The organism is Rhodopirellula sp. SH410 (assembly GCF_055811895.1).
Genome location: NZ_CM147949.1, coordinates 3,283,021 through 3,340,691 on the forward strand (window position 1 = coordinate 3,283,021; position 57,671 = coordinate 3,340,691).

Genomic DNA, 57,671 nt, shown 5'->3' on the forward strand with positions numbered 1-57,671 from the left:
AATCATTTTGACCCGAACCAGCCGCCCCGCTCAGAGCCTTCTCGATCTCGTCGATGAACAGAATGCAGGGAGCCATGGCGTCCGCGATTTGCAGCGCACGCCGAACGTTTTGCTCTGTCTGCCCCACAAGACTGCCCATCAACGCCCCGACGTCGAGGATCAGAGTGGGACGTCCAGTCTCTTTGCCAAGTGCTTTGGCGAATGCTGACTTGCCTGTGCCGGGAACCCCCAGCAGAAGCACGCCGCGAGGCCGCTTCAACGGGTTGTCACGCCCGTGTTGAAGTAATGACCGTTTGCAGAACGCCTTCAAGCTGTCCAGCCCACCCAGCGATGAGAAGTCGTCGCTGCTCTTGTAGAGTTGCAGCAGGCCAGACTTTTTGAGCATGCTCGCCTTCAGTTCCCAAACCGATTCCGGCAAGATCACTGAATCACGAACCAGACTCAGTCCAAAGGCATTCTCGGCCTCCAATCGAGTCAATCCCATGGCCGCATCGAGCACGGTTTCAAGTCGTTCGACGCCGGGGAGTTCACCATCTTCAGTCGCGATGCCCTCGGCGATCTCTTTGAGTTGTTCACGCGTGGGCAACGGATGGTCGATGACGATGAACAGCTTTTCAAGCTCGACCGGGATTTGCACGAGCGGCGACAGGATGACGAAGATCGTTCGAGTTGACTTGCCGTCAACGATCTGACGCGCCAACGCCTGCATGATTTCGGCGGAACTGAGGAAGCGATGGAAATTCGTCAATACGACGATCGACGGCGTGTCATCGCCAGCGAATGAACGCATCGAGCGAATTGCGGACAAAGGATCATTTGACCCATCATCATCACCGAGCGGACTTCCGCTCACTCGCAAACCCTGATCGATATCCCAGTTCACGAGCCGCCACTCGTGCTCACGACAAAGCTGGCTGATTTCGAGTAGCGCGTCGTCATGCTCGTGACTTTCGATCCAGATGCCGGTGAAACAGGCTTTCACCAATTCCTCCAATCGATCGGATAGTTTCATACATTTTCCTTGTTTTAGAGTGAAATTCAGGATGCCAGCAGGTCCTTGATCGCCAACATCCAAGACGTGATTTCTCCGTCTGGGTCACGCTCGGCCAGCAAGCTGGGCGTCATGTGTTCAACGACAACCGTGTTAAGCCAACGTTTCGCTCGATTCGCCATTCGACTTTGCGAACGTTTGGCCTGCAGTAGCCATGCGGTCTCGCCAGGACGCTGGCGGTAGAGTTCGCGGGCAGTCAGTTCCGCAACGCGATCGAAGTCGTCAAATTGCACGGTGATCTGTCCCGCCGCAAAAATCGCTCTTGGATGCAGGTAGTTTTCAAGACACCGTTTCCGGGTGATGACCGCCTTGCATCCTTCACGATCATTGACCGAGTCTGCAGCTTGCCTGCGGAGATCGGTCTCGGGAGGCAACTCGTGATCGTAAAGATGGAACTCGGGGCGACCGAGCGGGGCAAAACGATTAATCCACGCTCGAACGTGACCGCCGCCGAATGGAACGAAAATGAGTTCTCCCCGCCGCTCCATCTCCGCCAAATTCGGTAGCTGATCATCGGTGGCTTGAAGCATCAAGCTGATGCGACGCAAAAACTCCATGTCATTCATGCGCTCGACGACCAACAGCAGACCAACGCGATCTGCCGTTTTGGTTGTCGCATCATTCAAGTTTTCGATAGATCTGTCGATTATCTCTCCTTTTGTGTTTCCGTGTTGGCGCTGGACTGAGCCGAATAGAATTCGGTTGTGAGTCTTTCGGACTGTCGTTTGCCCAGAGCGGTTTCGAGGAATTGAGTGGCTTCGCGGCATTCACCGCCAGTAAAGCCAATCGTTTCGATCTTGGTCGCACCGGTCGGAGAGATGACAATGTTGATCGTTTTCAACTGGCACCTCCAACTTGGACGGTAAGCTTGATCGATCCGTCAGCCAGTGGTTGTTCAGTCACGGAGTGCCCCTGCTTGCGAGCTTCCAAAACCGATTTTTCAACCGCATACCGCTGGATCAGCTTGTCCAGTTGAGCCTGTTCACCCCAATGACCTCCGTAGTTGTCATAGTGAACAATGCCGCTATCGGTATCGCAGACGATGGGGTAACGCCAGCGTGGAAGCTGGACGCAGTGTCCCGTCGCTTCCGCGGAAAATAGTTTGATGGTCTGATGAATGGGATCATCAAGGCCAAGCTTGCGACACGAAGTTCGCAGTGCGTTTGGATCCCGAATCTCCGTCGTGATCGTGACGATGTGTGACAATATGGTCTCCTTTTGGTAGTGCTAAGTGGATCAGGTAGGTTCGTCATCTGGTGACGATGCAACGCGGATGCGTGGCGCGTTTGATGATGCTTTCGGCCTTTGTGAAAGCAATCGTGGCGTATCCGAGACCAGGTCTTCCAACATCACATCGATGATCGCTTGGTCGTCGGCGGAAGACTGCGGTTGGCGAAGCACGAGCCACGCGACCACGAGGGGCAACAGGCAGGCAAGCCAAAGTCCAATATTGATGACGGCTGCCGCGGTCAGCGAATCGTAGCGGCGCTCGGATGCGATTGAGCGGCGATCCACTTCGAGTAGGTCTCGCTGCTGTCCGATAGCGGTGCGTTCAGCTTGTACCTCACGCTGCATGGCAGTGACCTCTCGGTGAAGCTGGTTGGCCTGTTGGGTTTGCTCGGCTTGCCGGAGCTCGTGTCGCTCCGACATGTCAACGAGACGAGTGTCATTACTTTCTTGGCACCCGGCTATCGAAAGCATCACGATCATCATCGTGAATGGGAGCAAAATCTGATTTATGTTCATCTGACCTCCATCGTTGAACGAGTCGTTTGAGGATTTGTTGCAGGGCAATTCGCAGTCGACGCTCTTTGGCGAACGCGATAGCGAGCAGTAGTACGGCAACAGACATGAGCGTGAGAATGATGTGTGTCAGCGGGCATCTCCTTTCAGTTGAGTGGGTGGATCGGGTGGGCAAGGAGGGCTAAGACAACCCTTGATGTAACGTGCCCCGTTTTTTGCTCGGATTTAGATTTGTTCCGAGCGTCAGGACGTATTTCTGCTTGCATCGCGTGGGCGACCGTTTTTAACAATTGTCGGTGACGGTTCGTCGAGAGCAGGTTCTTCGGAAAGTGCCAATACGATCCGTTTCGCGAGGATCCGAATCAGTCTTTCCATGACGGACGGTTTGCTTGGATTGATTGTCATAGGTTCCTTCAATGCATGAAAAAACCTCCGAGTTGCCAAAGCACCCGGAGGCTAGTGAAAACGAGACCGGAAGAATTTGTGCGTCTACGTGTTTGGGAATCTGCACGCAAATCCAGGTAAGGGATTGAAGCGATATCTACCGTTGAGAATTCGCTTGTAACAATCTGCGGCTGCTTGGTCGTCCCGAACGGGCACCCAAGGATCAGCAATACCGAGCCGTATCATTTCGCGGTCGAGCGCCGCCGCACGTTGCGCCGCTGTGTGTGTGATCGAAAGTCGCGTTGCCACTTCCCGTTCGGTCATTCCAGTCGCCCGCAATTGACAAACCCGTTCACGAAAGACCACGCGTTGCGGCGATCGCGTCAGATCGACCATTGCTGGAATACTTGTTGTCCCCAAACCATCTGGTAGCTTTACTCCACGAAGGGCAGCTAAGTTTAAAGTGAAGACACAACGTGGAGAGATCAGCCCTCCGTCGATGAGTCGGTACGGCAAGACGAAGAAATCCGTCACGATTTCACGCATGATGCGGCCAAATTCGAGATCTTCAACTGCCAACCCCAGAAAGGTTTCATTCGCGATTTTACGAATTTCATCGGCTTTCGGAATCACGATTGTCTTCGGTGCGTTTTTATTCGCGTCGGCAATGGCATCCGACATGGATTGCAATTTTTGTTCGGTGGCGGTCAGCCGAGCCAGAATCGTCGGGCTCGCTAGGCCACCCGCAATCGCGTTGGCAAAGTTATCAATCTCGAGTTTTAATCGAGCAGATTCCTCGTGAAGCTTCCTTAGGCCGCTGTCCTGTTGCACCCGCCATTGCTCGGCTTCCGCGTGAATCTGTGCGTTCAACTCGGTATCAAAGTCTGGCAAGGACTCGATATCGTGAAGGACTCTCGCGGCAACGGCCTGCGCCAGTTCACCCTGGTCCACCGTCATGGCGTTCCAGCAGTCGTAGCTTCGAACGCCGTCGCACATCATGCGTTCCTTTCGACCATGCCCACCCAGAACAAACTTTCGTCCACAAATACCGCAGCGAACATGCTGGCTCGGCCAGCGAGCGTCGTTGCGGGTTCCCTGCTGCCGCCCACGGCTACCATTCGCTTTGGCGATTCCTTTGGCGAACCTTTCGTTTCGCCGTTGGAGCATCCGATTAACGCGGTCAAAGCGTTCGGATTCAATGAATGCGAGACGGGGACATTCGCGTTGCATTAGCAAGGTCGGGGCCGCGGCGACAGATTTGCGCCGTCCCGTGCGATTCACTCGAACTGCGGTCCGACGATTATGCTCACGGATGCCTTTGAGGATCGGGTTTCTAACTGTCTGACCGACCAAGGTTCCATCCCATTGGGTTTTCCGCACCGACATCCCCATTGGAAATTCGATCGCGTTGAACCACGTCGCGATTTCCGCAAATGATTCGCCCCGTTCGAGCCGGTCAAAGCACTCGTTGTAGACTTCTTCGGCCCCAGGAGCCTTGTGACACTCCGCCTCGCTCGCGCCAGGATGAGGTTTGATGTAGCCTGCAGGTAGCTGCCGCACCATGTCCCCGTTGGCAAACCGATTCCGATGCGAACGCTTAATTCGGTTTGACGTATCTCGATTGTAACTTTCATGCCGCATCGTGGCGAAGTAGGCGTTTTGTCGCCAACTTTCTGTCTCTAGTGTGTCCACGCGATCGTTGATCGCGATGATCCTGGTCGCCGAATCCTCAGCCGCTTCACACAAAATCATGACCTGAACCCGTCGCGCAATCCGACCAAGGTCCTCTGCAATGATGAAATCGTACTCACCGGACGCGATCTTCTCGGAAAGCTCAACAAACTCTACTCGGTCAAGGATCTCTCCGCTTCCCTGAGTCGCCATCGTCTCGAGGTCGTAGTCGCCTTCGATGTAGTCGGGAAGCCGCTCGCGGTACAGGGCTGCCTGGTCATCCAAGCTCATCTCGTTCTGCTTATCGGTGCTGATCCGGCACACCGCAATACCACGGTACCGCCGGCCATTCTTTGGCGGCGGCACTTCAATTCTTCCAAAAGTCATCGCATCACTCCGTTAAGAAGTGATGCCAAAACGTTTGGCCCAGTGGGACAAAAACCGTGACAACAGGTGAGAGCACGTGACCACAGCTGACATCAAATGAACAGCTGTAAGTCGTTGCAGTAAAGGGGCTTGTCGCCGAAAGTGTTTGCTCAGTCGCAACTTACAGCAAACGCTTTGGCGAGTCCCGTGTCCTCCGCTCTTTCAAAGAACACCGCCTGAAACCATTGTTTTAGGCGGTGTTTTTTTATGGACCCAGTCAACTGGTCTAAAACTGAGACGAAATCGAGCGCCTCATCGGTCTGGTTGGTACCACTCGGTTATCGGATCGGTATCACTCCGGGTTTCGGGGTTGCTCATCGTCGGCGGCGGAACACCCGTCACGTCCTCCGAGGAGGTTCCCTTGATCCATCTTCCGGCGCGACTCATCGTCGTTGAGGTGGTCGTCGGGAGGCGCGCAATCCCGGGGAGTGACTCCTGAACTGCCCGCGACTCAGCATGAATGGCTGGCCAGTCGGCGGCTTGGCCAGCACATCGCCTGACCGGATGGGAACATCCACCGCCGCTTCCCCCTCAACCGTCACCCTCGCTGGGCGATAAGACGTGCGGGTCGAGGGATGATTTTCACTGGCCCAGTTCCGGCAGTGTCCGCATTTTCGGCAGTGTCTGCATCGGGGTGTCGCCTCTCCGCTTCGACCGGCCAGTTTAAATGGAAAATACAGCTGACCGAATCATGTGGTTCGCCGTTTTCGATAGACTGCTAACCGACACTCTGTACGTTGCAGGTCATGATTTTCAGTTCCACGAGTGTCACGCGTCGGGAGCAAGAGTTGACAAAGCCAGAAATTGATCAAAAGGCGGCAATCATGATTGTCATTGAACACTTCGGTGATATTCCGCCCGGCACAAAGTGTTCAGCGGTGTTCTTTGACACGCCGAAGATTCGTCGGGAAAAGGAGTTCTATGCAAAACTGTACAGCGAGAACGGTGTGCATGATCTGGCAATCCTGCGAGCGATGGTGGCGGCGAATGTGCCTGACGAGCCCTATTGGTTGGTCTCTTTGAAATCCGCCGAGGGTGCGTTCGGCGACGTGACCCGCCTACACAGAGTGGACCATCGAACTGGAAAATTGCTCGCAGAACCAGCCTAGCACTCAAGACGTCCATTCCGAATCAGGTCCGTCTCGGAACGGAGTGGCCGTCCCCTCCAGGCTGCGGGATTGTCAGGGCATGAGCTCCTGTGCCGAGTGCTCAAAAAGGAACCACCGGCAAGCGTAAAGTCACCGAGGGTTGATCTCACCGCGGGCGCCCTGTCGCTCCGTTGACTCGGGCATTGGTTCAACCACGAAAGACAGGAAATAGACCCACGCTGACTTCTCGTGTCATTCGTGGTTCCAATCTGGGAGATCAATGATTCGGTGACCGACCCACGCCTCATCCGATCACTCAATCGATCGCCGCGGCGGCCAGCGGTTGTACGACAATGGCTTCCATTTGACATCGATTCGCGGATTTCTTTGGGAGTGTCCTTCACTGTGTCGATGGTCCACCGCGCCCCGCAGTGACAGGTAACGGGCAGTCATGAGAGGATCTCTGCATGGGGCAGTCCCGCACGCAGCGTTTTCACCCCCTGCGGCGTGACCTGCGTGTCCGCGACGTCGATGTAGTTCAGTTTCATGCCGACGAGGGGCGCAACCGAGGCGTCCGTCACCTGCGTCCCGCACAGGTTGAGTCGAGTGATTTTCGGGAGCCTCGCGATCAGCTCGATCGCACGATCCGAAACGCCGGTCTTCCAGAAGCTGATCCCGTCGAGATTCGTAAGTGGCAGCAGGTCCTCAACGTCAGCGTCGGTGATCTCCACTTCGTTGAAATTGAGATCCACGATGTCCTCATTCGGAATCTCCTGCCGGCTTCGAAAAGGTTCACCGAGGAACGTGAAACGAACCCCGCGGTCCGTCAAGGCGATCAGAGCGGCATCCATCAAACATTCCTCCATCCGAAATCGTCGGCATGCGTAACTTTTCCCGTCGGGCCGGTTCCCACCGGCCGAATTTCTTTTTCCGTAAGGTCGGTTCCCACCGGCCAGACTGCGATTGGCCGTTGTGAAATGGCCGGATTACGATTATCCGCTGGGAATTGGCCGGTGGGAACCGGCCCTACTTGTGACATGGATTTGGAATAGACGCATAGCCGGCATCCATCGTTTCGCAAAAGTCGATCACTGCGTCGGTGAATTCCTGCAGCATGCTGTCGGCGGACTCTCCTTCAATCCGCCCGTAGAAATGATTCATCGCTTCGACGATCGCATCCGGCGTTCCGATCACGGCCGCGATGCGACGGTTCAGAATGAGTCCCCTGTGTCCAAGAACACCGAGTGAAGAGAATTCGCAAATTCGACTGTGTCTTGGTCGACCACGTCTTGGTCGACCGCGTCCAGATCGACGAAGACACACTGCCCGCCCACGTGAACCCCCTCGCGCAAGATGTTTCGCGAGACCTCGATCGATCGTGAAGATGCGTGGTAATCTCATGCTGCGCTCTTGCCCGAACAGGAAATCGCGACGCCAGCAGACGCAATCCCGTATCATACGAAGGAGCGGACGTTGCTGGGGCCGCTGACCAGTGAACTCTCCATGTCGACTGTCACGATCCAGTCATTCTAGACGTTTTCCGCTGGGCCGGAGATTGTTTCAAGGAAGCTGAGAGATTGGGCGCATGCAATCCGATGACCGCGGCTACATGAATTCTCTGGTTCGACGTTTCCCTACACTCGCACGGACCCTTATCGAGCTGCCAACTCGGAGCCCAAAGCGGCGAAACCGCCCATGAGTTTTCGCCAAAAAATCTCAGCGTCAGATCGACTTTTCGCGCAGGGCCGCTCGGCCGGGAGGCTCCTGTTGGATACAACGCCTCCCCCGACATCGCTCTCCATTCAAGAAGACTCGACCAATGTCTGATCACTTAACAATCAACAAACCGCTGCCAACGAAGTGTTTTCTGTGGGGACTGATCGGCTCGGTGGTCCTCGGCGCGGTCCTTGGGATCGTATTCATTTTGCGTGACAAGTGGGGATGGTTCGAGGCGCAAGTCATGCTGACGACGGTCATCGTCGCGGTGACAAGCCTGTGTGGGCTCGCGTGCGATTTATCGCGCACACCCCGCGGTCGCAATCTGCTACCCAAGTCCGGTTTAGTATTCGCGATCGTGTCGGCGGCTTTGATGCTCATCGGAATATGGGGCAATGTTGACTACGAGATGTTTTGGAAATTGACGGCATGCGTCTCAACCCTTGGCGTCGCAACGGTGCATGTCTGCTTGTTGTCGATCGCGAAGCTGGCGAAACGATTTCAGTGGGTCCACTTCATCGGCAGCCAGATCATTTTTGGGTTCGCGTTGCTGCTGTGTACGGTGATCCTCGCGCAGATTGATTCGCAAGCCATTTGGCGATTGATCGCGGCGACTTCGATCGTGATTGGTGCGTTCAGTTTGACCGTCCCGATTTTGCACCGAATCAGCAAACTCGATCGCCTGGGTGAAGATCTCTCTTCACCGATCGAAGAACGCAACCTCGCGGCGATCGACGATGAGATCGCTCGATTGCAAAAACGGATTGCGGAACTGCAGCGAGTTCGCGGGTCGCTTCGGCAGACGCCAAGTGCGGAGCCGCAATTGGCGATGCCTGTTTCGGACGCTGTACTGGCATCGAAATGAACTCCGACGCGATCCCCTTGCCGCACATGTCAGAAAGCAAAGCGGCCATGGCTTGTCGCATTCCCTTGCAGCGTCATTGCGAAACACAGGAACGCGAGGCGACAGAATCGCCCAATCACGTGACGCGGCCGGATCATTGTCGCGATGGAAGTCAGCCGGCTCAACTATTCTATCAAGAACTCGCCGACATGGCTTGCGAGCGAATCACCCACGCCATCTCGCGTGCATTCATCGGCGAACGCCCCATCAAAGCGATGCTCGATCCGTACAATCCGACCGGCAGTACGAACTTCGTTAACTTCACGACCAGCAAAACGATCCGCTGGGAAACCGATTCGCGTCTTTGCCACGTCAACTGGGTGATCTGTGACAGCGACTGGGAAGCCGAGTTCTGCCGCGTGCTCGAATCCCACGACCGCGTGCATGCCTACGTCAAGAACCAGGGCCTCGGTCTAGAAGTCCCCTACAAGATGGGCAGTGAGTCACGAAAGTACATCCCTGACTTCATCGTCCGAGTCGACGACGGCTACGGCCCCGACGATTTGCTGACCCTAGTCGTCGAAGTCAAAGGCTACCGACGCGAAGACGCGAAAGACAAAAAAGCGACGATGGAGACGTACTGGATTCCCGGTGTCAACAATCTTGGCACGTACGGACGGTGGGCGTTTGCCGAGCTCTGCAACGTTTATGAGATGGAGCTCGACTTCGACGAGAAACTCGAGCCAGCCGTTAATGAATTGATCGACCGTTTCGCGAAGCAAGAGGCGCACGTATGATCGTTTTCAGCAGCGAAGCCGCGTCACTCCCCAGCCGCGAAGCTGCGGTAGCACCTAGCTGCGGGCGTCAGCTCGCAGACCAAACGCACCCACGCGCCGCCAGCCGCGAAGCGGCGACAGCAACGCACTGCTACCGCCGCTTCGCGGCTCCGCGCGCGTGTTCGATCCCGTACCATGGGCTGACGCCCACGGCTATGTGCTGCCATCGCTTCGCGATTGAAAACCCCAGCAGCGAAGCTGCGTCATGCACGAGCAACGAAGCGTCGCGATTTCTTAGCAGCGAAGCTGCGGCAGCACCTAGCTGCGGGCGTCAGCCCGCAGATCAAACGCACCCACACGCCGCCAGCCGCGAAGCGGCGACAGCAACGCATTGCTACCGCCGCTTCGCGGCTCCACGCGCGTGTTCGATCCCGTACCGTGGGCTGACGCCCACGGCTATGTGCTGCCATCGCTTCGCGATTGAGATCCATCGTCGCCGCGTGATCCGGGCAGGCAACTGATGGGCAGCTTCACCCAACTGACGTACCACATCGTCTACGCTACAAAGTATCGCCACCCGTCGATCATCGCGGACATTCGCGAGCGTCTCTACGAATACATCGGCGGAACCATTCGTGCCAAAAAAGGAAGCATGATCGAAATCGGTGGTGTCGCCGATCACGTTCACATCCTCACGCACCTATCTGCGTCGCTCGCGGTCTCTGATGTCGTTCGTGACATCAAAGCCAACTCGTCGCGTTGGATGAACGAACAACCCGAAATCAAACGCCCCTTTGAATGGCAAAAAGGTTACGGTGCATTCACCGCAGGCTATTCGCGAATACCAATGATTCGCGGATACATCCAAAAACAAGAAGCACATCACAAGACCGTGACCTTCCAGGACGAATACACCGACTTCTTAAAGCGTCACCAAATCGAATTTCGCCCCGAATACCTTTTCGAGGACGAACATCATGGATGAACCCAACCGCAGAGCAATTTCACGCCCCAGCAGCGAAGTTTCGCCATTTTTTAGCAGCGAAGCTGCGGCAGCACGTAGCTGCGGGCGTCAGCCCGCAGACCAATCGAACGCCGCCCCACCCAGCCGCGAAGCGGCGACAGCGAACCATTGCTGCCGCCGCTTCGTGGCTCGGCGCATGGTTGCGATCCCGTCCCATGGGCTGACGCCCACGGCTACGTGCTACCATCGCTTCGCGATTCAAAACCCCAGCAGCGAAGCTGCGTCATGCACGAGCAACGAAGCGTCGCCATTTCTTAGCAGCGAAGCTGCGGCAGCACCTAGCTGCGGGCGTCAGCCCGCAGATCAAACGCAACCACGCGCCGCCAGCCGCGAAGCGGCGACAGCAACGCATTGCTACCGCCGCTTCGCGGCTCCACGCGCGTGTTCGATCCCGTACCGTGGGCTGACGCCCACGGCTATGTGCTGCCATCGCTTCGCGATTGAGATCCATCGTCGCCGCGTGATCCGGGCAGGCAACTGATGGGCATCCGTCCGACCTTCATGCCGCTGCCCGATTCATGGACCACGACGACTGCGGGCGCCGTGATCGGCGCGTTGGCTTCGTCGCGGGCAACGAACCATTCCATCGTGACCGTATCGTTGACGGCGTCTCCGCTGTCGATGGGCGACGGAAATTGAACCTTCCAATCACCGCGACGCTGCAGCGGATTTTCGACACGCACTTGAAAATCAGCTGGCTGCCAGACCAATCCGTCCAAGCAAGCTTGGGCGTCCGAAGATGCTTCGATGCCTGGAGCAAGCGTGTCCCGTGCAGCGAACGGGGTTCCAGCGAAGGGGGCTCCAGCGAAGGGGGCTCCAGCGAACGTGGCTCCAGCGAACGTGGCTCCGGCGAACGTGGCTCCGGCGGACAGCGGCCTTTCAGCCGCGGCAACGGCTGGAATGCAGACCAGCACGAATATCTGAGATAGGGTTCGCCACATAGATGCTCCTCTGTCTTTGCATCGCTCTGGAGAGAGCTGTGGGTCGGAAACTTCCCCGTGCCAAAATCCGCATTCCGGAAGGTTGCTGGAATCGGTGGAAGGGAGATCACGTTACAATGATCCCGTTATTCAACCCAGGCCCAATCTATGAATCTAACCCTCATTCACGCACGACACGATTTCTCTGCGGGCATCAGCCGCCGCTTCGCAGGCGTCGCGGCGTCCTGCAAGCGATTGTCGATCATGACCGCCGCGGCCGTTCGTGGTGGTCTGCAGGCCCTGACCCTCGCGGGCTTTGCCTTGGTCCTGCCCAGTGCAGTGGCTGTGGCAGCGGAGGAACGGGATTTCGCGGCGTTGGAGGCTGAGACGAAGAAGGTGTTCGAGGATCGCGTCAAGCCGTTCTTCAAGAGCTACTGCAACGATTGTCACGGGATTTACGCGATGGAGGGTGGCATTAATTTTTCCCCGGCGCTGGCGGTGCCCGGAGCTGCCTCCTCGGCCAAGGCGTGGAATCAGGCATTGGCCAATGTGAAGACGCACAACATGCCGCCGGAGGACGTGGACGAACAGCCGACCGATGAAGAGCGGCAAATGTTCGTAGACTGGGTCGAGACGATCAAGTTTCTCAGCCCGAAGGACCCGGGCGCGTTTGTGATCCGTCGCCTGACCAAGGTGGAATACGGCAATACGCTGCGAGATCTCTTTGGAGTGGACCCGGCGGTCGCGGCGGCGTTGCCCGATGAGGTCTTCGGCGAGGGGTATCTCAACACGCTGTCGCCACTCCAGTCGGAACAATATCTCAGCATCGCCAATGAGGTGCTGGAGCAGATTTTGGCGTCCCCCGATCAGCCTCCGACGGAGATTCAAAAGCGGCTATTTGGCGACACGCCTGCGCCGGACGCGGATCACCGCGCAGCGGCGCGAACGGTCGTTACTTCGCTGACTCGGCTCGCCTTTCGCCGGCCCGCTTCGGAAGCAGAGCTGGAGGTGCTGGTGGGCGTCTTCGATCTGGCTCGCGCGAACAATCTCGACTACTCGGCGTCGCTACGTTTGATGCTCAAGGCGGTACTCGTTTCCCCGCAGTTCCTGTTCATCACGCCCGTTGACGAGGCCGCACCTGGGCAGACCATCGCCCCACTGGACGACTACCAACTGGCCTCCCGCCTCTCGTACCTGCTCTGGGCGACGATGCCCGATGCGGAGTTATCCACGCTCGCCGACAACGGCACCCTTCACGAGCCCGCGATCCTGCAGACGCAGGTCACGCGAATGCTCGCCGATCCCCGGTCACGGGCGCTATTCGATGGCTTCGGCGCGCAGTGGCTCGGCCTCATGGAGATCGAAAGCAAGACCTTCGACCCCGCGATGTTTCCGCAAATGACCGCCGAGATGCGGACGGCGATGTACGACGAAGCGCAGCTGTTTTTCGATAGCATCGTCCGCGACAACCGCAGTGTGGTCGGCTTCGTGGACAGCGACTACACGTTCCTCAACGGCACGCTCGCCACGCTGTACGGTCTCGAAGGAACCGTCACCGGACCGGAGATGCGCAAAGTGAAGCTGGAGGACGCGAACCGCGGTGGCATCCTGGGCATGCCCGGCATCCTCGCGACGACGTCTTTCCCGAACCGCACCAGTCCCGTGAAACGCGGCGTGTGGGTGCTCGAACAGGTACTCGGCGAACACGTTCCGCCAGCGCCGCCGAACATTCCGCCGTTGGAAAACCAGGACAAAGAAGCCGTGGAGAATCTGACTCTGCGGCAGCGCACGGAGCTCCATCGAACGAACCCCGTGTGTGCGAACTGCCATAATATTCTCGATCCGATCGGGTTTGGTTTGGAGAACTTCGACGCCATCGGGCGCTGGCGGGACCAGGACGCTACCGGCGGAGCGATCGATGCCGCAGGCGAGCTGCCGGGCGAGCATCGCTTCTCTGCTCCCCGAGATCTAAAAGCCATCATTGCCGCGCGGAAGGACGACCTGGCACGGAACCTCACGCGCAAACTGCTGGCCTATGCCCTGTGCCGCCAGCTCGAAGGCTACGATGAGATCGTGGTCGACCAACTGATGGAGACCATCGCGAAGGATGATTACCGCATGCAGACTCTCATCTCCTCGATCGTCACCAGTTATCCGTTCGTTAATCGCCGCATCCATGAACCCGAGACATCGTCGCCTAAGGAATCGTCCAATGATCAATAAATTTCGCCTTGATCGTCGCACCTGTTTGACGGGGATCGGCGCCACCCTCGCACTGCCGCTTTTGGAAACCATGGGGTGGGCCGATCCAGGCAAGCACGAGACGGACAAACCGCCGGTGCGGCTGGGCTTCATGTACATGCCTCACGGCGTCATTCCGGATCAGTTTTGGCCGGCGAATGCGGAGAGCTTTTTGACTTCGCCGCCGCCCGCGCTCGAATCGTTGCAACCGGTACTCGACCAATGCCTGCTCGTGAAAGGTATCTCGGGCGTGCCGATCACGCCTTTCGGGGGCGCTCCGCACGCGCTGGAGCTCTCGACTTGGCTGACGGCGCAGCTGCCCGATCCGGACAAGCGGAGCGAGATCAGCATTGCGATTTCCGCGGACCAGATCGCGGCCAACTTTGTCGGCGGATTCACGTCGCTGGCGTCGCTGGAGCTAGCCACGATGCCGCAGACGCACAAGGAGAATCAGGAGGGGCTCAACGAAGGATATTATACGCACTGCAGCTTTCGTTCGCCGACGCAGGCAGTCCCCGCCGAGACAAATCCGCGTAGCGTGCTCAATCGACTGTTCGGAAAAACCGACCAACCGGGGCAGCTCGCCAAAGCGGACCCACTCGATCGTCAGATGCTCGACCTGGTGCTCGATGGTGCCAAAGACCTGCGCCGGAAACTCTCGCGGGATGACCAGCACAAACTCGATGAATACCTTGACAGCGTGCGCGCGGTGGAACGTCGCATCGCCGCCATCGAGTACCGTCAAAAAGACGCCGCGATGGAGAAGGCCGATGTCGTTTCGAGCAAACGCAACGCATCCGATTCCCCGCCGATCGAAATTAAGATTCCCGAGGGCGACAAACGCAGCGAGTACATGCAGGTCATGTGCGATCTCAACGTGCTCGCCTTCCAGACCGACACGACCCGCGTGAGCACCTACATCGGCTCCACACCGAACGGCGTTTCGTATCCAGAGCTCGGGTTCAATGACGAACATCACTCCCAGACGCATCACGAGAACAGGCCCGAGCCAGTCGCGAAAGTCGCCGCGATCACCGCGTTCAACATCGCCCAGTTCGCTTACATGGTGAAGAAAATGGCCAGCCTCCGGGAAGGCGACGGCACCCTGCTCGATAACTGCATCATGATGTGGGGCTCGGGCCTGGAAGACGGAAACGCACACTCCCGCGAAAACCTCCCCTTCATTATCGCCGGCAAAGGCGGCGGCACGGTCCACACGGGACGCTTCCTGCCAGACACCCGAGGCAATCAAGGCGACCTGCTCTCCACGATCCTAACCTGCGCGGGTATCCCACTGGATCGGCCCATCGGCATCGCGACCAAGCAACTGACGGAGATGACCCATACTGCCTAACCAGGGAGATTGATTCTTCTCGGAAAAGCCAAATGGGTCAGGCGGTCAGGCCTCTTTGTTGGTATCTGGTCGGCAGGTCGGATCCAATGGATTCCAGGCAGGCAACGAATCGTTGCTGATGAGTTAGGGGGGCCAGCAGAAGAAGACCGAGTCTCAAATTTCGGATCTCGATTCCGCTTGGAAACGAAGCCGCAACGGCATCTATCCGATAGCCCGAATACCTTGCGGATGGTCTTTCGCGAATGCTTGAGCGGCCGAGCGACTTCGCGGACGGACAGACCGTCGACGAGGACCATGCGGCGGATGAGTTCGAAATGTTCCAAAATGAACGCCTTGAGATTTCTCCGGAGCGTTGCTGTGGGTGAAGTTGAAAACTTCCCACAACAACTGATCCGGCGGCCTCAAGTCAGTCCCTTCCGCCTCCCCACCCCGCCATTTTGGTGAGCCCCTTTTCGGCTGCCACCCTGGTCCCCTTTCTGACTGCCATCTCCACCATGATGCTTTCCTTGAGAGAAACAGCACCTCTTCGAGGAGTTTGGCCTACCCCTGAGTGCGGGAAAGCTGATTTTGATGCTGGCAGCAATTTTCTTGAGAAGGTGCTATGTGCCTCTGAACTCTAAATACGCCGTTTTCTAGGAACGATGAGACGGCATTGAAAGCAGTGGATCGCGGGCTTCAGAGCTTCGAGGCGGTTGCCATGGGTAGAAACAACCGCGACTTCAATTTTGGAAGCAGTACGAAACCAAACTTTTGATAGAACGCCATGGCAGCTTCATCTTTGGCGTCGACAACGATCATCGCTGCCGCAATTTCGTCGGCGGATCGTACGCAACGCGAAAGTGCGTCGGCGAGCAGCAAGCTACCGATGCCTGGGAAGTTTTCATCGCGAGCTAACCGACCAATCAGGATTCCGGGAACTTGAGGATATCGCGGTAGACGTTTTGCCAATTCGTTGGGCAGCCCAATCAGTTCGACCGAGGTTGCACACAGCGTGTAGAAGCCTGCGATTCGATTTGGTGCGTCTTTCGGAAAAATGACGAAAACCGCTGCAGTCTTGCGTTTGACATCCTGGCTGGCAGATTGGCGCAAGTAATTGTCGAGAGCGTTGACGCCGCAGGTGAATTGCTTTCGATCGTGGTTCTTCGAGAGAGCTTCGCAGACGAAGTCACGCGACGGACGATCGCTCACCGGCTCGTCACCCGTTTGTGGTGATCTCGTGCAGCGGCACGCAGCGTTTTGTTGGGGGCCGCAGGTGCGAGAAGTGATTCAACGAGAGCTTTGCTTTGTTGTCGATCGAGTTTGATTTTTTCATGCTCATCGATCACCGCCCTCGCGGCCTGCTCAACATTGCCAAGCACAAACTCGGAGACCGTGCGGCCGACGTAAGCGGCCGCACGTTCGATCAGTTCTTTCTGTTCGGCCGAAACACGCGTCTCGATTCTTGCTGACTTGGTTTCCGCATTGACCATCACTGTTCTCCTGAGGCAGAATCGAATTGTACGGCACATTTCCGTACAGGGCAAGTCAATTACTCAACAACGATTGGCGTCACCCATGAACAGAAAAAACGCCCGCGGTGGATTCCTGCGCCACGGGCGTTTGGATGTGGGATATGCTTCCAGCTTGTCAATCCGACAGGTAATCCACTCGGGCCATCTTCGGCTGACCGTCTTAGAAAAGCAGGCGCATCCGACGGAAGGGTGGGTGAGAGTAGAGTGGACGGTTTTTTAAGGCATCACTCCTGTATCGAATCTGTTTTCAAAGAAGCGTCCCTGCCGAACGCATGTTCGGCAGGGACTGACAAGACCATTGGCGTACCCACGGCCAACGCGCACTTTGGGTTAAATAGGCAGCATGCGTCGAGTTGCGCTCGGCCGGTTTTTAGGTGATGATATGGGGGTGATTTGTTTGCTTCCCATCGCTTTCCAAAGTTCATCTCTATGGCCGAAATCCAGTTCGATAACGTCGATTCGATACTCACTTGTTTTGACGAACTCAACGACCCGCGTTCCCACGTTAATCGACTCCATATCTTCGGCGATCTACTCGTCATTTGTATCATGGCGGTCATTGCAGGAGCCGATGGACCGCAAGCAATCGGCATCTGGGCGGACACTAATCAAGCATGGTTGAAAAAGCATCTCAAACTCCCCAACGGTATTCCGTCTCACGATACCTTGGGACGCTTGCTTGCAGCCCTCAAGCCACTCGCATTTCAGAACTGTTTCCAGGCATGGATTCAAAAGGTTGCACCGTTGGAGGAAGATGCCGCTATGAATCAGATCGCGATTGACGGTAAGGCTCTCCGACGCAGCCACGATCGGTCAAAAGGACTGGGGCCTTTGTGGTTGGTTAGCGCCTGGGCAGTCGATCGCTCGATCAGCCTTGGGCAACTCGCCACGGAAGAGAAATCTAACGAAATCACTGCGATTCCTGAACTTCTGGACAATATTGAAATCAAGGGGGCGGTGGTCACGATCGACGCTGCAGGGTGTCAGCGAGAGATTGCTAAGAAGATCATTGATGGCGAAGGCGACTTTGTTCTTGCGCTCAAGGGCAACCAGGGAAAGCTGCATGACTCGGTACGGGACTATGTCACCAAGCATATGGAAAATGACTTCGCGGACATCAAGGTACGCCGCTACGCTGAGACTCTCAAAGGACACGGTCGTGTGGATGAAATCACCTACTACCATATGCGGGCTCCGAAGGAACTTGCGAACTTCGACAAATGGTCAGGATTACGTACGATAGGTGTCGCTATCCGGCAAAGTGAGAGTGGCTCAAAGTCCTCAACCGAGGTTCGATTCTTCATCGCTTCGATTGCACCGGGAGTAAAGAAGTTTGCTCGCTACGTACGCGGTCACTGGGCGATCGAGAACACGCTTCATTGGTGCCTCGATGTGACATTCCGCGAGGATGAAAATCGAGTCCGCGAGCGAAACACTGCGAACAATATGGCGTGGCTGAAACGCTTCGGTCTGAGCATGCTGAAGCAGCAAGACGACAAGTACAGCGTTGCGATGAGGCGACGAGTCGCTGGTTGGAACCTGGACTATCTCGCTAAAGTACTGGGAATTCCCGTGCTATAGTGTGCGTTTGCCGTGTTGGCGTACCATCGACCGGGATATCCCTTGCCAAGCCCGCACCTCTGCAGAGCTTCGCTCCGATTTTCCCGGCAGGCCCAGCCTCGTTCCCGGCAGGTCCAGCCTAACGCCGCCAATCCAATCGCACAAATAAATCATGGGACACTTGAGACAGTACTCCAAAACCTCCGACGCACGCTTCCGTCGGATGATCCCGTTATCGCCGTCTTGGTGGGGCAATGTAGTCCTCGGGATCGAAGTGGTGTGTTCTTCGGTTGGTCCATAAGTCTTCGTCGGTGTCGTTGTAGTGTTTCCGGGTTTCCCAGAAGAGCTTTTTCATTGACGCGAGTTTTGTCGCGTGAGTGGCGTCGTCTGCGAGATTGGTCATCTCTTGAGGATCGTTTTTGAGATCGTAGAGTTCCCACAGACTGGCTTCCTCGGTCGCATTCCGAGGCTGGTCAAAGTGGAGGAGTTTGTGGGTGTTGGTTCTGATCGCGCTGTGCTGGGCAACTCCGTGTCCTGGGTCGATGTAGCGATAGTAAATGGTTTTGCGCCAATCTTCCGGCGTGACACCACCACCTTTCAACAGCGGCATTAGGCTGATGCCATCGACCGCCCAGTCTGTCTTCACTCCAGCGGCGTCGAGGAGTGTCGGGGCATAATCGATGTTTTGGACCATGGCTGCAGATCGGCTACCTGGTTCGACCATCCCGGGCCAGCGAACGATGAGGGGCATTTTGAGAGATTCTTCATACGCCCACCGCTTGTCGAACCAGCCGTGTTCTCCGAGATAGAATCCTTGGTCGGCGCAGTAAACCACGATTGTGTTTTCGCTGAGGTTTAGCGAATCCAGCTTGTCGAGGACTCTGCCAACATTGCGGTCAACACCTGCAACGCAGCGAAGGTAATTCTTCATGTAACGTTGGTATTTCCATCGAACCAGTTCCTTTCCTGTCGGCGGGTTGGCTAAGAACGCGGCGTTCTCGCTTTCGAATGCCGCCAGGTAGGCTTTGCGTTGCTCCGCGGTCAGTCGGCCCAACACACTCTTGGCTTGATCGTCTTCGAACAGCATCAGGTCCGACCCCATCCTCATATCACTGTCGATTCCCATTTTGTGATTCGAGGCAGCAACGCGACCTTCGTAGTTGTCAAAGAGAGAAGTTGGTTCGGGAAATGTGATGTCCCGATAGAGCTGCAGCTCTTGGATGCTGGGCTTCCAATTCCGGTGCGGTGCCTTGTGCTGGATCAACAGAGCGAACGGCTTGGTTTCGTCACGGTTCTCGAGCCAGTCCAACGCGACATCTGTGACAATGTCCGTCGAGTGCCCTTCGATCTGACGACTGCCCTTGGGGCCATGGAGTTTCGGATTGTAGTAGTTGCCCTGGCCGCTGAAGACTTCCCATGCGTCAAAACCCTGTGGCTTCGTTTTCATGTGCCACTTCCCGAATACGGCCGTGGAATAGCCACTCTGATTTAGTTTCTTGGGCCAGGTGGGACTGTCGGGGGCCAACGCTCCGCCAAGGTTGACGATTCCGTTTTTGTGACTGTGCCAACCCGTCATCACAGTTGCCCGAGATGGAGTGCAGATGCTGTTTCCGCAAAAACTATTCTCGAAGAGCATTCCCTCTTTGGCCAGACGATCCAAGTTCGGCGTCGGGGGGAGCTCCAATCCATCGTTGTAGGCCGAGATGGCTTGAGTGGTCAGGTCATCGCTGAAGAGAAAGACGATGTTGGGGCGTTCTTCGTCAGCGTTCGCGAATTCAGCGTTCACGAAGTTAGGTGCGATGAGAGCCGCCAACAGGAGGATTCGAGCTGCGAGAGTCATTTTAGGTGCAATTTGGAAAGAGGTTTTGCTGGGGCGCGGCCGATTGCTGCTTTGTCGAGTTGGGCGTCGAGTCCGGATTGCATGCGTTTCCGCGTGCCCTCGTGCTCCTGATCATCCGCGAGATTGGTGATTTGCCCTGGGTCGCGCCGCATGTCGTAGAGCTCTTCAGATCCGTCATGGTAACGCATGTAGGCCCAGTTTTTGGTGCGCCAAGCATATCCATTGGAGAAGGACAATGCTCCATCCTTGACGTTGACGGTGGGGTCTTTCAGGACGGGCACGAGGCTGAGGCCTTGGACGTCTTCGGGCACAGCCACTCCGGCAAGTTCCGAGAGCGTCGGATACAGATCGACCAATTCGGCGATCGAATCGGTCCGGCCGGCGTTGTATCCGGGGGCCGAGATGATCAGCGGGACGCGTGTCACTTCTTCGTGGGCGTTTGACTTCTGCCAGAATGAGTGGTCTCCCAGGTGATAGCCATGGTCGCTGGTGAAGACCACCGCCGTGCATTCACGCAACCCAAGTCGGTCGAGTTCCTCGAGGATGCGGCCGACTTGGTCATCCATGAAGGTGATCGACGCGTAGTAGGCCGCCCACATGCGTTTCTGATTGTCGGGATACTGATCGATCCCGTGCTTCGCCGAACGGCTTGCCGTTTGCCCCAATTTCGGGATGTCAGCGAGGTCGTTTTCGACCTGCTCGGGCACCTGCATGTCCTGCCAGGGATAGGGATCAAAATACTGCTGTGGCGCCACCATCGGGTAGTGTGGACGAACGAATCCCGCGGCAATGAAGAAGGGGTCGCCGCCGTGCTCACGCAACAGCTCAATGGTTTTGCTGGCGGTCTTATGGTCCGGTTGGTCCGAACCGTCTCCCTCATAGCTCACCGTGACAAACATGCGGTGCGGCATCTTGGTTGACTGCCGGCCCTCGAGGGCGTCGGTGAAAATATTGAGATTCAGGCAAGCATAGTCTCCGGGTGTGTGTGCCTCGTCGCCTTGTGAATTGAAGCGTTCGGTCCAGCACTCGGCGACATCGACTCCGTGGGTCCCCGCAATAATGTCGCCGGGCACTTTCATGTGGAAAATTTTCCCGACCCGGGCGGAGTAGAAACCATGCTTCCTGAAGTTTTCCCCGAGCGTTCGCTTCCCACTGCCCTGATAGCGACTGAACATGAACGAGGTGCGTGACGGCAAGCACCATGTTCCCTGACAATAGCTATGCGTAAAGAGCAATCCTTGGCTGGCCAGTTTGTCGATGTTGGGCGTCTTGCAGAATTGATCGCCATAGCACCCCAGGGTATTCGCCCGCAGGTCGTCGGACACGATCAAGAGCACATTCTTGATTGGCGGTGCCGCGTCCTGAGCCCGATCCTGTGCCGCCAGCGAAGTGTCTGTGTGAAAGCATACGCACGCCAAGCATGCCAGCAGTTGGATCGCTCGTTTGCTGCCAGGAGTGTGCTGTTTGGACATGGGATTGATTGCGTCGCAGCGATTGTTTGGGGGGAGTGGCATCATCATGAGCGGCTTTAAAATCATATCACAAGCGAAATCGTTCCGCTGGTTGCGAGGATTCGTTTGCGTCTCAAGACGTTCGGAGGAAGTTATTCGGCGTCACTCGTTGAATCGCTTGGGCAACCGTTGGCGACGCCCGCAGCGCCCCCATCACTCCCTCGCCATTGCAGCCTCGCGGGGCGCGTCGCTTGGCTTGCGAGCCGCGGGGACAAGTCAGCATTTGCCGCCCCTCTTCGTTTCCGATTCGGCAAACCGCCTCGACAACCGTCAGCGCCCCCCGCGATCGTCCGTTTTGGCGGGCACACCGACGTGACGACTGCTGGGATGTTTGATTTCGCAACAGGTCGCCATCCGAAGAACGATCCGTGCGTGCGCAATATGATAATGGAATTGCGCGTTTGCGCACTGCACTGCGGCGAGTATCGGGGTAAAATTCTCGCTCCGCTCCATTCCTTCCTTGCCCACCGCGTCCTTCTCCGACGCCGCGGGAATCATCCAAGTGCGACTCAGCAAAAATGACTTCGAACGAAACTCTCAAAAACTATCGACGCATTGTGCTGCTGACGGACGGCCATTCAACACCCTTTCTCGCCAAGACAGCAATCAGCCTGCTGCGCTATCGCCGCGAAGACATCGCTGCGGTGCTCGATACTGAGCTTGCGGGCAAGGACGCCCATGAAGTGTTTGCGACCGGCGAAGGTATTCCGATCGTCGATTCGATCATCCCTGAAGCCGATTCGATTTTCATCGGCATTGCCCCGCCTGGTGGAGAACTACCGGGGAATTGGCGTCCGATTCTGAAACAGGCGTTGGCACGCGGGATCGATATTGTGTCTGGTTTGCACGAGTTTCTCGGGGATGACGCGGAACTGAGGGCGCTCGCCGCCGCTTCGGGTAGCGAACTGATCGATGTGCGGCGAAACACCGAAAAAGCGACTGCGACGGCCGCTGCGTTTCGCGATGGCTGCTTGCGAATTCACACCGTTGGCCATGACTGCAGCGTCGGAAAGATGGTCGTCACGTTGGAAGTTGAGCGAGAACTACTGCGAAGAAACCGCGATGCTCAGTTCCTCGCGACCGGGCAGACCGGCATCATGATTGCGGGCGACGGCGTGCCGATCGACTGTGTCGTGGCAGACTTTGTCAATGGATCGGCCGAGGCATTAGTGCGTCGGAACGAACATCACGATGTTCTGCTGATCGAAGGGCAGGGTTGCATATCCCACCCAAGTTTTTCAGCGGTCACGCTGGGTTTGCTGCATGGCTCCGCCCCCCACGGCTTGATCTTCTGCTACGAATCGGGTCGCGAAGAAGTCAAGGGATTGGACAAGGTGTCGTTGTTGCCGACGAGGCGTTTGATTGAGGCATACGAAATGGCCGCGTCGCTCCGGCAGCCCTGCAAAGTGATCGGAATTGCGATGAACGGGCGTAAGTTGTCGGCCGACGAAGCCGCCGCCGAACGTGAACGTGTCTCAGCCGAATTTCGTTTGCCGGTTTGCGACGTGTATCGGGACGGGGCCGCGCCACTGGCTGATGCAGTGGAACGTCTTCGAGAGGAGTTGTGCTGATGAAGTTGCGATTGCATCGATACGATCTACCGCTCGAGTTTGAGTTCACCATCTCCCGAGGGTCAATCAACACACAGTCTTCACTGGTCGTTGAACTGGAGCACAACGGGCGCCGTGGTTTCGGCGAGGCGACGGCCAATGAGTACTACGAACACACCGTGGACTCCATGACAGAATCGATTCTGGCCTGTCGGGAGACGATTGAATCTTTCGAGTTCGGCAAACCCGAGCAGTTGTGGCAGGCCCTGCAGCCCTCATTCGTCGCAGACTCCTTCGCGTTATCGGCAGTCGATTTAGCAGCGTACGATTTATTCGGCAAACACAGCGGACAGCGAACGTTTGAAGCGATGGGGCTGGAGTGGAAGAACATCCCAGAGTCGAGTTACACGATCGGAATCGACGAACCGGAGAGGATGATCGCTAAGTTGGAGTCGCGTCCGAATTGGAGCATTTATAAGATCAAGCTTGGTTCCCGGCACGATGTCGAGATCATTCGCATCCTGCGAGAAAAGACAGCCGCGATTCTGCGTGTGGATGCGAATTGCGGTTGGACAGTGGACGAAACCATTTCCAACTCACACGCCCTGAAGGATCTGGGCGTTGAGTTTATTGAACAACCGCTACCCGCCGACTCGTCGCGGGAGCAGCATCAGCGTGTCCATCAAGAGTCGGCACTACCGATCATTGCCGACGAAAATTGTCTGGTCGAAGCGGATGTCGTAAAATGTGCCGGGCTTTTCCATGGTATCAATGTCAAACTCTGTAAGTGCGGTGGACTGACTCCTGGACTGAGAATGCTGCGGCAGGCACGCGAATTGGGATTGAAAACAATGGTAGGCTGCATGGTCGAAAGCTCCGTGGGGATCTCCGGCGCCGCACAACTTTTGCCGCTACTCGACTACGCGGACTTGGACGGAGCTGAACTGATTTCCAAAGACATCGCGACGGGAGTCGTTGTTGATAACGGCCGCATCCGGTTCGCACCGGGTTTTGGCAGCGGCGTTGAACTGAAAAACAAGCACAACGAGAGAACATAAGTCATGAGAGTCATCCGAATTCTGCTCCGCGTCACACTGCTTGTTGGGCTGGCTCCTGCTGCGGTGATGGGGCAGTCAGCAGCGACCAACACTGCGCGTCATGCTCCGGCTGAGCCAGGGGGCCAGGCCGCGAAACCGTTGCAGCACGATTTCGCGCCCGCGATCGAGAAGCTGAAGGCGGCTGTGCAATATGAGGTCGCCGAAAAAGACCTGCCGGCGTTTTCAATCGCGATGGTCGATGGAAATGAGATCGTATGGGCCGACGGATTCGGCTTTCAGGATGCTGAGAAAGCGATCCCAGCGACGGCGCAAACGGTCTATCGCGTCGGTTCGATCTCGAAGCTGTTCACGGATATCGCCGTCGTGCAGCTTGCCGAAGAACACAAGCTCGATCTGGACGCGCCGATCCAAAAATATCTTCCCGACTATCAACCGAAGAATCCATTTGGCGTTCCGCAAACACTTCGGCAGATGATGACGCATCGCAGCGGACTGGTACGCGAATCACCGGTCGGCAACTACTTTGATCCAGACGAACCATCGCTTGCAGAAACCGTTGCGAGTTTGAATCGAACTGAGTTGGTGTATCGGCCCGAGACGAAGACGAAATACTCCAATGCGGCCATTGCCGTCGTCGGTGCGGTCCTCGAACGACAGCTGGATGTATCGCACCCTCAACGCGTCAGTCAGTCGATCCTCGATCCACTGGGAATGAAGAGCAGCAGTTTTGTCATCACACCGGAAATTGCTCCGAACCTTGCCACGGGCTGGATGTGGACGTACGACGACCGCCGCTTCGAAGCGCCGACGTTCCTGCTCGGTACAGGACCAGCTGGAAATCTGTATTCGAGTGTCATCGACCTGTCGAAATTCTTGACGTGTCTGTTTAACGATGGTCGTACGTCAAACGGGCGGATTTTGAAAGCAGAAACGCTCGCTGAAATGATGTCGCCCCGCAAAGATACCAAGGGGAAATCGGTGGGATACGGACTGGGATTTCGCATCGGGGACTTGGACGGTCATCCCAAGGTTGGACACGGCGGCGCGGTTTATGGGTTTTCAACTCAGTTGGAAGCATTGCCGGAACGCAAGTTGGGTGTCGCGGCTGCGTCGTCGCTCGATGCATCCAACGGAGTGGTCAGCCGCCTGGCCGATTTCGCACTGCGGCTGATGCTCGCCACCCAAGATGGCAAAGCGCTGCCGGACTACCGCAGCACAATCGCGGTTCCGGCGGAGCGAGTTCCTCGTCTGCTGGGAACGTACCGTGAGGTTGATGCGGAGACGAACGAGAAAGCCGATGGCAAACGCTTCGCACAAATTTCGCAACTGAACGGCAGAGTGATGTTGCAGCGTGGTTCGTTCCGCCATGACTTGCGTGCGACGGTCGATGACGGCTCTCTCATCATCGACGACGTCATTGGCTCGGGCACCCCTGTAAGGCTCGCAGGCGATGATCGCATTCAAGTTGGCGACGTGACGTTCACGCGTCTTCCCAATGAACCTCCCAAATCAATCCCCGACCGTTGGCGTGGGTTGATCGGCGAGTACGGCTGGGACCATAACACACTGTACATTTTGGAAGACCATGGCCAGCTGTACGCATTGATTGAGTGGTTCTATTGCTACCCGCTGACGGAGGTTAGTGAGAACGTTTTCAAGTTCCCCGACTACGGTTTGTATCTCGGGGAAGGGCTGGAATTCGCTCGCGGCTCTGACGGCCGCGCGACCGAGGTCAACGCTGCGGAAGTTGTTTTCAAACGGAGAGAGGTTGGTACGCGGGACGGGGAAACTTTCAAAATCTCGCCCGTGAAACCAATCGACGAATTGCGAGCCAACGCCAGGGCAGCAAGTCCGCCTCCCGAACACGGCGACTACCGCACCGCGAATCTGGCAGAGTTAGTGGAGCTGGATCCCACGATTAAACTGAGCATTCGTTATGCGACGACGAACAACTTCATGGGAGCTGTCTTTTACGAGCAACCCAAAGCCTTCATGCAACGACCAGCAGCGGAGGCGGTTGTTCGAGCAAACGCCCAGCTCAAGAAGCGAGGACTCGGTCTGTTGGTGTACGATGCCTACCGACCATGGCACGTGACGAAGATGTTTTGGGATGCGACGCCCAGCGACTTGAAAAACTTCGTTGCCAACCCGGCCGACGGTTCGCGTCACAACCGGGGCTGTGCGGTCGACTTGACACTGTATGATCTCACGACGGGAAAGCCCATTGAAATGGTTGCTGGCTACGACGAATTTTCGCCACGATCATTCCCGATGTACCCCGGCGGAACCTCGCGACAACGCTGGTACCGTGAATTGCTTCGTCAAACGATGGAGGCCGAAGGCTTCACGGTTTACGAATTTGAGTGGTGGCACTTTGATTTTAACGACTGGAAGAAATATCGGATTGGCAATGTGACATTTGAAGAAATTGGCAAGCCATGAAGCGTTCCCATTTTTCTGCTTGGAAGATACTCACATGAAAACCGTCTCACTTAGCAACGCGGGATCAATAACTGGCGTAGTGGATCTTGTTAGAGATCCCTCCAGAACAGGATCTTTAACAAAATTCACTGCGGTAAACCCGTCACTTATTGTTTTTGATGTCCTTGCCGTTCTGCTGGTTATCGCAATTGGTTGTAGCCGGGCGGTCAGCGCCTCACCGCCTGGCGGCGCGTTGGACAGCGATCGTCGTGTCGATCCCAACCGCGACAAACCACGTGTGATTGTTTCGACCGATATTGGCGGATCGGACCCGGACGACTTTCAATCGCTGGTACATCTGCTGATGTACGCCGACGTTATCGATGTGGAGGGGTTGATTTCATCGCCGCCGAACGCGGGGCGTGTGAAAGACGTTCGGGAAGTGATCGATGCCTATGCGAGCGATTACGCGAGATTGAAACGGCACTCGAAAGACTACCCCACTCCGAATGCGTTACGCATTGTGACGAAGCAGGGCGCTGTCGATAAGTCACCGCAGGACGGTTGGGGCGAGCCAACGGAGGGTTCGCGATGGATCGTCCAGCGAGCGCAGGCAGCTGATAAACGGCCGTTGTGGATTCTCGTTTGGGGCAGCATCACGGATGTTGCCCAGGCGGTCCATGACGAGCCTTCGATAAAAGGCAATGTCCGGGTGTATTCGATTGGCTCATGGAATACCAAGCTCGACTCTGCAGCCCGCGATTACCTGTTCAACAAGCATGTTGATTTGTGGTGGATTGAGAGCGACACCACGTTTCGAGGCATGTACATGGGCGGAATGCAAGACGGCGAGTGGGGCAATGACCGTTTCGTTCAACGGCATGTGAAGGGGCACGGATCTCTCGGCGATCTTTTCGTCAAGAAGAAAGGTGACATCAAAATGGGGGACACACCTTCACTGCTGTACCTGCTTCGAGGCAACGCCGACGACCCTACCGCGCCGCATTGGGGCGGCGCGTTCGTCAAGACTGATCATGGGGAACACTTTTGGACCGACAATCCGGATCAACGACTATCGATCAACAAACGGGCCGGCGCGAAAACCGTCAGCGACTGGCGTCGTGAGTATCTTGAAGACTGGAAACGGCGGATGGATCGAGTGATTGAGTGAAAGCGATCAGTCTGCCCCTCAGCGAGGCAGCTGTTCGCGATCGTTACCCCCTGGTGTCTTCGGCTCTGATCGCGGCGACTCCCGGTCGCTCGTGCTGAGAAGCGATGTCTAATAAACAGCAGTTTCTATTGAGCTATACGCAAGGAGGGGGATCTCGTGCGTGCGCAGCCGCGCACTTGTGTTATTCTACTGCGCATGGATGATTTCGTTCTGGACCGTTTTCTGGATCATGGACCGTGACAACCACCAACCGACCCCAGCATGTTGGCATTCTCGTTGAGACAGACGATTCTTGGGGTCGGAATGTCGTCGAGGCCGTTTGTCGGTTTGGCCGTTCAAGCGGTTGGACGGTTCTCATTTCACCTCGTGACTCGCAAGGTCGCTTGCGGTTGCCCAAGGTCTGGAACGGCGATGGCATTATCGCTTCGTTGCGAACCGCATCATCTGTCCGCCATGTCAAGAACCTGCACCTGCCTGTCGTTGATGTCGGCATCATGGTTCCCAAATATGAATGGTTGGCACGGGTCGCTACCGACGACGCTGCTCGCGGCAAGATGGCGTTTGAGCATCTTCGTGATCGGGGCCTCACCCACTTTGCATGCTACGCGCCCCCGATCGGACGTTATTCGGACGTGCGATCTACGGGCTTTGCAGACGCGGTAGCTGCGGGCGGATACCGATGTGCGATGTACGAGGCGACCCGCGACGACCCGGCCGGTTGGTTGACGAACTATTCCAACGTGCGTCGCTGGCTGGCGACTCTCCCACGCCCGCTCGGAGTTTTTGCCGCTGACCCATATCCGGCGCGACAACTTGTCGAGATCTGTGCGGTTGAATCGATTCGAATCCCCGACGAAGTGGCCGTGCTGTCCGGAGACGATGATGAGTTGCTGTGCAATGTGGCTTCACCTCAAATCTCGGCGGTCGAACTGGCAAGTCACCGGATCGGTGAAACGGCAGCGCAGATATTGGAGCAAATGATCAATGGCGGAGCCACGGCGACAGAAGCAACACTGATCCCACCGCTGCGAGTGCGAGGTCGGCATTCGACAGATATCCTTGCCATGTCGGACGACGATATCGCAGAGGTCCTCCGGTACATCCGCGATCAGGCTCCATTGGGCATCACGGTTGCCAATTTGTTAAAAACGTTTCCGATTTCGCGAAGAAGACTCGAACAGCGATTTCGCGCGGAACTCAATCGCAGCCCAGCCGAAGAGATTCGTCGCGTGCGGATGGCTCATGCCAGTCGGTTATTGCTGGATTCGGACAAACCCGTTGCCACGATTGCTGCGGAAGCCGGGTTCGCGACGGGGGCGTCGATGTCTCAGGCCTTTCGCCAGCATTTTGGCACCACACCGGGCGAGTACCGACGCCGAAACGGCGCGAAGTAGGTGGGCTGAGATCAAAAATCGAAATTGATTTGCGCATATGCGAATTGCCGCTCGTCTCAAATCAGTTAGCCTGATACCGGTTATTATGGCCACTGCGGCGAAAGCCGGTCGCTGGGCCTCGTCCAAACACACTCACCGGGCGGAGATAATGCAGTGATCAAAGATTCGTTTGCCGTTCGGTTCACCGAGACCCTCGGTACGTTGCACCGTGGCATTGGAAATCGTGACGCTATGTTGTCTTCCGCCTTCGTCCCCTTCACAGCGAATAGACATGAAGGTCCTGCCTTTGACTTTTCCGTTTAACGATCGCTGCACGTTCATGGCAATCTGCCTTGGATGGTTCAGCAGCATTGCCTTCACGCAAGACACCAACCCCATTCCTCAGAAGAGTGATTCCGACCCGAAGTCGCAAGAGACATCCTCTGAGCCCGTTGACTTTGTTGGTGAGATCGAGCCGATTCTTCGAGACAACTGCTACGAGTGCCACTCAGGGACCACCGAAGAGGGTGGCCTGAACCTGGGCATCAAAGCCAAAGCGCTCAAGGGAGGAGACAGTGATACGGCGATTGTTGCGGGCAAGAGCAAGGAGAGTTTGCTTATTGAACTAGTATCCGGAGTCGACGAAGATCGTTTGATGCCGCCCGAAGGAAATAGGCGGCTTACCGACACGCAAGTCAGCCTGCTCCGCGCCTGGATCGATCAAGGCGCAACATGGCCTGATGGCGCGGACGTCGCTGATCCAAAGTTGGATCGAGCCAAAACACACTGGGCGTTTCAACGACTCGGGCCCGTCGATCGACCGTCGCGGCAGACGGACGACCATTGGTCGAAGGGACCGATCGACTCATTCGTGATGCAGCGGCTCAACGACGTTGGCGTCCGACCCTCGCAACCAGCCGATGCACGAACGCTGGTGCGACGATTGTATTTTGATCTGATCGGGTTACCTCCGACTCTGGAACAAGTCCGTCAATTCACGACCGCTCATTCAAAGGATCCCGACTCAGCCGTTGAGAATCTTGTGGACCATCTGCTGGCGTCGCCCCGCTATGGCGAGCGTTGGGGCAGGCACTGGCTGGACGTGGCTCGTTATGCCGACAGCGATGGACAAGAAGCCGATATGGACCGTCCGCATGCGTATACGTATCGCGATTTTGTGATTCAAGCTTTCAACGACGACATGCCGTACGACCAGTTCGTGCGTTGGCAGATTGCCGGTGATGAATTCGAGCCGGAGAATGACGCTGCGGTCTCAGCCACTGGTTTTCTGACGTCCGGGCCAGCCTTCAAGTTGCCCGATTCGTTTCTCGAAAGCGAACGTCTGGCGAATCGGTACAACGAGATGGACGATGTGATCTCAACATTGGGTTCGGGGTTCTTAGGAATCACCGTTGCGTGTGCTCGCTGTCACGATCACAAATACGACGCGTTTTCGGCGAAAGAGTATTACCAGTTGATGGGCGTCTTTCACAGCGGCGACCGTGTGACGGCCAAATTGCCCAGTGGAAAGGAAGCATTCGTCTTTCAGGACTTTGACAGCCAACGTCGAACGACCTGGTTGTTTCGCCGCAGCGACGTGTACGATCGAGAAATCGAAGTCGACATCGGGTTTCCTGCGATGCTGTCATCCGGCGCAGATGCAAATGAATACTGGCAGAAAGCCAAGGAAGCGTACAGCAAGATTGGCGAAGCGAAGAGCACGTTGCAACGTCGCGCTCTCGCCGATTGGATCACCGACACGGAGCAGGGCGGCGGAGCACTGTTGGCTCGGGTTATTGTCAACCGAGTTTGGCACCATCACTTTGGCAAGGGCCTCGTGCGCACAACAAGTGACTTTGGCGTTCAAGGCGACGAGCCCTCGCATCCCATGTTGCTCGAATACCTAACAAACGAGTTCATTGATAGCGGCTGGAAAATCAAATCGCTGCACCGACGAATACTCACTAGTGCAGTGTGGCAGCAGGCCAGCACGCGCGGTGCGGCGGACCAGCGGGGCTCGGAGCAGGATCCGGCCAACAATTTGCTGTGGCGGATGACTCCGCTGCGTCTGGAGGCCGAAGCGATGCGTGACGCGATGTTGGCGGTTAGCGAAACGCTGAACCTGGAAGCGGGTGGGCCTGGATTCAAGCCTTACATCTCTCCCGAGGCGAACCTCGCCAGAAACATCCAGGGCGAGGGCTATCCCAAAGACGCCAAGGACGACGCGACCACCCGGCGGCGCAGCGTCTACATGTTCCACAAACGTCTCATTCCTTATCCGATGTTTCAGGCGTTCGATCGCCCGGACCTGATGACCACATGTGCTCGCCGGCAAAACACCACAGTGGCACCCCAAGCTATGGTGATCCTGAACGATCGCCTGGTTCGCACCGTTGCTGGCGACTTTGCAAAGTTGCTGGTTCAGAAGCAAACGGGGAAATCGAAGGCGGGCGAGTTCGAACTCAAGCCGATCATTGAACTGGCTTTTGAAACCTCGTTCGCCCGCTTGCCGACACCCCGGGAAATTGAAACCTCGATGCAATTTATCGAGGCACAGACCAATGTACGAACCGCGCGAGCGGAACAAGATGCACGCATCGAAGCGCTGACGGACTTTTGTCAGTCGCTGTTCGGACTGAATGAATTCATCTACGTCAATTGAGTGAGCTGACATGACTAAAAATTCACGGTTGTTCCCCTGCGGTCGCGTTGCGAACTTGCTCAGTCGGCGAGAGTGGCTTTGCCGAGCGGGCGCTGGAGCAGGGATGATTGGCATGGCCAATCTAATGGCAGAGCAGAATCTTTTGGCCGCGCCGCAATCGGAAGGTCCATCCGATCCTGTCACGTCGCTGCTTCCGCGCCCAGGCCATTTTCCCGCCAAAGCAAAGTCGGTGATTTGGCTGTTCATGGAGGGTGCTCCGAGTGCTGTCGACATGTTCGACCACAAGCCTGAGCTCGACAAACGGGATGGCGATACGACTGATATCCAGGCTTTCTTTGGCAATCCTGGACCGTTAATGAAGTCGCCGTTTTCCTTCCGGCGATATGGCGAATGCGGACAGTGGGTTTGCGACAAGTACACCAACGTCGCCAAACATGTCGACAAGATGGCATTCGTCAAATCGTGCTACAGCGAATCGAATGATCACGTCCCAGCGATCTACCAGATCAACAGTGGTCTGCCGCGTCCGGGGTTTCCTACCGCCGGGGCATGGGCGACGTATGGCTTGGGCAGCGAAAACCAGGATTTACCTGGCTACGTGGTGATGGGCAACACGCAGGGAGCCAAAGGCGGTCCACATAACTGGGGGGCTGGCTTCCTGCCTTCGACATTCCAGGGAACGCTTTTCCGGTCCCAGGGCGCTCCGGTCCTGAATCTCAGCCGGCAACCGAACGTTACCAAGCAAGACCAACGTGCGCAGCTGGATTTGATGGCCAAACTGAACGACGAACACATGCGGTTGCATACCCGCGACGCCGAGTTCGCAAACCGCATGCAATCATTTGAGTTGGCGTTTCGCATGCAGAAAGAGGCCACCGAAGTCGTGGATCTTTCGCGAGAGACGCCCGCAATGCATAAGCTGTACGGGGTCGACCAACCAAGATCCCAGTCGTTTGGATCGAAGTGCTTGATGGCAAGGCGACTTGTCGAAAGCGGTGTTCGATTCGTGCAGGTTTACAGCGACGGCGAGTGGGACGCCCACGACAACCTGGAGGAGAACCACACGCATCATTGTGCGGCTACGGACGTTCCCGTAGCCGGTCTGCTGGCGGACTTGGAACAACGCGGACTGCTCGACTCCACGCTTGTGATTTGGGGTGGCGAGTTTGGTCGCATGCCGATTTCGCAAAACGGCAAGGGACGCGATCACAATCCGAAAGGCTTTATGCAGTGGATGGCCGGTGCCGGTATCAAGGGAGGCGTCAGTTACGGTGAGACAGACGAGATCGGCTACGAGGCCGTTGAGAATCCCGTCAGCGTGAACGATCTTCACGCCACCATTCTTCACCTTCTCGGACTCGACCACGAGCGGCTGACGTACTCCCATAACGGCCGCAGCTACCGTCTAACCGATGTCGCCGGCGAGGTGATCCAGGAGATTCTGTCCTAGCGGGCTGTTGAGCTAGCCGAAGTTTGACCGGCACCGGTGAGCTGAATGCTGTACGGAGCCGCGTACCGCGAGCCACCCGGCCGCTTACGCGACTCGGCTCAACGGGTTGGAAGTCACCCGGCCGCTTACGCGACTCGGCTCAACGGGTTGGAAGTCACCCGGCCGCTTACGCGACTCGGCTCAACGGGTTGGAAGTCACCCGGCCGCTTACGCGACTCGGCTCAACGGGTTGGAAGTCACCCGGCCGCTTACGCGACTCGGCTCAACGGGTTGGAAGTCACCCGGCCGCTTACGCGACTCGGCTCAACGAGTTGGAAGTCACCCGGCCGCTTACGCGACTCGGCTCAAAGAGTTGGAAGTCACCCGGCCGCTTACGCGACTCGGCTCAAAGAGTTGGAAGTCACCCGGCCGCTTACGCGACTCGGCTCAACGGGTTGGAAGTCACCCGGCCGCTTACGCGACTCGGCTCAACGGGTTGGAAGTCACGCGGCCGCTTACGCGACTCCGCTCAACGGGTTGGAAGTCACCCGGCCGATTGACCCGACCGAATCAACGTGAAACGACGACGATCTCGATGCCGCTACTAAGCAGGTTCGGGAATGTGTTTCGGTCTATTGGCCGTTTTGGCGTCAGACTCGGTTCTAACCGGGGCTAACGCTGGCCCCCTAAATCTTTGGGGTTGACGCCATTATCCTGCCTTGCATTTTGATTCCAAGCGAAGCAAACCCGTCCCAGTCTCCCCTCTGCCCCACGAAGCGTGGGAGAGAGGGGAGACTGGACAATTGGGTCTGGACTTCAGGAGGCGGAGATGCAGAAGAAAACTTGCGCAATGCAAAAGCATTGCAACCCCAAAGGTTTAGCGGTCCAGGCTAACGTGCAAACGGCTAATCGGGTTATGCGGAATAAATAACCCGAACCTGCTAGCAACCGGCTAGAGCATTCTGTCGGTTAGGATGATGGTTGACGTGGAGTTGTTGGATGGTGCGCTTTACGAAATTCCCGCGGAGCACAGCCACAACCTGCTTTGAATGCTTCGTTGAATCGGCTGAGACTTTGGAAACCCGAGTCGAGAGCGACATTCAGGATCGCGTCGTCGGTTGTGACCAGCAGACGTTGAGCGTGGGAGATGCGGTGCTGGATGATGAATGCCGTCATCGTGGTACCAAACGTCTCACGGAACAGAGTCATCGCGTAGTTGGCATGGACGCCTGTTGCTTCGGCGATGGATTGAGAGGTTAGCGGTTGTTGGTAGTTCCTCGCGATGTAACAGGCGATTTGATCAGCCCGAGTCAATGCGGCCATCGAGGTCGTGACGGCCCCGTCGGTCATCCCGTGAGCGAATCGCAAGATTCGAGCCTGTACTTCCAAACGAGCGGCACGCTGTAGCACTCGGTCGTCGGTCTTGAGGTCCTGCTCCCAACGCCGAAAGGCCATTTCCTCCCACGGGTACTCAATGAGATCGACCAGGAACTCTCCCTGCAGGATGCGATTGACGAGACTCAAGTCGAGTCCTGCCCGCAAGAAATCACTCAACGGTAGCGTCACGACGAAGTATGGGGCATCCCCATTAATCTCAACGATCTGATGCGGAATCGCCGCCCAGAAAATGCCGAGTCTCCCGGCCTCGAGCGTTGTCCGATTGCCGCCTAGCAGGTACGTCAGCGAACCGGATGTGAGCAGGTTTAATTCGATCTCGTTGTGCCGGTCCGGACGCGACATACGAGTCGGCGTCCACTGCTCGCAGGCGAAACCGTAGGGCGAGAACTCGAGGCGTTTCGTATCGAATTGCTTCATGGATCTTAGGATACCGTGAACAACGTACCCAGAACAGGGAGAGTCCTCGCAATGTTTAGCGTATTCTATTCCAACTGCAGTCAGGCTTTCACATTACAGAACGATTTCATGCACAAACCATCCTTGATCACTGTGGCAATACTCTGTCTCTGCCAGGCCCCCGCTTTCGCCCAGAGTCAACTGGCGTTCCCGAGCGCGGAAGGGTATGGCAAGCATACCTTGGGTGGTCGCGGTGGCGCAGTTTACGAAGTGACAAACCTCAACGATTCGGGCGAGGGCAGTCTGCGGGCAGCGGTCGAAGCCCAAGGACCACGAACGGTTGTCTTCCGAGTTTCGGGGACGATCACGCTGGCAAGTAACTTGGACATTAGGAATCCCTTCATCACCGTGGCCGGGCAAACGGCACCCGGTGCCGGCATCTGCATTGCGAAGTACCCGCTGATGATTCGCGCCGATGAAGTCATCATCAGGCATATCCGCGTTCGGTTCGGAGACGAGGCCGGCAAAGATGCCGATGCAATCTCATGCCGCTACAACAAGAACATCATCATCGACCACGTATCGGCAAGCTGGAGTGTCGATGAGACGATGTCGATTTACCATTGCGAGAACGTCACGGTTCAATGGTGTTTGATTTCCGAGAGCATGTTTCACACCAACACCGGAAAAGGCTCGCATGGTTTTGGGGGCATTTGGGGCTCAAACAATAGCACCCACCACCACAACCTGCTGGCGCATCATTCCAGTCGGAATCCGCGTTTTGCGTCCGGGTGTGGCAACACAGACTATCGAAACAACGTCGTCTACAACTGGGGTTACAACAGTTGCTACGGAGGCGAGAAGCAGCAGAAGGGGGCTCCCGAGTTCGCGTTCTCCAACATCAACATGGTGGCAAACTTCTACAAGCCCGGACCCGCGACGGCGCCTGGTGATGTTTCCCATCGACTTGCCAGTCCGTCCACCCGCGACGGAGCGGCCGACTACGGAAAGTGGTTCATTGCTGACAACGTCGTCGTGGGCAATGACGATGTTACTGCGGACAACTGGAATGGTGGCGTGCAGGTCGGCGAGTCCGCCATCTCGGGGCTCAGGCTCACCGAGCCCTGGCCTGCGATGGCGATCAACCAGCAGACTGCGGAAGCAGCCTACGTGTCTGTACTCGAGAACGCGGGAGCCACGCTCCCGAAACGCGACGCGGTCGACGCCCGCATTGTTGAGGAAACTCGCCAGGGCACAGCGACCTATGAAGGGGCCTCTTACAAACGAGAGAAGAAGGTTTCCGATGACTCGCAGAAGAGCGGCATCATTGATTCACAGAGAGACGTCGGCGGATGGCCGGAACTGAAAAGCACTCCGGCGCCCGCCGATACCGATCACGATGGCATGCCGGACCAATGGGAAACCACGCACGGGCTTGATCCGCAGGATGCGGCCGACCGAAACAAACTGGCCGACAATGGCTACACGATGTTGGAAGTATACCTGAACAGCATCGATTGAATCATTCAACGTTCCATTCCAACATCGCTAACGGCAACCTCATGAGAAACTCGCTTGCCCATATCCTGCTGCTTGCTGCATTCGCATTCAGTTCGACAATCGCGTCAGCGGACAAGCCGCGTGTGATTGTCACGAGCGATGGTGAAATCGATGACGAATGTTCGCTGGTTCGATTCCTGCTCTACGCGAATGAATTCGACATCGAGGGAATCATCACGTCCAGTTCGCAGTATCATGCTCACGGCCACAAGTGGGCCGGAGACGACTGGGCGCGGCCCTATTTGGAGGCGTATTCCAAAGTCTATCCGAACCTTGTCAAGCACGACCCTCGCTACCCCACTCCCGCGTTTCTTCAGTCCCGCACGCTGCTGGGTAACGTGAAGTCGGAAGGGGAAATGGACGAGGTCACCGCAGGTTCCAAGCGGATTGTCGAGGTGTTACTGGACGAGTCGGACGAACGCCCTGTCTGGATCCAGGCCTGGGGCGGAACCAACACAATCGCACGTGCACTGGCAACGATCGAGCAGCAGCACCCGGAGAAAATGGCTGACGTTGCAAAGAAGATCCGCTTCTATTTCATCTGGGAGCAAGATGAGACTTACCAGAACTACATCCGGCCACGCTGGGGCAAGTACAACATTCCGACCATCATTTCCGATCAGTTCATCGCCCTGTTCTATCACTGGAAGAAGTATATCCCGGCTGACCATCAGGCATATCTTGTCGGATCATGGATGCAGGACAACATTCTGGAAGACCACGGCCCGCTGTGTTCTCTGTATAAGGCGCATGCGAAGGGCGACAAAGGATTCAACGAAGGCGATTTTCGGTCCGAAGGTGATTCGCCTGCATTCTTCTACAACATCCCCAACGGTCTACGCAGTGATGAATCGCCTGACTGGGGTGGCTGGGGCGGACGTTTTGTCAAGGTCCGCGAAAATACGTGGCTCGATCCGGTAGTCGAACCCGGCTATCAATATCCCGCGGGTCGCTGGTACACGAATTCGGCTTGGGGCCGAGAGCGGCTCAAGCAGGCAAATCCTAACGATGTCGAATTGATTGCTTACCTCAAACCACAGTGGCGGTGGATCGGCTCGCTGCAAAACGATTTTGCCGCACGAGCCGACTGGTGTGTGACAGGATTCAGCGAAGCCAACCACGCACCCCTCGTCAAAGTAGACGGCGAATGGACCCGGGACGTGAAGCCGGGCGAAACGGTGAAGCTATCCGGCACTGCAACGGATCCCGATGGCGACCGACTGACGTTCCGCTGGTGGCAGTACAGCGAAGCGGATTCTGCGGTGGCGACGGTTACCATCGCCGGAAGTGATTCGGCGAACGCAGCCAGCTATGTCGTGCCAGATGAACCCGGCAAGCAAGTTCACATCATTCTTGAAGTGACTGACGACGGCACACCATCACTGGTTGGCTATCAACGCGTTGTCTGCAACATCAAAGGCAACTGAATACCTCCGTGGCGTAGACTGCCCGGGTGCGAATACGTCGCAGCAAGGACGACTAATCTATGAGATGCATACCACTGATACTGTTCGCCTTTTTTGGCTGCTGGGTCGCGCAGAAAGCGTCGGCGCAGGCAGTTCAGGCTAGCCCGTATCGCAAGGTTGAGTCCCTTCGGCTTGCCGCAGTGCAGTGGACGGACGGTTTCTGGAAACAGCGTCTGGACACGTGCCGCGACAAAACCGTCCCGGCGATGTGGGAGATCATGCGGGGAACGACGTACAAGCCGTACCTAGAACATTTTCGCATCGCCGCTGGATTGTCTGAAGGTCGATATCGGGGCGCACCCTTCAATGATGGCGACTTCTATAAATGGATGGAGGCCGTCTGTGCTCTGCAGGCATCTGGACCTAACCCCGAATGGGACAGACGCCTCGATGAAATCATTGCGATCATCGGCAGCGCACAGCGAGTGGACGGTTACCTTCATACCCCCGTGCTGATTGCCAACCGCAACGGCGACATGGCAGTCAAGCCGTTTGGTGATCGGTTCAACTTTGAGATGTACAACATGGGCCACCTGATGACGGCAGCTTGCGTGCATCATGATGTGACCGGGAAGGACAGTTTTCTGACCATCGCTCGAATGGCGGCCGACTTTCTTGAAGAAGCCTATCGCAATCCGACACCTGAACAGGCGGGGCACGCAATCTGTCCCTCACACTACATGGGGCTGCTTGATCTCTATCGAGCGACTGGTGAAACCCGCTATCGGGATCTGGCGGAGCGATTGATTCAGATGCGAGACAATATCGTCGACGGTGGGGATGACAATCAGGACCGTCTGCCCTTCATGCGGCAGAAGGAGGCGGTCGGTCATGCGGTCCGAGCGACCTATCTCTATGCAGGAATCGCTGACCTGTATGCCGAAACCGGCGATATCGAATTGTGGAAGCCGCTGACTACGATTTGGACCAATTTGGTTGAGAAGAAGCTCTACATCACCGGCGGCTGCGGTGCCCTTTACGATGGTGCTTCGCCTGACGGATCCAAGCACCAGGCCACCATCACGCGAGTTCATCAGGCATTCGGACGCAACTACCAGCTTCCCAACGCGACCGCGCACAACGAAACCTGCGCAAATATCGGCAATGTGCTCTGGAACTGGCGAATGTTTCTCGCCAGCGGTGAGGCACAGCACATCGATGTGATGGAGCTCGCGCTTTACAACTCTGTCCTGTCCGGAGTAAGCCTGGACGGGACGGAGTTCTTTTACACCAACCCGTTGCGAGTATCGGACGACGCCCCCGTGGACCTGCGTTGGTCCCGAACGCGAGTGCCGTTTGTGACGTCGTTCTGTTGCCCGCCCAATCTCGCACGCGTGATTGCGGAGGTCGGCGGCTACGCCTACGGAAAATCCGATAATTCGATCTGGGTCAATCTCTACGGAAGCAATACGCTCGACACGAGGCTGGACAATGGCAGGCGAGTTCAGTTGGAACAGCGGACCGAGTATCCATGGGACGGCAAGGTTCAAATTATCGTCGCCGATTGTGATGCGGAACCGATGGAAGTCAAACTACGGATTCCCGGTTGGGCGACGTCGGCAACGCTCAAAATCAACGGTGAACCTGACGCGACGCAGTTGTGCCCCGGAACCTACGCTTCGCTTGAACGCCTCTGGCAACCGGGAACCGTGATCGAGCTGAATCTGGAGATGTCGGCGCAGCTCATCGAATCACATCCTTTGGTCGAGGAAACCCGCAATCACCTTGCCGTCAAACGCGGCCCTATCGTGTACTGCTTGGAGTCTATCGATCTTCCCACAGGGACATCGCTAGCTGACGTGCGAATTCCGGCCGACATCAAGCTGCAGGCGCAGTACGACGCGAATCGACTCGGTGGTGCCAGTCTCCTCGTAGGCAACGCGATCGCTACGAAAACGGGCGATTGGCAGGACAAACTTTATCGAGAGTTCAAGACACCTGACGCAACTCCAATCCCGGTCAGGCTCATCCCGTACTACACGTGGTCGAATCGGGGTGCGTCCGAAATGTCAGTCTGGCTGCCATATGAGTAGCCGATTCGGCTCACACGTTTCCACGAAAAGGTACCCCATGAAGATATCATGTCGTCGATACGACTTCGGCTCTCTGAGAGCAGTTCTCGTCGCCGCAATCCTGCTCAGTTCGAGTCCGGTACTACAAGCAGAACCCGGCATCGACGCGAGTCCGTTAGTTGGGTGGGCTGCGGTCAGCGGTAACGGAGTGAAGACGACAACCGGCGGCAGCGATGGAGACGTTATTACCGTCCGCTCGATTGATGCCCTGAAGAAAGCCGCGTCGAGCGACAAGCCGCTGGTTATTCGGATTGAAGGGACGCTTACCGGCGGAGGCAAACTCAGTATCGCATCGAACAAGACACTGATTGGAGTTGGCTCCGACGCAACTCTGAAGAAAACGGAACTCAACATGAGTGACGTTTCTAATATCATCATCCGCAATCTCACGATCACGGGCGCCCGCGACGCGATCGCCATGCGGAGAACGCACCATGTGTGGGTCGATCATTGTGACCTGTCCGCCTGCGACGATGGTTTACTCGACATTACCAATCAATCTGACTACGTCACCGTTTCGTGGACACGATTTTCCAAACATCACAAAACGATGCTGATCAACAGTGGAACATCGCAACCCGAAGATGAAGGCACTTTGAACACCACGGTACATCATTGTTGGTTCGATGGGGCCGACACCCGTAATCCACGGGTTGGCTATGGAAAAGTTCACGTGTTCAATTGTCTTTACACCGCCAATGAATATGGCATTGGCCTGCATTCACATTGTCTTGTACTGGCAGAACGCAACTACTTTCAAAATTCCAACGATCCGATAAAGCAAATGTATCGTGAGGACCCAACCGACATCCATCACGGATTCTGTGAGTCCATCGATAATATTTTCGAGAGCTGCCAAGGCGCGCAGGATGATGAGGGTAAGAGTTTCCTCCCGACGGATTCCTACCAGTACGACTTCGCACTGGATTCGGTTGCCGACGTTCCGGGCATCGTGAAATCCGGAGCTGGGCCAGCCAAGCAATTTGACACCGTTCGACCGCTGCGCAGCGGTGATGCCAGATAGACGATCTCTTTCGGATGACAAACACACAAAGGTGATGCGATGTCGCGATCCAGACCAGGGACGATTTTCAAGCTCTACTTTCTATTTCCGATATTTCTGTTTGTGCTGCTTAATAATACGGTCCAAGGCGAGGAGCGACATCGCGTTGTGGTTTCGACCGACATTGGCGGTACCGACCCCGACGACTTCCAATCGATGGTGCATCTGCTTGTCTACGCAGACGTATTGGATATCGAAGGACTGGTGTCCTCACCGTATGGGGCTGGCCGCAAGAAGGATATTCTGGATGTGATCGATTGCTACGAGATTGACTTCCCCAACCTAAACTCCTATTCGAACACGTATCCGACGCCTGATGCGTTGCGAGCAATCACCAAGCAGGGTGAAACTGAGATCGCTCCGTATCTTGGCCTTCGAGCATCCACGGAGGGGTCGCGGTGGCTCGTCGAATGCGCACGACGCGACGACCCGCGACCGCTGCACGTCTTGGTGTGGGGTGGCATTGAGGATCTCGCTCAGGCATTGCACGATGCGCCGGATATCCTGCCGAAATTGCGTGTCTATTACATTGGCGGGCCCAACAAGAAGTGGGGCCCGAATGCGTATCAGTATATCGCCGACCATCATCCCGAGCTCTGGATCGTCGAAGCGAACTCCACCTATCGCGGCTGGTTCACTGGGGGCAATCAATCCGGTCAATGGGGCAACACGGAGTTTGTGAAACAGCACATCGCGGGGCATGGGGCACTCGGCGAGTTTTTTAACTCGAAGATGAACTCCATCAAAATGGGCGATACGCCTTCGGTGGCCTGGCTGCTGAACGGGACGCCTGACAATCCGTCTCAGGCGGGTTGGGGTGGTCAGTTCGTTCGCGCATGGAAGAGGCCCTATTCTCGATTCGACCGTCTCACAACACCGGACGATCGGATGGAAGTGTTTGGCGTTCTCGAACTGGCGCTGCCGCTGGGCGACAACGTGCCGGAAAAGCCTGCAGCGCAGCTCATGGCTGACAACCTGACGATTCACGGCCACGTTCGAGGCGACGGCACTATGAGATTTCGCTTCTGCCCGAAAGCCGCAAAGAGCTACCTGTTCACAATCCGCAGCAATGTTGCTGGGCTCGATGGAAAGACCGGCGGGATCAAGTCCGTCGCTCCCGCAGCCAGACTCGCTCAGGATCCGTCTCCGAACCTTCCGCATTGGTGGACCGATGACCCTGCTCCTGAATTCGCCGAACGCGAGCACCATGGTGCCAAATTGGTGAGCCAATGGAGAGAGGATTTCCTCAGCGACTTCGCAAAACGAATGTTGCGCTGCAAATCGCCGTCCGTGACTGAAACTAAACGTTAACCAGAGATGAAATCAATGCACAATCAACGCCTCTACACTGCCCTATTGATCACGATGGTGACCAGCATCGCTGTCGCTCAGGAAGACAAAGCGATCCCCGATCGCAATGCCGATAGACCACGAATCATCACGACCACCGACCTCGGTGCCGATCCGGATGACGAGCAATCGATGGTGCGTCTGTTGGTTAGCGCCAACGAGTTCAATATCGAAGGTTTGATCGTCTCGACGGGCTGCTGGAAGAAGAATCAAACCGACACCGGAATGCTCGACAAGATCGTCGACGCGTATGGCGAGTGTATTGAAAACCTGAAAGTTCATGCCGAGGGGTTTCCGTCGGTTGAGTACTTGAAGTCCATCTCGATCATGGGCCAAAAAGGCTATGGGATGAGTGACGTTGGCGACGGCAAAGACTCTCCCGGGTCAGAGTTGATTATTGCCTCGGTCGACAAAGATGATCCGCGCCCGGTCTGGGTTGGGGGCTGGGGGGGAACGAATAATGTCGCGCAGGCGATTTGGAAAGTCCGAGCAACGCGTTCCAAAGCGGAACTGTCCGAATTCCTCAGTAAACTGCGTGTGTTCGACATCCTTGGCCAGGACGACGCCGGCGCCTGGATTGCGAAAAATTTTCCTGAAGTGTTGTACATCCGTGCAACCGGTGTCTATGGCTGGGCACCTTCCGACGAATACCTGAAGGAATCCATTCAAAGTCATGGACCGCTCGGTGCGGTATACCCAAACAGGAAATGGGCGACCGAAGGCGATACGCCCGCCTTCATGCACGTCTATCCGAACGGCCTGAACGATCCCGACGAAATTGATCAGGGCGGCTGGGGAGGGCGATTTGAGCTGACGAAGAAAGCCGGCATCCGCAGCATGAAGCCAGTCACGAATGAGAATGAGTTCGACCCGTATCTGATGTTTGGGAACTCGGCGGAAGGCGCGAATGCAATCAAACGCTGGAGCACGGGCTACGACAACGATTTCGCGGCACGCATGGACTGGAGCATCACCGGCAACTACTCCGACGCCAACCATCACCCGATTGCTGTCGTCAATGGAGACACTTCGCGACGAGTTCTGCAGGTTACCGCTACGGCTGGTTCAACGCTGAAATTGAACGCGGCCGGTTCAAGCGATCCGGACGAAGATGCATTGTCCTACGCATGGTCGCTCTACCAGGAACCCAGTTCCTACAAGGGCGAAGTGAGAATCGACGATCAATCCTCCGCGACGGCCCAGTTGACGATTCCGTCCGATGCCGAGGGCAAGAACTTGCACATCATTTTGGAGCTTCACGACGACGGATCGCCCAATCTCTACGCCTACCGCCGCGTCATCATCAAAGTGCAGTGATCTTGATCACCGAATTCCAGATAGATCGCTCCGTTCGCCTCGGAATGAAGTGGGCAGTCCTCCAGGCTGCGGGATTTGCAAGGCATCAGCTCCTGCGCCGAGTCAGCAAAAACGAACCCCTGGCGGGCGAAAGCTCACCGGGCCTTGTTCGTACCCAGGGCGCGCTATCGACCGGATGATCCCTTGGCAAGTTGCATCTCGGCAGAGCTCGAGTGTGCTATTTCCGGCGCGTCAACGGCACGCGATGCCAAGATGAACGGGTAAATGACGCTACGTCGGAGAACTTCCCTTTGAACATCCACCGCGTTGGATCGGTCCGGGCAATCGGCTGCGTACCACTTCATGCCGAGAAGAACCACACCTTAGTATGTCGTGAGTCTTCGCCAATTTCGCGGGAGACACTCCAGACGAAACGTGAGAGAATTTGCTCTAGGCAACACAGGAAATCGTCAGTCTTAACGGCATATTGATTTCACAAGCCGAGTCGCGTGAGCGGCCGGGTGGCAGCTGTTACCCGATGTCTTGCAGCATTCGGTTCACGAGTGCCGGTCGAAGTTCGATGAACTCCACAGCCTGCTAAGTACCTGCAAATTGGTTCTTGGACAGAACCTCGAATTTAGCCGATGGGCGTTCGCCCTGGTTACCGCGTGGAACCCGGAGCGTGTCGAGAACCGGGGCGAACGCCCATCGGCTAGTTCAATTCGGAAACTTTGGCATCGGTGCATAACGGACTCTAACCCAAGTGAGAAGCAATGACCCCTTCAGCGACTTTGCAGAACCCGGAGAAGTCCATGGCTCAGGCAACCCCTCAAACCGTCCGAGCGGTCGCGATGACCGCGCCGGGCAAGACCGAGATGCGAACGTATCCGTATCCGACCATGGATCACGACTCCGCGATCCTGAAAGTCGAGATGTCGGGCATCTGCGGAACCGATCGACACATCTTCAAGGGAGAAGCCACGGAACTGCGCGGCAAGTCGATCTATCCTTATGTCGGTGGTCACGAAGTCATTGGGACCATCGTCGAGATCGGAGACAATGCTGCTCGGACGATGGACTACGACGGACAACTACTTGTTCCCGGGGATCGAGTGGCCATTGCCGTGGAAGTCAACTGTGGTGACTGCTGGTATTGCAGAAATCACTACAACAACTGCACCTGCGACAACCAAATACAGGCCTATGGACTGCATCCGAATTGCGAAACGAAACCGTACCTGCGTGGCGGATTCGCGGAGTACATGTACATTCGGCCGCGAACTCACTTGTTCAAAATCCCCGCAGAGATGCCTACCGACGTCGCCGTATTTGTCGAAGAAATGGCAGTCGCTTATCACTCACTTGCTCGGGCAGCGGTTCCGTTCGCGCCTGTGAATGAAGGTTTCGGTCCGGGGATGTCGGTCGCGGTGCTGGGCAATGGACCATTGGGACTTCTGCACGGCATCATGGCGAGGATTCAGGGTGCTGGCCTGTCGATCGGAACGGATCTCGCGGATCTTCGCCTCAACACTGCAAAAAATCTATACGCTGACGTCACCATCAATGCCTCGGACGTGGACGTCCAAGAACGAATTCAGCAGGCCAAGGACCTGACTGAAGGCGTCGGCCCCGATCTAGTGATTGAATCGAGCGGAGAGCCGGAAGTATTTCTCGAAGCGCTGCAGATGGTTCGCAAAGGCGGAACGATCATCGAAGTCGGCAACTGGGTCGACCTCGGGAAAAAGGTTCCACTCGATGTCATGCGACATATCGCGTCGAAGAACCTGCACATCCACTCGGTGTTCCATTGCGGCACCAACTGGCGACCGGTGCTGAAGATTCTGCATCAGCAGTCGAATCGGTATGACTTTGCGTCGATGATTACCCACCGCATGGGACTGGATGAGTTGGTAGATGGATTCGGCACGGTGACAAAGTTCGACGAATGCGTCAAAATTGAAGTAGTGCCTCACAAGGCGTGAGACGTATGTGATGAAACGACTGCAGGTGCTCCATGAAACGAACCAGACTCCTCAACAGCGAACTCAGCTACGAGATCAGCCGAATCGGACATACCGGCTCCATCACGTTGTGCGATGCCGGGCTGCCGATTCCTTCCACTGTCAAACGAATCGACCTGGCGATTGAACAGGGGTATCCTTCTTTCCTGAGAACTCTTGACGCCCTGTTAAGTGAGATGATGGTCGAAGAGATTGTGGTCGCCAGTGAGATTCATCAACGCAACCCTGAGATATTTCAGGGCATGATGGACGTGTTTCAGCGTCACGAAATGAAGCCAGTCGTCACCGAAGTTTCTCATGAAGAGTTCAAGCGGCTGACATGCGAAAGCGCCGTTGTTGTTCGGACGGGTGAATGTACTCCGTACGCAAACGTTATCCTTAAGTCCGGCGTTGTCTTTTGATTTCCTCGCATCCATATTTCTCGATCGCAAATAGGGCGACTCTCATGAATCGAACCAAAGCCAGCCTGCGAGCGATTTATCAGCTCCCTTTTTTGCTGCTGCTCACGTTTGCCGCTTGCACCAGCAACACGGCGAGCAATGAGTTGTCTTCAGACGCTGTGGAAGAACCGAAGAACATCGCTGTGATCATCTCGACTCTGAACAATCCGTGGTTCGTAGTCCTGGGAGAAACCGCTCGCGACCGAGCCGTGGAACTTGGCTACCAAGCCAATATGTTCGATTCCCAAAATGACACCGCCAAAGAGGCGGAGCATTTTGATAACGTCATCGCCGCTGGCTATTCCGCCATCCTGTTCAATCCGACCGACGCGGACGGGTCGATTGCCAACGTGAAACGAGCAACGCAAGCCGGCATTCCGGTTTTTTGCATTGACCGTGAAATCAATTCCACCGATGCCGCAACCGCTCAGTTGCTGTCGGACAACTATTCGGGATGCGTCGAACTGGGCAAGTACTTCGTCGAGAAACTCGGCGAGAAGGGAAAGTACGTCGAGTTGCTGGGGCTGGTCGGAGACAACAACACCTGGAACCGTTCCAAAGGCTTTCACAGCGTCGTCGACCGGTATGCAGGGCTGGAAATGGTCGCCCAGCAGAGTGCAGATTTCGATCGCAATAAGGCACTGGAAGTCATGGAATCGATTCTGCAAACGCACGACGACATCAATGCCGTTTTCTGCGGGAACGATGCGATGGCGATGGGCGCCTACCAGGCGTTGCTTGCCGCAGACAAGACCGATCAAGTGAAAGTGTTTGGGTACGACGGATCGGAGGACGTCGTCAAGTCGATCAGCGAGGACAAGATCGCTGCGACTGTGATGCAGTATCCCAAAGTGATGGCCGAAGCGTCAGCCGAATACGCCCACGAGTACCTGGCAAATGGCAAACGTGATTTCGATCAGAAGATTCCCGTTAGCGTCGACCTCGTCTCGTTTGAGAACATCGATGAGTTCGCTGGCTACGGGAAAAAGGAGTAGCCGTGTCGCGTACGAGCTTGATGGCACGTGCTTCGTTGCTGATTGTCGGTGGCCTTGCCTGCTGGCTCTTTCCTCTCTTTCATCTCCGACCGTTTGATGGAGGTTTGTCTGACGCTAGCGATCGGGCCGGGACGCCTGGTCAATCGGGTCCTACTGATCCAGCCGCCTATGTGCGAAAGTTTTGGGACGGACCACTGAAAACGGGCGACGTTGGGACAGACGTCGCTCAAATCTGGAATGCCTTCGATGCCGACGCGTCTGGAGCGAAGAGCCAATACGGCCGACAGGCTGGACTTGGTGGGGCATGGTATTTTTGTATTCGTGGGCAGGGGATCGTCGAGAAAGTAGAGCAGGACCGCGTTGTCCTGACGGTATCGGATAGTCCACGCCGCATCTGTCTCGACTTGAAAGTCGTTGTCGACAACACGGTCCGTGAAGCGATTGGTGTGAAGGCCAGTGACTTCGCAAATTCTCAGTATTTCAATGCCGTCTCCTCGGAACTGAATCGCCGCGCCGAGCAGGAGGTGATCGAATCGAATCGTGATCTCCTGAAGCATCGCGTGGTTGTCGATTTCGTCGGCTGTGCCAAGATTGGCAGCAAGTCAGACCTTGATCCGTTGTGCTTGATTCCCATCCAACTTCAGCCTCGTGGCAGCGAAGAGGGCAACTCTCGTTTGAAAAAAGATGCCGCTGCTGGAGCCGATCTATGATCCCGCCAGTGGCACAGAGCCATGTGGTGTTGGCGGGCGAGGGGATTGTCAAACGATATCCTGGCGTGTTAGCGCTCGACCGAGTTGATTTTGCGGTGCGAGCAGGCGAAGTTCATGGCTTGATCGGTGAAAACGGGGCCGGCAAATCCACGCTGATGCATATTCTGGCGGGAGCGAATCACGCTGACGAAGGTGTGATCCGGCTGGATGAGGAACCCGTTCAATTCACCAATCCACGTGAAGCGTCGGATTGCGGGATCGCGTTGGTGCATCAGGAATTGAATCTCGTTCCGCACCTCTCCGTTGCAGAAAACATTTTTCTTGGTCGCGAGCTGCTTTCCAGGATCGGGCTCATTCGCTCGCAGGATCAGAACGAGCAGTGCCGCAGGTTATTGGCCGATCTGGATGACACGATCGATCCCCATACGGAAGTTCATCGGTTGCGGGTTGGGCAGCAACAGGTCGTCGAGATTGCCAAGGCGATCAATTCGAACGCACGCGTGATCTTCATGGACGAGCCGACGTCGGCGATCAGCGACCAGGAAGTCGAATCGTTGTTTCGTTTGATCCGGACGCTGCGAGATTCGGGTGTTTCCATCGTATACGTGTCCCACAAACTGGAAGAACTGCTGACCATCAGCGACCGGATTACCGTTTTGCGTGATGGGCAACTTGTGGAGACAGTGGATACAGCCGATGCCGATCGGGATTCAATCGTGCGCCTGATGGTGGGCCGACAACTCGAGGATCTCTATGTCCATTCACCGATCTTGGCCGATCAACCCGAGCGTCTGCGAGTTGAATCGCTGACGTTGTCATGCAAGCACGCGCCGCGCCTGCTGGTTGATGGCGTGTCGTTTTCGGTACGCGGCGGCGAGGTGTTCGGCATCTTTGGATTGATGGGTGCTGGACGTACGGAGTTGCTCGAAGCGATCTTTGGGCTGCATCCCCGCCGGATTACTGGAACCATTGCAATCGACAACGTGAGCTGCCAGTTCACATCACCTGAACAGGCATTGCAAAGTGGGCTGGGGCTCGTTCCCGAAGACCGCAAGGACCAGGGACTGATCCTGGGAATGAGCGTGGAACAGAACATCAGTCTGTCGAGTCTTTCGGATATGGAGACCGCTGGATTGCTGAGTGGAAGACGCGAACGAGATCACGCCCAGTCGTTCGTCGCTCAGTTCTCGATACGGACACCCAACGTCACGCAGCCCGTGCGCGCCCTCAGCGGTGGCAATCAGCAGAAGGTTGTGCTGTCAAAAGTGCTTTCCAGGAAGCCGGGGGTGTTGATGCTGGACGAGCCAACTCGAGGCATCGATGTGAACGCAAAACGAGAAATCTATGGTTTGATCAATCGCTTGAAACAACAGGGAATAGCGATCATCGTCGTGTCTTCGGAGTTGCCGGAACTGTTGGGGATTGCTGATCGAATCATGGTGATGTGCGAAGGCCGCAAGACTGGCGAATTCGAGAGATCCGTCGCGAGTGAAGAGGTGTTGATGCGAGCCGCAGTACCTGGAGCAGCAACCCGGAACGAGCCCAACGAATGAAGACAATCACTCTGGCAATAATCGAACATGCGTGACAAAGAACAACTCTGGCAAAACGTAAGCCGTTTTCAATCGCTGCTCGTCCTGGTCCTGATGATCGTGGCGATGAGTCTGTTGTCGGATCGCTTTCTGACTCAGGCAAACGGCTTGAACATCATGCGGCAGATCTCCGTCAACGTCTGTCTGTCGATTGGCATGACCCTGGTGATCCTGTCCGGCGGCATCGACCTTTCCGTGGGATCGGTGCTGGCGTTTTCCGGCGCGATCACTGCGGGGTTGATCAAATCGGCAGTTCCGCTGCCCTGGCTCGGAGTAGAACTGCAATTCACTACCTGGGGTGCGATCGTTGCTGGATTGATCGTGGGTTCGTCACTCGGTTGGATCAACGGCCTGTTGATCACCCGGTTGAAAATCCCACCTTTCGTTGCGACTCTTGGCATGCTCAGTATCGCCCGCGGTATGACGATGCTTTGGACGAAAGGCTTTCCGATTACCGGATTGGGAGACGGATTCGCGATCCTTGGAACACGATCGGTGCTGGGCATTCCGACGCCTGTGTGGATCGCCGGATGCCTTGTCGGTGTCTTTGTTCTGGTCACGAAGAAGACGCGACTAGGACGGTACATCTATGCTGTCGGAGGCAACGAGCAGACCGCCAGATTGTCTGGCCTGAACGTGAAACGCATCAAAGTCATTGTTTACACACTCGCCGGAGCGCTATCCGCAGTCGCTGGACTGATAATGACCTCGCGACTTGACTCCGCCCAACCCAACGCGGGCGCGGGATACGAATTGGACAGCATCGCCGCAGTCGTCATTGGGGGAACGTCGCTTTCAGGCGGACGCGGGACGATTTGTGGCACTGTCATCGGCTGCTTGATCATCGGAGTCTTAAACAGTGGACTGGTGCTCTTGAATGTTTCGCCCTTTTGGCAACAAGTGGTTAAAGGCGGTGTGATCCTGGTTGCAGTGGCCATCGATAGAATGCGGGAGTCCGATGATTGAATTCATCAGTCATGCTCAATCATCTGGCCGGGGTTCTCACTCATGATCTTCTGTCGGAGCGTATCAACGAAAGCGTGCGCCGGAAGGCGAGATTGGGAGATTGGGAGATTGGGGACAGGCACTGAAGGGAGATTAGGGACAGGCACTGAAGCGTTGCCTCCGATCGTGGATAGCCTAGTGTCACCGTGAAAAGTGGATGGCCCTTTTTACGCCAATAGGGGCTGGATTACTTGGCCGTGGACGTCGGTTAGTCGGCGTTGGATGCCGTTGTGGTAGTACGTCAACTCGGTGTGGTCGATGCCCAGTAGATGGAGGGCGGTGGCGTGTAGGTCGTAGCAGTACGTCGGGGACTCGACGGCTTCGTAGCCGAGTTCGTCGGTGGCTCCGTAGCCGATACCGCCCCGGACGCCACCGCCCGCCATCCAGGCTGTAAACGCTCCGGCGTTATGGTCTCGACCGCTCGCGGTAGCCCCTTGACCGGCGGGCTGGCGACCGAATTCCGTGGTGCACATCACGAGCGTTTGATCCAATAAGCCGCGGTCCTTTAGATCGTTCAATAGTGCCGATGCACCGGTGTCGAGGATTCGGCCCCAATACCCATGGTCCCGGACAACGTCTTCGTGCGAGTCCCAGTTAGGACGAATTTTTTGGGCTTGGGTGTTTTCCGCTCCGCAATAGATCTGTACAAAACGCACGCCCTGTTCGACCAACCGCCGAGCCAGCAGGCATTGCCTGCCAAACGTACCGATGTCTTCGTCATCGAGACCGTACATCGCTTGTGTGGCGGCGGACTCCTGTGCCAAATCGGTGACCTCAGGGGCACTTAGTTGCAGCCGGGCGGCCATTTCGTACGCGGAAATACGGGCTTCCAATTCGCTGTTGCCGGGATGGTCTTGCAGGTGTCGACGATTGAGCATCTGCAGCAGTTCCAGGTCGGCTTGGTCGGCAGCCGGTCCTGTGTCGGCAAAGTGGCTGGGCGGAAACAGGTCTTCGATCGGTTGCTGGCCGGCTTGCGTCCGAAACGTGGTGGCTTGATGCATGGCGGGCAGGAACCCGGAGCCCCAGTTAATGGTTCCGCCGGGCGGCAACCCGCGGCTGTCGGGCAGGACGACGAAGGCAGGTAGGTTTTCGCTCTCGCAGCCCAACCCATACGTCACCCAGGATCCCATGCTGGGGAATCCGGGCAAGGTGAATCCAGTATTCATCATGAAACAGCCGGGTCCGTGCAACGCCGTTTTACTCTGCATCGAATACAGGAATGCGATATCGTCTACACAGGTCGCCAGTTTGGGCAGCAGGTCGGATACCCACAATCCGGATTGCCCGTGCTGCCGGAACTTCCAAAAACTGGGTTGGCAATTGCCGGGTTTTGATGCGAAGAATTCCAGTTTGCCATCGGCGTCGAAGGGCGTGCCCGCTCGTTTGGTCAGCTCGGGTTTGTGGTCAAACGTGTCAATTTGACTCATTCCGCCAGGGCAAAATATTTGGATCACTGCTTTGGCCGGCGGCGGATGATGCACCGCCGGCAGAGCCGCCGCATCGGCCCCATGAGCTTCGTCGTGCAGCATCGCGCGGGCCGCCAGCCAGCCGAAGCCACCCGCAGCGGCGGATAGCAATTGTCGGCGACCGAGTTGGGGAGCGACGCGGTGCGAGGCAGCGGGAGAGTTGTGTGGGTTCATTGGGGCGGTCCGCCTGCGGGCGAAAGATGCGACGGGGAAGGGCTTCGGCTAATCAATATTCACGAACTCGTTGGTGTTCAACAACACGCGGCAGAGATGGCTCAATCCTTGTTTGTCGACCAACCGGCGGGCGGCGGCGAGCTCATCGGGGTGTCCCGCGCGAGCGAATACGAGTTGGAAGGCAAGGTCGATCTGCTCGTCGACCATCGCGGCCTCGTCGGCCAATCGCTGAGCAAAGTACTGCGACTGCCGCAGCATGAAATCGTTGTTGAACAGCGCGAGTGACTGCAGGGCGGTGGTGGTGACGTTGCGGCTGGGCGTGAGGGTCGCCGGATCGGGACAATCCAAGGTCGATAAAAATGGTTGCGGCGTTGTGCGTACGATGAAACGATAGATGCTGCGGCGCCACACTTCGGGTGTGTCGGCGGTCGTGTAGGTGTAGATCGGGGCGTAGGCGTCTTGGTAGTCGAAGTCGCGGTATCCCGGTCCGTACATCTGCGGGTTCAGTTTATCGGCGACGACAAGGACCGAGTCCCGAATCGCTTCGGCTTCCAATCGGCGGGCATTCATCCGCCACAGCAAGTGGTTGTCGCTATCGACATGCATCGCCGCCGGATCGCTCGAGCGACTGGTCATGCGATACGTTTGCGAGCTGACGATCAAGCGATGGATGTGTTTCAGGCTCCAATCGGCACGGATCAATTCCGCAGCCAGCCAATCGAGCAGTTCGGGGTGGGAGGGACGCTCGCCACCGTAGCCAAAGTCGCTCGGCGTGCCGACGATGCCGCGTCCAAAGTGGTGGTGCCACAAGCGGTTGACGATGACGCGAGCGGTAAGCGGGTTGTGGGGATCGGTGATCCAATCGGCCAAGGCAATCCGCCGCTCGCTCTCGGGCATGTCGGCTGCGCCAAAGTTGACGGCCGCACCGCCGAGACGCAGCGTTCCCGGCGTGACCTCTGCACCGGGTGTTTCGGGATTGCCGCGGATCAGGATGTGGGTGGCCGGCGGGGGCGCCGCAACCACGCCAAAGAACACCTGCGGCGGCTCGAGGGCGTTTTGTTCCTGCTGAAGTTGTTGCTGGACCGTTTCCAGTTCCGCGATTGCATCACGCGTTTCCTGCGTTGCTGACCTGGGTTGGGCTTCGGACAGCCGGGGATCGCCAAATGAAATTTGATCGTGACCGTATCCATTGCCGCCATCGGTGGAGATGAGCGTCAAGAAATGGGTCGAGTCAGGGATTTCCAGTGCGATCGACACGGTATCCTGACGACCGAGCTTGCCCGTTGATTTCAGTTCCCCATCGAGCAAGACCCAGAATTCGGCACTCGGTTGGACCGTCCGGCCGCCGTATCCAACGATGGTAGAAAACCGTAGCGGGGCGACCACCGCATGCGTGTTTCGAATGGCCTCGAGGTCAAACGTGATCCCAGCGTTGGCGTGCAGGCCCAGCAGGGAATGTCCGGCCGTGGCATAGTCGACATCGCCCCACTGGGTTGAAAACTGGCTGGTGACCGGACCGTTGCGAATCGAATCCCAGGCGTTCTCGCCGTGCTGAGGCAGGCCTGTCGCGGTCAGTCCTGTGGAGCTGATTTGGGTTTGTGAGGCCGCGGGAATAAAGACGCCGTCCACCAACGCCAGATCACAAGCGGCAAAGTAGCCTGGTTGAACGTTGTCGAGATTGGTGAGCGGCGAGACTTGAATCTGGCCGCTGCGGGCATCGATCCCGGCCCCCTTTTTCCCCGCTCCATACCCATCGCCACCACCGACGATATCAGCCAAATCGATGGCTTGAGCGTTCAGTCTGGCAAGGCTGGCGGCAACGTCATCGAGTTGTTGTTGGACGCGGGCGCGGTTGTGCTCGTAGTCCTGGCGGGCGGTCACGCTGACATCGCGATCATCGCGTCGCAAGCCGGCAAATACGGCGGTCAGTTCGAAGTATTCAGACTGAGTGATCGGATCCAGTTTATGATCGTGGCAACGAGCGCAATTGATGGTCATGCCAACGGTGGCCGCCAGCACCTGGGTCACCATATCGTCCAGGTCGAGTGAACGTGCGGCACGCCGCAGCATCGAACTCTTGGTTTCGACGTGTCCGACGTAGTCCCATGGTCCGGCGGCTAGAAAACCGGTCGCCGTGACGGCATCGGGATCGTCGGGGGCGAGCACATCGCCAGCAATCTGTTCGCGTAAAAACTGGTCGTAGGGTTTGTCTTCGTTCAAACTGCGAATGACGTAATCACGATAGGGCCAGGCCTGGTCACGTCGCCGGTCGCGTTCAAATCCGTGGGTGTCGGCATAGTGAGCGATATCGAGCCAGTGCCGTGCCCAGCGTTCGCCAAATTGGGGACGAGCTAACAAACGGTCAATCAGTCGTTGGGCGGCTGCATCGGGCACGTGAGGCTGTGCGGCGGTCGCGGATTGTTGGCAGTCTTGTTGAAAGTCGGCAACCTGCTGCGGAGAGGGTGGCAGTCCCAGTAAATCAAAACTCAGCCGGCGAATGAATGGGGCCGGGGCCGTCGCGGCCGCCGGCGAGAGGTGGTGCTGCTCGAGTTTGTCAAAGATGAACCGGTCGATCGGATTGACTTGCCACGGCGGCGGGGCATGCGAGGCAACGGGGATGTCGACGTTGCCAACGGGCTGCAGGGACCAGAAACCGGCATCTGCCTTGGCGGCCTCCTTCAAAACGAAATTTTTCGGCCAGGGTGCGTCGGCCGAAATCCACTGCCGCAGCGCCGCGGACTCCTGTGCCGTTAACGGATCGCCTTCTTCGGGCATTTCCGGAACCTGCCCGTTGTGCGGCAGGGCCCGCCCATAGATCGGACTTTCATCGGCATCTCCGGGAACCAAGCCGGGGCCACTGTCACCGCCGACCAGCATCCCATCACGCGTGGTGATGTCCAATCCGCCTTGGAGGTTGTCCGGGCGATGGCAGCGGACACATTTTTCCACCAGGGCCGGTGCCAGTAACCGGGGGAACAACGTCAGCGTTTCGTCTGGGGGGCTGTCTGGTTCGGTGGCATCGATCGCCGGCGCGTCCCACAGCAAAGTCAGGACGATGAAACAGTAGAGAAAGGTGGGGCGACGCACTCGATGTTCCTCGGGGTCGAATTGAGGGGGCACCACACTATAGCAGGAAACGATGCCGCTACCGTCGGACCGGACTGCTAGCGGCGTGTTGGTTTCATGAGCCGAGTCGCGAGAGCGGCCGGGGGGCTCGCGTTAACCGCTTTCGTATGGCATTCGGCTCACCATTGCCGGTCGAACTCCGACGCCATCAACCGTCGCACGATTGGGATGTTAGCGCCGCCAGTGAGAATGCTTTTCTCCCGGTTGGATTGCTCAGCTCGTTTTGCCCACTGATTCTGCTGGATCTCCAAATTTCTCGCGTTTTCGATGGCCCCTTTTATCGCCCGATTTCGCATCTTCTGGAGGAACATACGGTTCCGTAAGATTTTCAACAATCAATTACGAGGAAAAGGATGCCACGTATGAAACTGCCCTCTGTCTGTGTCGCAGTCATGCTTTTCGCGGGATGCAATCAAAGTATGACTCCTGCGGTGACTGATCTTGGGAAATTCGAGGGCGAAGTGGTTGCCCAATGGGGCACCGATGGTCGCGAAATGACCTTGATTCAGCCGATTAGCTTCATCGACTCCACCAGCAAACGCTGGGACGCACCAACAGGGTCGGTGATCGACGGAGCGTCCATTCCGTCGGCGTTTTGGTCATTGATCGGCGGCCCCTTTGAGGGGAAATATCGCAACGCTTCGGTGGTCCACGATGTCTACTGCGACGAGATGACGGAACCGTGGGCGGACGTCCACGAAATGTTCTACCAGGCTTGCCGCAGCGGTGGCGTCGAAGATACCCAAGCCAAGATGATGTATTACGCCGTCTATCACTTCGGCCCCCGGTGGGAAATGGTTTCTGAAACGGAAGCTCCAGCGATTGCCAATCAGGAAGGCATCACCGTCAAGCGTGACCGCAAAGGACGGGCGATGGCGCGGTACCGCCCCACGCCGCCGACCGCTGAGGAAATCGAACAAGTGATGGATTTTGTGACAGAGGAAAATCCCACGACCGGCGAGATGCGGCAGCTAGATCGAGATCAGTTGCATCGACGCCCCCGACGCGGCGGTCGCTCTGGTCCGAGCCAGCCGTCTAACGACCGCAATCGTAGTCAACCGTCCAGTCAAACCTCCGAAATCCAACCGGCAGGTGTTACCCGCACCCATCGCCCCGATGCATCGCAGTAACAGCCAACGGAGAGAATTCACCGCTACGCGAATTCGTGGTTGACACCGTTGACGGGTGCAGGAAGACAGTCGTTCAGCCTACCATGACGCAATCATTCGACGGGACACAACTAAGATCACCGCGATAGGCAATCACATTCGAGATGGCTATGAGTGAGAAAAAAACTGCAATCGTTACCGGTGGTTCGGGTGGAATCGGTAGCGAAATTTGTCGACAGCTCGCCGCAGACGGGTTCAATGTCGTCATTCACTTCGGCTCCCGCGAAGACGCCGCCATCGCTGTGTGCGCGGAGATTGAAAGTGCGGGCGGGGAAGCCACGATCGCACCGGCGAACATCAGCGACGAAACGGAAGTCGCCAGCCTCTTTTCCACGGTTGGTACACGCTACGGTGGCGTCGATGTCGTGGTCGCCAATGCAGGTACATTCCATGGCGGGGTGATTGCCGATTTTGCGTTGTCGGATTTTGATGCGCTCATGTCCGTTAATCTTCGAGGTGCGTTCCTCACCTTGCGCGAGGCCGCACGAACGGTTCGAGACAACGGGCGAATCATCTTTACCTCATCACAACTGGCGGAACGACCACGCAGGGGCACGGGCGTCTACTCAGCCACCAAAGCCGCGATCGATGCAATGCTGGTCTCGATGTCCGGGGAACTCGGTGAGCGTGGAATCACGATCAACAGTGTCCGTCCCGGAGCAACATCACCGGGGATGTTCGACGCCAGCGATGAGGAGCGTGCCAACGAATTCAGGAAACTGTCCGCCTTCAATCGACTGGGGACTCCAGGAGACATTGCCTCGGTGGTTTCATTTCTCGCCAGCGACGGGGCCAAGTGGATCACTGGTCAGCATCTTCGCGCTGACGGCGGCATGTCCAACTAATAACGTCGCATCCGCCACGCATGCTTTCTCGAGCAATTTTCGATTACAGCCGTTCGATGAGCTGTTTTCGACTGCCGAAGTGTGTCATGCCGGGGCCGGCTGTGGTGCCACACGCCAGCATCCGTTTGTGCAATGCCAGCGGCCAACGCAGCGGTGGGCCGCCGAGAATGAGCTGAACACCGCGAATGAAGCAAACCTCATCA

At 56.7% G+C, this 57,671-nt stretch carries 48 protein-coding genes (1 of these 48 running past the window's edge); 31 read left to right on the forward strand and 17 right to left on the reverse strand.

What is annotated here, in order from left to right; genetic code table 11:
- The 6 genes from SH410x_RS12020 to SH410x_RS12045 all read right to left on the reverse strand — a co-directional run.
- Positions 1-1,012, reverse strand: the 5' portion of a protein-coding gene (locus SH410x_RS12020) for an AAA family ATPase (RefSeq protein ID WP_473676730.1). Its footprint begins 482 nt before the window's first position; the window shows 1,012 of its 1,494 coding nt (coding positions 1-1,012); its start codon is at positions 1,010-1,012; the stop codon falls past the left edge of the window.
- Between the two features lie 26 nt (positions 1,013-1,038).
- Positions 1,039-1,677: an ATP-dependent endonuclease gene (locus tag SH410x_RS12025; RefSeq protein WP_473676731.1), complete on the reverse strand. Its 639-nt coding sequence runs from the start codon at positions 1,675-1,677 to the stop codon at positions 1,039-1,041.
- Between the two features lie 20 nt (positions 1,678-1,697).
- Positions 1,698-1,892, reverse strand: coding sequence for a DUF2997 domain-containing protein (locus SH410x_RS12030; protein WP_473676732.1), 195 nt, complete (start codon positions 1,890-1,892; stop codon positions 1,698-1,700).
- Positions 1,889-2,257, reverse strand: coding sequence for a DUF1257 domain-containing protein (locus SH410x_RS12035; protein ID WP_473676733.1), 369 nt, complete (start codon positions 2,255-2,257; stop codon positions 1,889-1,891). Before SH410x_RS12035 ends, SH410x_RS12030 begins: the two co-directional genes overlap by 4 nt.
- A 30-nt stretch (positions 2,258-2,287) precedes the next feature.
- Positions 2,288-2,701, reverse strand: a complete 414-nt coding sequence (locus SH410x_RS12040; protein WP_473676734.1) for a hypothetical protein — start codon at positions 2,699-2,701, stop codon at positions 2,288-2,290.
- Positions 2,702-3,283: 582 nt separating this feature from the next.
- Positions 3,284-5,236 (reverse strand): recombinase family protein, encoded by a 1,953-nt coding sequence (locus SH410x_RS12045; RefSeq protein ID WP_473676735.1) that lies wholly within the window; start codon positions 5,234-5,236, stop codon positions 3,284-3,286.
- An 863-nt stretch (positions 5,237-6,099) separates the two neighbouring features.
- Between SH410x_RS12045 and SH410x_RS12050 the strand changes: the two genes are divergently transcribed.
- The gene (locus SH410x_RS12050) at positions 6,100-6,384 is read left to right on the forward strand and encodes a hypothetical protein (protein WP_473676736.1); all 285 of its coding nucleotides are present in this window, start codon (positions 6,100-6,102) and stop codon (positions 6,382-6,384) included.
- A 428-nt stretch (positions 6,385-6,812) separates the two neighbouring features.
- Here SH410x_RS12050 and SH410x_RS12055 read toward each other — a convergent pair whose 3' ends face one another.
- Together SH410x_RS12055 and SH410x_RS12060 are read right to left on the reverse strand one after the other, a co-directional pair.
- The gene (locus SH410x_RS12055) at positions 6,813-7,214 is read right to left on the reverse strand and encodes a hypothetical protein (RefSeq protein ID WP_473676737.1); all 402 of its coding nucleotides are present in this window, start codon (positions 7,212-7,214) and stop codon (positions 6,813-6,815) included.
- A 175-nt stretch (positions 7,215-7,389) separates the two neighbouring features.
- A complete protein-coding gene (locus SH410x_RS12060) occupies positions 7,390-7,557 on the reverse strand; it encodes a hypothetical protein (RefSeq protein ID WP_473676738.1) in 168 nt (55 codons plus the stop codon).
- 50 nt (positions 7,558-7,607) lie between these two features.
- Between SH410x_RS12060 and SH410x_RS12065 the strand changes: the two genes are divergently transcribed.
- From SH410x_RS12065 to SH410x_RS12090, 6 genes are all read left to right on the forward strand, one after another.
- Complete coding sequence (locus SH410x_RS12065; RefSeq protein WP_473676739.1) at positions 7,608-7,745, forward strand: hypothetical protein; 138 nt, start codon at positions 7,608-7,610, stop codon at positions 7,743-7,745.
- A gap of 437 nt (positions 7,746-8,182) precedes the next feature.
- The gene (locus SH410x_RS12070; RefSeq protein ID WP_473676740.1) at positions 8,183-8,944 is read left to right on the forward strand and encodes a hypothetical protein; all 762 of its coding nucleotides are present in this window, start codon (positions 8,183-8,185) and stop codon (positions 8,942-8,944) included.
- Positions 8,941-9,720, forward strand: a complete 780-nt coding sequence (locus SH410x_RS12075; protein ID WP_473676741.1) for a restriction endonuclease — start codon at positions 8,941-8,943, stop codon at positions 9,718-9,720. Before SH410x_RS12070 ends, SH410x_RS12075 begins: the two co-directional genes overlap by 4 nt.
- A complete protein-coding gene (locus SH410x_RS12080; protein WP_473676742.1) occupies positions 9,717-10,220 on the forward strand; it encodes a hypothetical protein in 504 nt (167 codons plus the stop codon). Before SH410x_RS12075 ends, SH410x_RS12080 begins: the two co-directional genes overlap by 4 nt.
- Positions 10,220-10,684: an IS200/IS605 family transposase gene (gene tnpA, locus SH410x_RS12085; RefSeq protein ID WP_473676743.1), complete on the forward strand. Its 465-nt coding sequence runs from the start codon at positions 10,220-10,222 to the stop codon at positions 10,682-10,684. Before SH410x_RS12080 ends, tnpA begins: the two co-directional genes overlap by 1 nt.
- Complete coding sequence (locus SH410x_RS12090; protein ID WP_473676744.1) at positions 10,677-11,204, forward strand: hypothetical protein; 528 nt, start codon at positions 10,677-10,679, stop codon at positions 11,202-11,204. The genes tnpA and SH410x_RS12090 overlap by 8 nt, the downstream gene beginning before the upstream one ends.
- On the opposite strand, the gene SH410x_RS12095 is transcribed toward SH410x_RS12090, so the two are convergent.
- Positions 11,140-11,664: a hypothetical protein gene (locus SH410x_RS12095; RefSeq protein ID WP_473676745.1), complete on the reverse strand. Its 525-nt coding sequence runs from the start codon at positions 11,662-11,664 to the stop codon at positions 11,140-11,142. The two genes, SH410x_RS12090 and SH410x_RS12095, sit on opposite strands and share 65 nt — an antisense overlap.
- 243 nt (positions 11,665-11,907) lie before the next feature.
- Between SH410x_RS12095 and SH410x_RS12100 the strand changes: the two genes are divergently transcribed.
- Both SH410x_RS12100 and SH410x_RS12105 read left to right on the forward strand, forming a co-directional pair.
- Positions 11,908-13,866, forward strand: coding sequence for a DUF1592 domain-containing protein (locus SH410x_RS12100; protein ID WP_473676746.1), 1,959 nt, complete (start codon positions 11,908-11,910; stop codon positions 13,864-13,866).
- The gene (locus tag SH410x_RS12105) at positions 13,856-15,238 is read left to right on the forward strand and encodes a DUF1552 domain-containing protein (RefSeq protein ID WP_473676747.1); all 1,383 of its coding nucleotides are present in this window, start codon (positions 13,856-13,858) and stop codon (positions 15,236-15,238) included. The genes SH410x_RS12100 and SH410x_RS12105 overlap by 11 nt, the downstream gene beginning before the upstream one ends.
- 675 nt (positions 15,239-15,913) lie before the next feature.
- Here the strand turns inward: SH410x_RS12105 and SH410x_RS12110 are convergent.
- Both SH410x_RS12110 and SH410x_RS12115 read right to left on the reverse strand, forming a co-directional pair.
- A complete protein-coding gene (locus tag SH410x_RS12110; RefSeq protein ID WP_473676748.1) occupies positions 15,914-16,426 on the reverse strand; it encodes a hypothetical protein in 513 nt (170 codons plus the stop codon).
- Entirely contained in the window at positions 16,423-16,707 is a 285-nt protein-coding gene (locus SH410x_RS12115; protein WP_473676749.1) for a type II toxin-antitoxin system TacA family antitoxin, read from the reverse strand. The genes SH410x_RS12110 and SH410x_RS12115 overlap by 4 nt, the downstream gene beginning before the upstream one ends.
- A 471-nt stretch (positions 16,708-17,178) precedes the next feature.
- Here SH410x_RS12115 and SH410x_RS12120 point away from each other — a divergent pair, with 471 nt between their 5' ends.
- Positions 17,179-18,330 (forward strand): ISAs1 family transposase, encoded by a 1,152-nt coding sequence (locus SH410x_RS12120; RefSeq protein ID WP_473669442.1) that lies wholly within the window; start codon positions 17,179-17,181, stop codon positions 18,328-18,330.
- Positions 18,331-18,541: 211 nt separating this feature from the next.
- Here SH410x_RS12120 and SH410x_RS12125 read toward each other — a convergent pair whose 3' ends face one another.
- Both SH410x_RS12125 and SH410x_RS12130 read right to left on the reverse strand, forming a co-directional pair.
- On the reverse strand, positions 18,542-20,149 hold the full coding sequence (locus SH410x_RS12125; RefSeq protein WP_473676750.1) for a sulfatase family protein: 1,608 nt from the start codon (positions 20,147-20,149) through the stop codon (positions 18,542-18,544).
- On the reverse strand, positions 20,146-21,621 hold the full coding sequence (locus SH410x_RS12130; protein ID WP_473676751.1) for a sulfatase: 1,476 nt from the start codon (positions 21,619-21,621) through the stop codon (positions 20,146-20,148). The genes SH410x_RS12125 and SH410x_RS12130 overlap by 4 nt, the downstream gene beginning before the upstream one ends.
- A gap of 557 nt (positions 21,622-22,178) precedes the next feature.
- On the opposite strand from SH410x_RS12130, the gene SH410x_RS12135 reads away from it, so the two are divergent.
- The 5 genes from SH410x_RS12135 (at position 22,179) to SH410x_RS12155 (ending at position 29,254) form a co-directional block, all read left to right on the forward strand.
- Positions 22,179-23,231 (forward strand): N-acetyltransferase DgcN family protein, encoded by a 1,053-nt coding sequence (locus tag SH410x_RS12135; RefSeq protein ID WP_473676752.1) that lies wholly within the window; start codon positions 22,179-22,181, stop codon positions 23,229-23,231.
- Positions 23,231-24,268 carry a dipeptide epimerase gene (locus SH410x_RS12140; RefSeq protein WP_473676753.1) on the forward strand — a complete coding sequence of 346 codons (1,038 nt, stop codon included), beginning with the start codon at positions 23,231-23,233 and terminating at the stop codon, positions 24,266-24,268. Before SH410x_RS12135 ends, SH410x_RS12140 begins: the two co-directional genes overlap by 1 nt.
- A 3-nt stretch (positions 24,269-24,271) precedes the next feature.
- On the forward strand, positions 24,272-26,710 hold the full coding sequence (locus SH410x_RS12145) for a serine hydrolase (protein ID WP_473676754.1): 2,439 nt from the start codon (positions 24,272-24,274) through the stop codon (positions 26,708-26,710).
- 232 nt (positions 26,711-26,942) lie between these two features.
- Positions 26,943-27,860, forward strand: a complete 918-nt coding sequence (locus SH410x_RS12150) for a DUF1593 domain-containing protein (protein WP_473676755.1) — start codon at positions 26,943-26,945, stop codon at positions 27,858-27,860.
- 236 nt (positions 27,861-28,096) lie between these two features.
- The gene (locus SH410x_RS12155; protein WP_473676756.1) at positions 28,097-29,254 is read left to right on the forward strand and encodes an AraC family transcriptional regulator; all 1,158 of its coding nucleotides are present in this window, start codon (positions 28,097-28,099) and stop codon (positions 29,252-29,254) included.
- Positions 29,255-29,386: 132 nt separating this feature from the next.
- On the opposite strand, the gene SH410x_RS12160 is transcribed toward SH410x_RS12155, so the two are convergent.
- Entirely contained in the window at positions 29,387-29,527 is a 141-nt protein-coding gene (locus tag SH410x_RS12160) for a hypothetical protein (RefSeq protein WP_473676757.1), read from the reverse strand.
- Here SH410x_RS12160 and SH410x_RS12165 point away from each other — a divergent pair.
- Positions 29,526-31,895: a PSD1 and planctomycete cytochrome C domain-containing protein gene (locus tag SH410x_RS12165; RefSeq protein WP_473676758.1), complete on the forward strand. Its 2,370-nt coding sequence runs from the start codon at positions 29,526-29,528 to the stop codon at positions 31,893-31,895. The two genes, SH410x_RS12160 and SH410x_RS12165, sit on opposite strands and share 2 nt — an antisense overlap.
- A gap of 10 nt (positions 31,896-31,905) precedes the next feature.
- Positions 31,906-33,345, forward strand: coding sequence for a DUF1501 domain-containing protein (locus SH410x_RS12170; RefSeq protein WP_473676759.1), 1,440 nt, complete (start codon positions 31,906-31,908; stop codon positions 33,343-33,345).
- Positions 33,346-34,293: 948 nt separating this feature from the next.
- On the opposite strand, the gene SH410x_RS12175 is transcribed toward SH410x_RS12170, so the two are convergent.
- On the reverse strand, positions 34,294-35,139 hold the full coding sequence (locus SH410x_RS12175) for a helix-turn-helix domain-containing protein (RefSeq protein WP_473676760.1): 846 nt from the start codon (positions 35,137-35,139) through the stop codon (positions 34,294-34,296).
- Between the two features lie 108 nt (positions 35,140-35,247).
- Between SH410x_RS12175 and SH410x_RS12180 the strand changes: the two genes are divergently transcribed.
- The 12 genes from SH410x_RS12180 (at position 35,248) to SH410x_RS12235 (ending at position 50,649) form a co-directional block, all read left to right on the forward strand.
- Positions 35,248-36,639 carry a pectate lyase family protein gene (locus tag SH410x_RS12180; RefSeq protein WP_473676761.1) on the forward strand — a complete coding sequence of 464 codons (1,392 nt, stop codon included), beginning with the start codon at positions 35,248-35,250 and terminating at the stop codon, positions 36,637-36,639.
- Between the two features lie 41 nt (positions 36,640-36,680).
- Positions 36,681-38,105: a DUF1593 domain-containing protein gene (locus tag SH410x_RS12185; protein ID WP_473676762.1), complete on the forward strand. Its 1,425-nt coding sequence runs from the start codon at positions 36,681-36,683 to the stop codon at positions 38,103-38,105.
- 59 nt (positions 38,106-38,164) lie between these two features.
- Positions 38,165-40,177, forward strand: a complete 2,013-nt coding sequence (locus tag SH410x_RS12190; protein WP_473676763.1) for an aceric acid hydrolase — start codon at positions 38,165-38,167, stop codon at positions 40,175-40,177.
- 37 nt (positions 40,178-40,214) lie between these two features.
- On the forward strand, positions 40,215-41,240 hold the full coding sequence (locus tag SH410x_RS12195; protein WP_473676764.1) for a pectate lyase family protein: 1,026 nt from the start codon (positions 40,215-40,217) through the stop codon (positions 41,238-41,240).
- A gap of 39 nt (positions 41,241-41,279) precedes the next feature.
- A complete protein-coding gene (locus SH410x_RS12200) occupies positions 41,280-42,590 on the forward strand; it encodes a DUF1593 domain-containing protein (protein WP_473676765.1) in 1,311 nt (436 codons plus the stop codon).
- 15 nt (positions 42,591-42,605) lie between these two features.
- Complete coding sequence (locus tag SH410x_RS12205; RefSeq protein ID WP_473676766.1) at positions 42,606-43,946, forward strand: DUF1593 domain-containing protein; 1,341 nt, start codon at positions 42,606-42,608, stop codon at positions 43,944-43,946.
- A gap of 752 nt (positions 43,947-44,698) precedes the next feature.
- Positions 44,699-45,907: a zinc-dependent alcohol dehydrogenase gene (locus SH410x_RS12210; protein ID WP_473676767.1), complete on the forward strand. Its 1,209-nt coding sequence runs from the start codon at positions 44,699-44,701 to the stop codon at positions 45,905-45,907.
- Positions 45,908-45,939: 32 nt separating this feature from the next.
- The gene (gene rbsD / locus SH410x_RS12215) at positions 45,940-46,347 is read left to right on the forward strand and encodes a D-ribose pyranase (RefSeq protein WP_473676768.1); all 408 of its coding nucleotides are present in this window, start codon (positions 45,940-45,942) and stop codon (positions 46,345-46,347) included.
- Positions 46,348-46,391: 44 nt separating this feature from the next.
- Complete coding sequence (locus SH410x_RS12220; RefSeq protein WP_473676769.1) at positions 46,392-47,381, forward strand: D-ribose ABC transporter substrate-binding protein; 990 nt, start codon at positions 46,392-46,394, stop codon at positions 47,379-47,381.
- A gap of 2 nt (positions 47,382-47,383) precedes the next feature.
- On the forward strand, positions 47,384-48,091 hold the full coding sequence (locus tag SH410x_RS12225) for a DUF2291 family protein (protein WP_473676770.1): 708 nt from the start codon (positions 47,384-47,386) through the stop codon (positions 48,089-48,091).
- Positions 48,088-49,644 carry a sugar ABC transporter ATP-binding protein gene (locus SH410x_RS12230; protein ID WP_473676771.1) on the forward strand — a complete coding sequence of 519 codons (1,557 nt, stop codon included), beginning with the start codon at positions 48,088-48,090 and terminating at the stop codon, positions 49,642-49,644. Before SH410x_RS12225 ends, SH410x_RS12230 begins: the two co-directional genes overlap by 4 nt.
- Before the next feature lie 27 nt (positions 49,645-49,671).
- On the forward strand, positions 49,672-50,649 hold the full coding sequence (locus SH410x_RS12235) for an ABC transporter permease (RefSeq protein WP_473676772.1): 978 nt from the start codon (positions 49,672-49,674) through the stop codon (positions 50,647-50,649).
- Positions 50,650-50,855: 206 nt separating this feature from the next.
- On the opposite strand, the gene SH410x_RS12240 is transcribed toward SH410x_RS12235, so the two are convergent.
- Positions 50,856-52,328, reverse strand: a complete 1,473-nt coding sequence (locus tag SH410x_RS12240) for a DUF1501 domain-containing protein (protein WP_473676773.1) — start codon at positions 52,326-52,328, stop codon at positions 50,856-50,858.
- A gap of 48 nt (positions 52,329-52,376) precedes the next feature.
- Positions 52,377-55,415, reverse strand: a complete 3,039-nt coding sequence (locus SH410x_RS12245) for a DUF1553 domain-containing protein (protein WP_473676774.1) — start codon at positions 55,413-55,415, stop codon at positions 52,377-52,379.
- Between the two features lie 401 nt (positions 55,416-55,816).
- On the opposite strand from SH410x_RS12245, the gene SH410x_RS12250 reads away from it, so the two are divergent.
- Both SH410x_RS12250 and SH410x_RS12255 read left to right on the forward strand, forming a co-directional pair.
- Entirely contained in the window at positions 55,817-56,584 is a 768-nt protein-coding gene (locus tag SH410x_RS12250; RefSeq protein WP_473676775.1) for a DUF1353 domain-containing protein, read from the forward strand.
- Between the two features lie 149 nt (positions 56,585-56,733).
- Positions 56,734-57,468, forward strand: coding sequence for an SDR family oxidoreductase (locus tag SH410x_RS12255; RefSeq protein ID WP_473676776.1), 735 nt, complete (start codon positions 56,734-56,736; stop codon positions 57,466-57,468).
- Positions 57,469-57,671 lie beyond the last annotated feature (203 nt).

Coding starts and splice junctions, on each gene's coding strand:
- SH410x_RS12040 (WP_473676734.1), bottom strand. CDS start 2,701: ATGTCGGAGCGACACGAGCTCCGGCAAGCCGAGCAAACCCAACAGGCC.
- SH410x_RS12045 (WP_473676735.1), bottom strand. CDS start 5,236: ATGACTTTTGGAAGAATTGAAGTGCCGCCGCCAAAGAATGGCCGGCGG.
- SH410x_RS12050 (WP_473676736.1), top strand. CDS start 6,100: ATGATTGTCATTGAACACTTCGGTGATATTCCGCCCGGCACAAAGTGT.
- SH410x_RS12055 (WP_473676737.1), bottom strand. CDS start 7,214: ATGGATGCCGCTCTGATCGCCTTGACGGACCGCGGGGTTCGTTTCACG.
- SH410x_RS12070 (WP_473676740.1), top strand. CDS start 8,183: ATGTCTGATCACTTAACAATCAACAAACCGCTGCCAACGAAGTGTTTT.
- SH410x_RS12075 (WP_473676741.1), top strand. CDS start 8,941: ATGAACTCCGACGCGATCCCCTTGCCGCACATGTCAGAAAGCAAAGCG.
- SH410x_RS12080 (WP_473676742.1), top strand. CDS start 9,717: ATGATCGTTTTCAGCAGCGAAGCCGCGTCACTCCCCAGCCGCGAAGCT.
- tnpA (WP_473676743.1), top strand. CDS start 10,220: ATGGGCAGCTTCACCCAACTGACGTACCACATCGTCTACGCTACAAAG.
- SH410x_RS12090 (WP_473676744.1), top strand. CDS start 10,677: ATGGATGAACCCAACCGCAGAGCAATTTCACGCCCCAGCAGCGAAGTT.
- SH410x_RS12095 (WP_473676745.1), bottom strand. CDS start 11,664: ATGTGGCGAACCCTATCTCAGATATTCGTGCTGGTCTGCATTCCAGCC.
- SH410x_RS12100 (WP_473676746.1), top strand. CDS start 11,908: ATGACCGCCGCGGCCGTTCGTGGTGGTCTGCAGGCCCTGACCCTCGCG.
- SH410x_RS12105 (WP_473676747.1), top strand. CDS start 13,856: ATGATCAATAAATTTCGCCTTGATCGTCGCACCTGTTTGACGGGGATC.
- SH410x_RS12115 (WP_473676749.1), bottom strand. CDS start 16,707: ATGGTCAATGCGGAAACCAAGTCAGCAAGAATCGAGACGCGTGTTTCG.
- SH410x_RS12120 (WP_473669442.1), top strand. CDS start 17,179: ATGGCCGAAATCCAGTTCGATAACGTCGATTCGATACTCACTTGTTTT.
- SH410x_RS12125 (WP_473676750.1), bottom strand. CDS start 20,149: ATGACTCTCGCAGCTCGAATCCTCCTGTTGGCGGCTCTCATCGCACCT.
- SH410x_RS12130 (WP_473676751.1), bottom strand. CDS start 21,621: ATGTCCAAACAGCACACTCCTGGCAGCAAACGAGCGATCCAACTGCTG.
- SH410x_RS12135 (WP_473676752.1), top strand. CDS start 22,179: ATGACTTCGAACGAAACTCTCAAAAACTATCGACGCATTGTGCTGCTG.
- SH410x_RS12140 (WP_473676753.1), top strand. CDS start 23,231: ATGAAGTTGCGATTGCATCGATACGATCTACCGCTCGAGTTTGAGTTC.
- SH410x_RS12145 (WP_473676754.1), top strand. CDS start 24,272: ATGAGAGTCATCCGAATTCTGCTCCGCGTCACACTGCTTGTTGGGCTG.
- SH410x_RS12165 (WP_473676758.1), top strand. CDS start 29,526: ATGAAGGTCCTGCCTTTGACTTTTCCGTTTAACGATCGCTGCACGTTC.
- SH410x_RS12160 (WP_473676757.1), bottom strand. CDS start 29,527: ATGTCTATTCGCTGTGAAGGGGACGAAGGCGGAAGACAACATAGCGTC.
- SH410x_RS12170 (WP_473676759.1), top strand. CDS start 31,906: ATGACTAAAAATTCACGGTTGTTCCCCTGCGGTCGCGTTGCGAACTTG.
- SH410x_RS12175 (WP_473676760.1), bottom strand. CDS start 35,139: ATGAAGCAATTCGATACGAAACGCCTCGAGTTCTCGCCCTACGGTTTC.
- SH410x_RS12180 (WP_473676761.1), top strand. CDS start 35,248: ATGCACAAACCATCCTTGATCACTGTGGCAATACTCTGTCTCTGCCAG.
- SH410x_RS12185 (WP_473676762.1), top strand. CDS start 36,681: ATGAGAAACTCGCTTGCCCATATCCTGCTGCTTGCTGCATTCGCATTC.
- SH410x_RS12190 (WP_473676763.1), top strand. CDS start 38,165: ATGAGATGCATACCACTGATACTGTTCGCCTTTTTTGGCTGCTGGGTC.
- SH410x_RS12195 (WP_473676764.1), top strand. CDS start 40,215: ATGAAGATATCATGTCGTCGATACGACTTCGGCTCTCTGAGAGCAGTT.
- SH410x_RS12200 (WP_473676765.1), top strand. CDS start 41,280: ATGTCGCGATCCAGACCAGGGACGATTTTCAAGCTCTACTTTCTATTT.
- SH410x_RS12205 (WP_473676766.1), top strand. CDS start 42,606: ATGCACAATCAACGCCTCTACACTGCCCTATTGATCACGATGGTGACC.
- SH410x_RS12210 (WP_473676767.1), top strand. CDS start 44,699: ATGACCCCTTCAGCGACTTTGCAGAACCCGGAGAAGTCCATGGCTCAG.
- rbsD (WP_473676768.1), top strand. CDS start 45,940: ATGAAACGAACCAGACTCCTCAACAGCGAACTCAGCTACGAGATCAGC.
- SH410x_RS12220 (WP_473676769.1), top strand. CDS start 46,392: ATGAATCGAACCAAAGCCAGCCTGCGAGCGATTTATCAGCTCCCTTTT.
- SH410x_RS12230 (WP_473676771.1), top strand. CDS start 48,088: ATGATCCCGCCAGTGGCACAGAGCCATGTGGTGTTGGCGGGCGAGGGG.
- SH410x_RS12235 (WP_473676772.1), top strand. CDS start 49,672: ATGCGTGACAAAGAACAACTCTGGCAAAACGTAAGCCGTTTTCAATCG.
- SH410x_RS12240 (WP_473676773.1), bottom strand. CDS start 52,328: ATGAACCCACACAACTCTCCCGCTGCCTCGCACCGCGTCGCTCCCCAA.
- SH410x_RS12250 (WP_473676775.1), top strand. CDS start 55,817: ATGAAACTGCCCTCTGTCTGTGTCGCAGTCATGCTTTTCGCGGGATGC.
- SH410x_RS12255 (WP_473676776.1), top strand. CDS start 56,734: ATGAGTGAGAAAAAAACTGCAATCGTTACCGGTGGTTCGGGTGGAATC.